At 68.4% G+C, this 56,097-nt stretch carries 51 protein-coding genes (1 of these 51 only partly in view); 16 read left to right on the top strand and 35 right to left on the bottom strand.

Going from position 1 to position 56,097, the window contains the following annotated elements:
* Window positions 1–269: 269 nt before the first annotated feature.
* Entirely contained in the window at window positions 270–1,868 is a 1,599-nt protein-coding gene (locus tag ACS5NL_RS09380) for a hypothetical protein (protein WP_439353463.1), read from the top strand.
* Between the two features lie 109 nt (window positions 1,869–1,977).
* On the opposite strand, the gene ACS5NL_RS09375 is transcribed toward ACS5NL_RS09380, so the two are convergent.
* From ACS5NL_RS09375 to ACS5NL_RS09365, 3 genes are read right to left on the bottom strand one after another with little or no spacing between them, the layout of a single operon-like run.
* Window positions 1,978–2,286, bottom strand: a complete 309-nt coding sequence (locus tag ACS5NL_RS09375) for an urease subunit beta (RefSeq protein ID WP_439353462.1) — start codon at window positions 2,284–2,286, stop codon at window positions 1,978–1,980.
* Window positions 2,287–2,297: 11 nt separating this feature from the next.
* On the bottom strand, window positions 2,298–2,885 hold the full coding sequence (locus ACS5NL_RS09370; RefSeq protein WP_439353461.1) for a HupE/UreJ family protein: 588 nt from the start codon (window positions 2,883–2,885) through the stop codon (window positions 2,298–2,300).
* Window positions 2,886–2,900: 15 nt separating this feature from the next.
* Complete coding sequence (locus tag ACS5NL_RS09365; protein ID WP_439353460.1) at window positions 2,901–3,203, bottom strand: urease subunit gamma; 303 nt, start codon at window positions 3,201–3,203, stop codon at window positions 2,901–2,903.
* A gap of 66 nt (window positions 3,204–3,269) precedes the next feature.
* Here ACS5NL_RS09365 and ACS5NL_RS09360 point away from each other — a divergent pair, with 66 nt between their 5' ends.
* Both ACS5NL_RS09360 and ACS5NL_RS09355 read left to right on the top strand, forming a co-directional pair.
* Entirely contained in the window at window positions 3,270–6,842 is a 3,573-nt protein-coding gene (locus ACS5NL_RS09360) for a hybrid sensor histidine kinase/response regulator (protein ID WP_439353459.1), read from the top strand.
* The gene (locus ACS5NL_RS09355; RefSeq protein ID WP_439353458.1) at window positions 6,839–7,888 is read left to right on the top strand and encodes a response regulator; all 1,050 of its coding nucleotides are present in this window, start codon (window positions 6,839–6,841) and stop codon (window positions 7,886–7,888) included. The genes ACS5NL_RS09360 and ACS5NL_RS09355 overlap by 4 nt, the downstream gene beginning before the upstream one ends.
* A 6-nt stretch (window positions 7,889–7,894) precedes the next feature.
* Here the strand turns inward: ACS5NL_RS09355 and ACS5NL_RS09350 are convergent, their stop codons facing one another.
* From ACS5NL_RS09350 to ACS5NL_RS09280, 15 genes are all read right to left on the bottom strand, one after another.
* A complete protein-coding gene (locus ACS5NL_RS09350) occupies window positions 7,895–8,947 on the bottom strand; it encodes an aldose epimerase family protein (protein ID WP_439353457.1) in 1,053 nt (350 codons plus the stop codon).
* Window positions 8,948–8,956: 9 nt separating this feature from the next.
* Window positions 8,957–10,093, bottom strand: coding sequence for an L-talarate/galactarate dehydratase (locus ACS5NL_RS09345; protein WP_439353456.1), 1,137 nt, complete (start codon window positions 10,091–10,093; stop codon window positions 8,957–8,959).
* Window positions 10,094–10,113: 20 nt separating this feature from the next.
* Window positions 10,114–11,097 (bottom strand): Bug family tripartite tricarboxylate transporter substrate binding protein, encoded by a 984-nt coding sequence (locus ACS5NL_RS09340; protein ID WP_439353455.1) that lies wholly within the window; start codon window positions 11,095–11,097, stop codon window positions 10,114–10,116.
* 146 nt (window positions 11,098–11,243) lie between these two features.
* A complete protein-coding gene (gene garD / locus ACS5NL_RS09335; RefSeq protein WP_439353454.1) occupies window positions 11,244–12,791 on the bottom strand; it encodes a galactarate dehydratase in 1,548 nt (515 codons plus the stop codon).
* Window positions 12,792–12,816: 25 nt separating this feature from the next.
* Entirely contained in the window at window positions 12,817–13,761 is a 945-nt protein-coding gene (locus ACS5NL_RS09330) for a 2-hydroxyacid dehydrogenase (protein WP_439353453.1), read from the bottom strand.
* A 4-nt stretch (window positions 13,762–13,765) separates the two neighbouring features.
* The gene (gudD, locus tag ACS5NL_RS09325; protein WP_439353452.1) at window positions 13,766–15,091 is read right to left on the bottom strand and encodes a glucarate dehydratase; all 1,326 of its coding nucleotides are present in this window, start codon (window positions 15,089–15,091) and stop codon (window positions 13,766–13,768) included.
* Between the two features lie 7 nt (window positions 15,092–15,098).
* Complete coding sequence (locus ACS5NL_RS09320) at window positions 15,099–16,055, bottom strand: Bug family tripartite tricarboxylate transporter substrate binding protein (protein WP_439353451.1); 957 nt, start codon at window positions 16,053–16,055, stop codon at window positions 15,099–15,101.
* Window positions 16,056–16,075: 20 nt separating this feature from the next.
* Window positions 16,076–17,050, bottom strand: a complete 975-nt coding sequence (locus ACS5NL_RS09315; protein ID WP_439353450.1) for a Bug family tripartite tricarboxylate transporter substrate binding protein — start codon at window positions 17,048–17,050, stop codon at window positions 16,076–16,078.
* 130 nt (window positions 17,051–17,180) lie between these two features.
* Window positions 17,181–18,098, bottom strand: coding sequence for a 5-dehydro-4-deoxyglucarate dehydratase (gene kdgD / locus ACS5NL_RS09310; RefSeq protein ID WP_439353449.1), 918 nt, complete (start codon window positions 18,096–18,098; stop codon window positions 17,181–17,183).
* Window positions 18,099–18,241: 143 nt separating this feature from the next.
* Window positions 18,242–19,531: a glucarate dehydratase family protein gene (locus ACS5NL_RS09305; protein WP_439353448.1), complete on the bottom strand. Its 1,290-nt coding sequence runs from the start codon at window positions 19,529–19,531 to the stop codon at window positions 18,242–18,244.
* Window positions 19,532–19,544: 13 nt separating this feature from the next.
* Window positions 19,545–20,831: a TRAP transporter large permease gene (locus ACS5NL_RS09300; protein WP_439353447.1), complete on the bottom strand. Its 1,287-nt coding sequence runs from the start codon at window positions 20,829–20,831 to the stop codon at window positions 19,545–19,547.
* Between the two features lie 11 nt (window positions 20,832–20,842).
* On the bottom strand, window positions 20,843–21,277 hold the full coding sequence (locus tag ACS5NL_RS09295) for a TRAP transporter small permease (RefSeq protein ID WP_439353446.1): 435 nt from the start codon (window positions 21,275–21,277) through the stop codon (window positions 20,843–20,845).
* Between the two features lie 216 nt (window positions 21,278–21,493).
* Window positions 21,494–22,468 carry a TRAP transporter substrate-binding protein gene (locus tag ACS5NL_RS09290; protein WP_439353445.1) on the bottom strand — a complete coding sequence of 325 codons (975 nt, stop codon included), beginning with the start codon at window positions 22,466–22,468 and terminating at the stop codon, window positions 21,494–21,496.
* A 47-nt stretch (window positions 22,469–22,515) separates the two neighbouring features.
* The gene (locus ACS5NL_RS09285) at window positions 22,516–23,430 is read right to left on the bottom strand and encodes an SMP-30/gluconolactonase/LRE family protein (protein WP_439353444.1); all 915 of its coding nucleotides are present in this window, start codon (window positions 23,428–23,430) and stop codon (window positions 22,516–22,518) included.
* 9 nt (window positions 23,431–23,439) lie between these two features.
* On the bottom strand, window positions 23,440–24,246 hold the full coding sequence (locus tag ACS5NL_RS09280; protein ID WP_439353443.1) for an NAD-dependent epimerase/dehydratase family protein: 807 nt from the start codon (window positions 24,244–24,246) through the stop codon (window positions 23,440–23,442).
* A gap of 156 nt (window positions 24,247–24,402) precedes the next feature.
* Here ACS5NL_RS09280 and ACS5NL_RS09275 point away from each other — a divergent pair, with 156 nt between their 5' ends.
* The 7 genes from ACS5NL_RS09275 (at window position 24,403) to urtE (ending at window position 32,352) form a co-directional block, all read left to right on the top strand.
* Entirely contained in the window at window positions 24,403–25,161 is a 759-nt protein-coding gene (locus tag ACS5NL_RS09275) for a FadR/GntR family transcriptional regulator (protein ID WP_439353442.1), read from the top strand.
* Between the two features lie 2 nt (window positions 25,162–25,163).
* The gene (locus ACS5NL_RS09270; protein ID WP_439353441.1) at window positions 25,164–26,636 is read left to right on the top strand and encodes an aldehyde dehydrogenase (NADP(+)); all 1,473 of its coding nucleotides are present in this window, start codon (window positions 25,164–25,166) and stop codon (window positions 26,634–26,636) included.
* 167 nt (window positions 26,637–26,803) lie between these two features.
* A complete protein-coding gene (gene urtA, locus ACS5NL_RS09265) occupies window positions 26,804–28,066 on the top strand; it encodes an urea ABC transporter substrate-binding protein (protein ID WP_439353481.1) in 1,263 nt (420 codons plus the stop codon).
* Window positions 28,067–28,078: 12 nt separating this feature from the next.
* Complete coding sequence (gene urtB, locus ACS5NL_RS09260) at window positions 28,079–29,668, top strand: urea ABC transporter permease subunit UrtB (RefSeq protein WP_439353440.1); 1,590 nt, start codon at window positions 28,079–28,081, stop codon at window positions 29,666–29,668.
* A complete protein-coding gene (gene urtC, locus ACS5NL_RS09255; protein WP_439353439.1) occupies window positions 29,665–30,774 on the top strand; it encodes an urea ABC transporter permease subunit UrtC in 1,110 nt (369 codons plus the stop codon). Before urtB ends, urtC begins: the two co-directional genes overlap by 4 nt.
* On the top strand, window positions 30,771–31,643 hold the full coding sequence (gene urtD / locus ACS5NL_RS09250; RefSeq protein WP_439353438.1) for an urea ABC transporter ATP-binding protein UrtD: 873 nt from the start codon (window positions 30,771–30,773) through the stop codon (window positions 31,641–31,643). The genes urtC and urtD overlap by 4 nt, the downstream gene beginning before the upstream one ends.
* Before the next feature lie 10 nt (window positions 31,644–31,653).
* Window positions 31,654–32,352: an urea ABC transporter ATP-binding subunit UrtE gene (gene urtE / locus ACS5NL_RS09245; RefSeq protein WP_439353437.1), complete on the top strand. Its 699-nt coding sequence runs from the start codon at window positions 31,654–31,656 to the stop codon at window positions 32,350–32,352.
* Window positions 32,353–32,392: 40 nt separating this feature from the next.
* Here urtE and ACS5NL_RS09240 read toward each other — a convergent pair whose 3' ends face one another.
* From ACS5NL_RS09240 to ACS5NL_RS09185, 12 genes are all read right to left on the bottom strand, one after another.
* Complete coding sequence (locus tag ACS5NL_RS09240; protein WP_439353436.1) at window positions 32,393–34,075, bottom strand: response regulator; 1,683 nt, start codon at window positions 34,073–34,075, stop codon at window positions 32,393–32,395.
* A 238-nt stretch (window positions 34,076–34,313) separates the two neighbouring features.
* Window positions 34,314–35,144 (bottom strand): urease accessory protein UreD, encoded by an 831-nt coding sequence (locus ACS5NL_RS09235; protein ID WP_439353435.1) that lies wholly within the window; start codon window positions 35,142–35,144, stop codon window positions 34,314–34,316.
* A gap of 117 nt (window positions 35,145–35,261) precedes the next feature.
* Window positions 35,262–35,735, bottom strand: coding sequence for a nucleoside deaminase (locus ACS5NL_RS09230; RefSeq protein ID WP_439353434.1), 474 nt, complete (start codon window positions 35,733–35,735; stop codon window positions 35,262–35,264).
* A gap of 29 nt (window positions 35,736–35,764) precedes the next feature.
* Complete coding sequence (locus tag ACS5NL_RS09225; RefSeq protein ID WP_439353433.1) at window positions 35,765–36,529, bottom strand: ABC transporter permease; 765 nt, start codon at window positions 36,527–36,529, stop codon at window positions 35,765–35,767.
* Between the two features lie 10 nt (window positions 36,530–36,539).
* A complete protein-coding gene (locus ACS5NL_RS09220; protein ID WP_439353432.1) occupies window positions 36,540–37,373 on the bottom strand; it encodes an ABC transporter ATP-binding protein in 834 nt (277 codons plus the stop codon).
* Window positions 37,373–38,404 (bottom strand): ABC transporter substrate-binding protein, encoded by a 1,032-nt coding sequence (locus tag ACS5NL_RS09215; RefSeq protein WP_439353431.1) that lies wholly within the window; start codon window positions 38,402–38,404, stop codon window positions 37,373–37,375. Before ACS5NL_RS09215 ends, ACS5NL_RS09220 begins: the two co-directional genes overlap by 1 nt.
* A gap of 314 nt (window positions 38,405–38,718) precedes the next feature.
* Window positions 38,719–40,206, bottom strand: coding sequence for a nucleobase:cation symporter-2 family protein (locus ACS5NL_RS09210; RefSeq protein WP_439353430.1), 1,488 nt, complete (start codon window positions 40,204–40,206; stop codon window positions 38,719–38,721).
* A 158-nt stretch (window positions 40,207–40,364) separates the two neighbouring features.
* Window positions 40,365–42,665 (bottom strand): NADP-dependent malic enzyme, encoded by a 2,301-nt coding sequence (locus tag ACS5NL_RS09205; RefSeq protein WP_439353429.1) that lies wholly within the window; start codon window positions 42,663–42,665, stop codon window positions 40,365–40,367.
* A 79-nt stretch (window positions 42,666–42,744) separates the two neighbouring features.
* Entirely contained in the window at window positions 42,745–43,998 is a 1,254-nt protein-coding gene (locus tag ACS5NL_RS09200; protein ID WP_439353428.1) for a M20 family metallopeptidase, read from the bottom strand.
* A 7-nt stretch (window positions 43,999–44,005) separates the two neighbouring features.
* Window positions 44,006–45,781: a 2-oxo-4-hydroxy-4-carboxy-5-ureidoimidazoline decarboxylase gene (gene uraD / locus ACS5NL_RS09195; protein ID WP_439353427.1), complete on the bottom strand. Its 1,776-nt coding sequence runs from the start codon at window positions 45,779–45,781 to the stop codon at window positions 44,006–44,008.
* A gap of 10 nt (window positions 45,782–45,791) precedes the next feature.
* Window positions 45,792–46,742, bottom strand: a complete 951-nt coding sequence (gene puuE / locus ACS5NL_RS09190) for an allantoinase PuuE (RefSeq protein WP_439353426.1) — start codon at window positions 46,740–46,742, stop codon at window positions 45,792–45,794.
* Complete coding sequence (locus ACS5NL_RS09185; RefSeq protein WP_439353425.1) at window positions 46,739–47,407, bottom strand: GntR family transcriptional regulator; 669 nt, start codon at window positions 47,405–47,407, stop codon at window positions 46,739–46,741. The genes puuE and ACS5NL_RS09185 overlap by 4 nt, the downstream gene beginning before the upstream one ends.
* A 71-nt stretch (window positions 47,408–47,478) precedes the next feature.
* Here ACS5NL_RS09185 and uraH point away from each other — a divergent pair, with 71 nt between their 5' ends.
* Window positions 47,479–47,832, top strand: coding sequence for a hydroxyisourate hydrolase (uraH, locus tag ACS5NL_RS09180; RefSeq protein ID WP_439353424.1), 354 nt, complete (start codon window positions 47,479–47,481; stop codon window positions 47,830–47,832).
* Between the two features lie 88 nt (window positions 47,833–47,920).
* Here uraH and ACS5NL_RS09175 read toward each other — a convergent pair whose 3' ends face one another.
* Window positions 47,921–48,454 (bottom strand): hypothetical protein, encoded by a 534-nt coding sequence (locus ACS5NL_RS09175; RefSeq protein WP_439353423.1) that lies wholly within the window; start codon window positions 48,452–48,454, stop codon window positions 47,921–47,923.
* A 128-nt stretch (window positions 48,455–48,582) separates the two neighbouring features.
* Between ACS5NL_RS09175 and xdhC the strand changes: the two genes are divergently transcribed.
* From xdhC to fghA, 5 genes are all read left to right on the top strand, one after another.
* Window positions 48,583–49,416, top strand: coding sequence for a xanthine dehydrogenase accessory protein XdhC (xdhC, locus tag ACS5NL_RS09170; RefSeq protein ID WP_439353422.1), 834 nt, complete (start codon window positions 48,583–48,585; stop codon window positions 49,414–49,416).
* 177 nt (window positions 49,417–49,593) lie between these two features.
* Window positions 49,594–50,790 carry a urate hydroxylase PuuD gene (locus tag ACS5NL_RS09165; protein ID WP_439353421.1) on the top strand — a complete coding sequence of 399 codons (1,197 nt, stop codon included), beginning with the start codon at window positions 49,594–49,596 and terminating at the stop codon, window positions 50,788–50,790.
* Window positions 50,791–50,851: 61 nt separating this feature from the next.
* Complete coding sequence (locus tag ACS5NL_RS09160; RefSeq protein ID WP_439353420.1) at window positions 50,852–51,958, top strand: S-(hydroxymethyl)glutathione dehydrogenase/class III alcohol dehydrogenase; 1,107 nt, start codon at window positions 50,852–50,854, stop codon at window positions 51,956–51,958.
* Window positions 51,959–51,965: 7 nt separating this feature from the next.
* Window positions 51,966–52,874: an alpha/beta fold hydrolase gene (locus tag ACS5NL_RS09155; protein ID WP_439353419.1), complete on the top strand. Its 909-nt coding sequence runs from the start codon at window positions 51,966–51,968 to the stop codon at window positions 52,872–52,874.
* 28 nt (window positions 52,875–52,902) lie between these two features.
* A complete protein-coding gene (gene fghA, locus ACS5NL_RS09150; protein ID WP_439353418.1) occupies window positions 52,903–53,766 on the top strand; it encodes an S-formylglutathione hydrolase in 864 nt (287 codons plus the stop codon).
* Window positions 53,767–53,795: 29 nt separating this feature from the next.
* Here the strand turns inward: fghA and ACS5NL_RS09145 are convergent, their stop codons facing one another.
* The 4 genes from ACS5NL_RS09145 to ACS5NL_RS09130 form a co-directional block, all read right to left on the bottom strand.
* Window positions 53,796–54,581: an anti-sigma factor family protein gene (locus tag ACS5NL_RS09145; protein WP_439353417.1), complete on the bottom strand. Its 786-nt coding sequence runs from the start codon at window positions 54,579–54,581 to the stop codon at window positions 53,796–53,798.
* Between the two features lie 11 nt (window positions 54,582–54,592).
* Entirely contained in the window at window positions 54,593–55,093 is a 501-nt protein-coding gene (locus ACS5NL_RS09140; RefSeq protein ID WP_439353416.1) for a sigma-70 family RNA polymerase sigma factor, read from the bottom strand.
* Between the two features lie 28 nt (window positions 55,094–55,121).
* Window positions 55,122–55,514, bottom strand: a complete 393-nt coding sequence (locus ACS5NL_RS09135; protein WP_439353415.1) for a COG4315 family predicted lipoprotein — start codon at window positions 55,512–55,514, stop codon at window positions 55,122–55,124.
* Window positions 55,515–55,605: 91 nt separating this feature from the next.
* Window positions 55,606–56,097: the end of an AMP-binding protein gene (locus ACS5NL_RS09130; protein WP_439353414.1), read on the bottom strand. Its footprint extends 1,200 nt past the window's final position; only the last 492 of its 1,692 coding nucleotides appear in the window; the start codon falls outside the window, past its right edge; its stop codon occupies window positions 55,606–55,608.

The raw sequence follows: 56,097 nt of genomic DNA, 5'->3' as shown, positions 1-56,097 counted from the left end.
GTTCACAACAGTATCTTTTTCGTGCGAGCCGTGCCGCTGGTTGATGTTCAAATGTTCTGGAATATTCCGGGTGTGCTGTCTTGAGCATGAACTGTGCCAGTGCGGCAGGGGCTTGAGGGGCAGGCGGTCGTTGTCGCAGTTGTCAAGGCGGGTTCGAGATGGCGGTTAAAAGCGGTGGGCGGGCGTGCGCCCTGGTGTTGTTCCTCGGTGTGCTGGGCCTGGCTGGTTGCGGGGGCAGCGGCGGCGCCGGGGAGGCGGGAGCCCGATCGGTGGCGGATGAGCAGGGCGCTGTGGTCACCGCCGGCCCGGACCCGTGGCTCAAGGCTGCGGCGTTGAACGCAGCCGAGGTGCAGCAATCCGGCGCGGGCGCCGGGGACCGTGCGACGACCCCGACGAGCGCCGTGGCCAAGGCACTGACGCCGGTGAACGTGTACCGCTTCTTCAACCGCAGCAGTGCCGCCCACTTCTACACCGCCAGCGCCGCCGAGCGCGACCGCGTGATCGCCACCCTGCCGTCCATGGCGTACGAAGGCCTGGCGTTTCAGGCCAGCAGCACCGCGGACAGCGGCCTGAGCCCGGTGTACCGCTTCTTCAACGGCCAGACGGGGGTGCACTTCTACACCATCAGCCAGGCCGAGCGCGACCACATCGTGGCCACCCTGCCGCAGTTCGCCTACGAGGGCGTGGCCTACCACGCCAGCACCGCGGCCGGGACCGGGTTCCGGCCGCTCTACCGGTTCTACGTCGCCAGCCGCGGCTTCCACTTCTTCACGACCAGTTCCGCCGAGGCCGGGCAGGTGATCGCCACCCTGCCGCAGTACCGCTACGAGGGCATCGCCTACTACGTGCTGGGCGACGCCGAGCCGGCGCCCCCGTCGGGGGTCGGCTATTACGGCAGTCCGGTGCCCGTGCCCCAGGATGGCCGGGCGGTGGACACCAGCCAGCCCGACCGCCTGATCGGCACCGGCACGCCGGCGAGCTGCACCGGAGAGGCGGTGGTGCAGGCCGTGGCGCTGGGCGGCAAGATCCGTTTCAGCTGCGGTCCGAACCCGGTGACCATCACCCTGCCGCGCACGGCCAAGGTGTTCAACGACCGGCCCGATGTCACGCTGGACGGCGGTGGTCTGGTGACGCTCAGTGGTGGCGACAGCGTGCGCATCCTCTACCAGAACACCTGCGACCCGGCCCAGGTCTGGACCAGCGCGCAGTGCCAGAACCAGGAGACGCCCCGGCTGACGGTGCAGAACATCGGATTCACCCAGGGCAACTCGACCGGCCAGCTCACCGACGGTGGCGGCGGTGGTGCCATCTTCGTGCGCGGCGGGCAATTCAAGATCGTCAACAGCGTGTTCACCCGCAACCGCTGCGAGACCACCGGCCCCGACATCGGCGGTGGCGCGGTGCGGGTGCTGAGCATCTACCAGGACCGTCCGGTGTACGTGGTGGGCAGCACCTTCGGCGGCGGGCTGGGGCTGGGCAACAGCTGCTCCAACGGCGGTGCGCTCAGCAGCATCGGCGTCTCCTACAGCGTCTACAACAGCCTGATCACCCACAACACGGCGGTGGGCAACGGGGCCAACCCCGCCAGGGCGGGCACGCCCGGTGGCGGCAGCGGCGGGGCGATCTACAACGACGGCAACTTCTTCACCCTGTCGGTCTACGGCAGCATGGTCAGCGACAACGTGGGGATCGAGGGTGGCAGCGCGGTGTTCTACGTCAGCAACGACCTCAGCGGTCTCATGACGCTCAGCGACTCGGTGTTCGTGCGCAACCCGGCCACGCGGTTCGGCACCGCCGGCCTTCCGGGGTTCTTCGTGCTGGCCGCCGCCGGGCAGCCGGTGGTGATCCGCACCAGCCTCTCGAACTGAGCCCCGCGCCGCCTTCGGCGTCACCCTCTGGAAGGGGGCAGCACCAGAGGCCCGGCGAAGCCGGTTCCTCGGTGCTTCTGGAGCGGACGCTCTCTGGTGTGTCCAGCCCTCAGGGCAGTTTCCCCTGGACGAGGCCGCGAAAGCCGTGGACGATGCGGTCGCCCGCGAAGTCCACCAGCTCGACGGTGCGTTGCTGACCCGGCTCGAAGCGCACGGCGGTGCCGCTGGCGATGTTCAGGCGCTTGCCCAGCGCGGCGGTGCGGTCGAACGACAGGGCTGCGTTGGTCTCGGCAAAGTGGTAGTGCGAGCCGACCTGCACCGGGCGGTTGGCGGTGTTCTGCACCACCAGCGTGAGCGTGGCGCGGCCGGGGTTGAGGGCGTGTTCGCCCACGTCGGTGAAGAGTTCGCCGGGAATCATGGTCAATCCCCTCAGCCGGCCAGCAGCGACCAGCCCATGTGCAGCCCCATCAGGGCCACGGCGGCGCCGGCGGCGCGAGGCATCCAGACGCTCAGGCGCCGGAAGCCCAGCCCCAGCGCGATGCCGGTCGCGTGCAGCGCGGCCGTGCCCAGCACCATGCCGACCAGCGCGGCCGAACCGGCCAGTTCCTGTCCGTGCGCCGCGCCGTGGAACAGCGCGAAGGCTCCGACCAGCGCCGCACCGGCTACCTCCGGCAGCCGGACCTGGGCGGCCAGCAGCAGGCCCAGCACCAGCATCGACGCCGCGATCATCGGTTCGGTGGCGGGCAGGGCCAGGCCGGCCTGCGCCAGCACCGCACCCACGAACAGCAGCGCCGCGAAGGCCAGCGGCGCCCGCCACAGCCGGCGTGTGGTCGTGGCGCTCCAGACGCCGACGGCCAGCATGGCGGCCAGGTGATCGAGGCCGGTGAGCGGGTGCAGGAAACCGGTGACGAATCCGTGGTGCGATACGGCGTCGGCGCCCGTGTGAGCGAAGGCGGACGACGCGGCGGCGGCCAGAGTGGCGGCGCCCAGCAATGGAAGGAGCTTGCGGTGTGACATGGGAGTTCTCCGGAATCAGGGGATCGGTTGGTGCACGGTCACCAGCTTGGTGCCGTCGGGGAAGGTGGCTTCGACCTGGATGTCGGGAATCATCTCCGGAACGCCCTCCATCACGTCCTCGCGGGTGAGCACCGTGCGGCCCTCGCTCATGAGCTGGGCCACGGCCTTGCCGTCGCGGGCGCCTTCCATCACGGCGGCGCTGATCAGGGCGACCGCCTCGGGGTAGTTGAGCTTCAGGCCGCGGGCCTTGCGCCGCTCGGCCAGCAGGGCGGCGGTGAAGATCAGCAGCTTGTCTTTTTCACGGGGGGTAAGTTCCATGTCTGCAGCGTCAGCAAAACCCGTGCCCTGGCGTCTCTGTGGCATGAAAGCTGCACAAACCCCCTGGTGAACCCAAGGCCCGATCCAGCTCCACCACAACGCATCATCAAGGTGCGCCGCGACTACAACAGCTGGGTCGGCCGCGAGACCATGGAGGACTACGCGCTGCGCTTCACGCCGCAGCGCTTTCGCCAGTGGAGCGAATGGCGGGTGGCGAACACGGCGTTCGGCGCGGCCTCGTTCCTGATCCTGGAAGCCGTCGGCGCGACGCTGCTGGTGCAGTTCGGCTTCGTCAATGCCTTCTGGGCGATCCTCGCGACCGGCCTGATCATCTTTCTGGCCGGCCTGCCGATCAGCGTCTACGCCGCCCGCTACGGCGTGGACATGGACTTGCTCACGCGCGGCGCGGGTTTCGGCTACATCGGCTCGACCATCACCTCGCTGATCTACGCCTCGTTCACCTTCATCTTCTTCGCGCTGGAGGCGGCGGTGATGGCCTATGCGCTGGAACTGGCGCTGGACATTCCGCCGGCCTGGGGCTACCTGATCTGCGCGCTGGTGGTGATCCCGCTGGTGACCTACGGCGTGTCGCTGATCAGCCGCTTCCAGGTCTGGACCCAGCCGCTGTGGCTGGTGATGATGGTGGTGCCCTTCGTCGCGGTCTGGCGCATGGACCCGGGTGCGTTCTCCCAAGTGGTGCATTACGGGGGCGAAAGTGGTGCGGGTGCCGTCTTCGATTGGCACCTGTTTGGTGCGGCGCTCACCGTGGGCATCGCGCTGATCACACAGATGGGCGAGCAGGCCGACTACCTGCGCTTCATGCCGGCGCCGCGGCCGGGGCAGACCGCGCGCTGGTGGGCGGGTGTGCTGGCCGGTGGGCCGGGCTGGGTGATCCTGGGCGTGCTGAAGATGCTGGGCGGCGCGCTGCTGGCCTACCTGGCGATCAGCCACATGGTGCCGCCCGAGCGCGCGGTCGATCCCAACCAGATGTACCTGGCGGCCTACGAATACGTGTTCCCGCACTACGGCTGGGCGGTGGCGGCGACCGCGCTGTTCGTCGTCGTGTCGCAGCTCAAGATCAACGTCACCAACGCCTACGCCGGCTCGCTGGCCTGGAGCAACTTCTTCTCGCGCCTGACGCACAGCCACCCGGGCCGCGTGGTCTGGGTGGTGTTCAACACGCTGATCGCCTTCATGCTGATGGAGATGAACGTGTTCCGCGCGCTGGGCGAGGTGCTGGGCCTCTACAGCAACATCGCGATCGCCTGGATCATGGCCGTGGTCGCCGACCTGGTGATCAACAAGCCGCTGGGCTGGAGTCCCAAGGGCATCGAGTTCAAGCGGGCGCACCTGTACGACATCAACCCGGTGGGCGTGGGCGCGATGGGGCTGGCGTCGGCGCTGTCGATCGCGGCGCACATGGGGCTGATGGGTGCGGGTGCGCAGGCGTTCTCGGCGGTGATCGCGATGGTGACCGCGCTCATCACCGCGCCGCTGATCGCGTGGGCGACCCGAGGACGCTACTACATCGCCAGAGACGCCGGCCCCCACGCTCCGCCGCTGCGCGGGTCGCTGCCCCCCGAGGGGACTGATTCGCCTTGGGGCGGCCCGGCGGCGAATCGCGCCGAGGCGGGTTGCTACCAGCGCTTGAGCGTTCTGAAATGCGTGATTTGCGAGCGCGAGTATGAGGGTCCCGACATGGCCCACTGCCCGGCCTACCAGGGGCCGATCTGCTCGCTCTGCTGCTCGCTCGATGCCCGCTGCGGCGACCTGTGCAAGCCGCACGGGCGGCTGTCGGTGCAGTGGCAGGCGGCGCTGCGCCAGGTGTTGCCGCAGCGCGTGTGGCCCTACCTCGAAGCCGGTCTGGCGCACTACCTGTTGCTGATGCTGGTGGTGGCGCCGGTGCTCGCAGCGGTGCTGGGGCTGCTGTACCGGCAGCAGGTCGAAGGCCTGGGGCAGGGCGTGGCGGTGGCGGCCGACGCCGGCCTGCTGGACGCGGCGCTGCGCTCGGGCTTCCTGCGGGTCTACGCGGTGCTGCTGCTGATCGGCGCGACCGTGGCGTGGTGGCTGGTGCTGGCGCACAAGAGCCGCGAGGTCGCGCAGGAAGAATCGAACCGCCAGACGCGGCTGCTGATGCAGGAGATCGAGTCGCACCGCCGCACCGACGAACAGCTGCAGCGCGCGCGCGAGGCGGCCGACCACGCCAACCAGGCCAAGAGCCGCTACATCAGCACCATCAGCCACGAGCTGCGCACGCCGCTCAACAGCATCCTGGGCTACGCGCAGCTGCTGCAGGAAGACAGCGAGATGGCGCCGCACCGCGCGCAGGCGATCCGCGTGATCCACCGCGGCGGCGAGCACCTGCTGTCGCTGATCGAAGGCACGCTGGACATCGCGCGCATCGAGTCGGGCCGGCTGCAGCTGGACGTGCGGCCGATGGCGTTCGCCGACACGGTGCGCGAGGTCGCCAGCATGTTCGAGCTGCAGGCGGCGGGCAAGGGTCTGCGCTTCGTGTTCGAGCCCGGCGCGCGGCTGCCCGAGACGGTGCGCGCGGACGAGAAGCGGCTGCGCCAGATCCTGATCAACCTGCTGGGCAACGCGGTGAAGTTCACGCGCGAGGGCGAGGTGCGGCTGCGCGTCTCGCACGCGCGCGAGATGGCGGTGTTCGAGGTCTGCGACACCGGCCCCGGCATGGCGGCGCAGGAGCTGGAGCGGGTGTTCGAACCGTTCGCGCGCGGCCGCCAGTCGGAGTCGCAGGGCGCGCCCGGCACCGGGATTTCGGGCACCGGCCTGGGCCTGACGATCGCCAAGATGCTGACCGACCTGATGGGCGGCGAGATGACGGTGCGCAGCGCGCCGGGACAGGGCACGGTGTTCACCGTGCGCCTGTTCCTGCCGGGGCTGGCGGGCGCGGCGGCGCGGGTGGCGCGCCCATCGCCCGCACTGCTCGGGTACGAAGGGCCACGCCGGCGCGTGCTGGTGGTCGACAACGAAGAGAGCGACCGCGAGCTGATCGCGCGCTGGCTGCAGCCGCTGGGTTTCGAGGTGATGCTGGCGACCAGCGGCCACGACGCGATTGCCTTGCTGGAGGCCGTCGATCCCTCGGGCGAGCGCGCGCCGCATGCCGTCTTCATGGACCTGGCCATGCCCGGCATCGACGGCTGGGAAACGCTGCGGCGCCTGCGCGCGGCGGGCTGGTCGTCGGTGCCGATGGCCATCGTGTCGGCCAATGCCTTCGACAAGGGCCTGCAGTCCGAGTCGCCCGACGGCTCCGGCCGCGAGCAGGCCTTCTTCGTCAAACCGGTGCGCCGCGAAGACCTGACCGACTGGCTCGGCCAGCAGCTGGGCCTGCGCTGGGTGCACGCCAGCGACCCGGCGCCGGCTGCGGTGGCACCACCCGCCGCAACCGCCGCACCGCTGCCGCCGGCCCACGAACTGACACCCTTGCTTGAACTGGTGCGGCTGGGCTACACCAAGGGCATCGTGCGCTGGCTCGACCGCTGGGTCGAAGACCGTCCCGAGCAGGTGGCGCTGGCCGATGCCCTGCGGGCGCTGGCGCGCGAGTTCCGTTTCGAGGCCATCGAACAGCGCCTGCTGCAGGCCGGCGCCCAGGCCTCCCCTTCCACACCCGCCCCATGATCCACGCCCCCGACCGACCTTCCGCCATGGGCCACGACGGCCTGTCCGGCGATCCCGCGTCCATCGTGCTGATCGTCGACGACGTGCCCGACAACGTGGCGCCGCTGCACGACGCGCTCGACGCCGCCGGCTACACCGTGCTGGTCGCGCTCGACGGCGAGGCGGCGATCCGGCGCGCGCAGCAGGCCCTGCCCGACGTGGTGCTGCTGGACGCGGTGATGCCGGGCCTGGACGGCTTCGAGGTCGCGCGCCGGCTCAAGGCCGATCCGGCGACCGCGATGATCCCGATCATCTTCATGACCGGCCTGACCGAGACCGAACACCTGGTCGCGGCGCTGGAGGCCGGCGGCGTCGACTACGTGACCAAGCCGATCAAACCGCGCGAGGTGATGGCGCGCATGGGCGTGCACCTGCGCAACGCGCGCCATGTGCGCCAGGGCGCGGTCGAGCGCAGCCAGGCGCGCAACGCGCTCGATGCCTTCGGCTACGCGACCATCACCGTGCGGGCGCGCGACGGCCGCCTGATGTGGCAGACGCCGCTGGCGCGCGACCTGCTGCTGCGCTACTGCGGCACCGAGGCGCCGGTCACGCCGCAGCCGGTGCTCGACTGGCTCGACCGCCTGCTGCCCACGCTGATGGCGCCTCCCGACGCCGGGCAGCCGCTGCGCGAGCCGCCGCGCCTCACCCTCGACCAGGGGCCGCGCCGCCTGACCTTCCGGCTGCACCAGCGCGTGGGCGACGAAGAAAACGAAGAGCTGCCCGGCGAGCCCGGCGACTGGCTGATCGTGATGCAGGAGACCTCGGACGCCGCCGTGCTCGAATCGCTGGCCCAGGCCTTCGGGCTCACGGCGCGCGAGGCCGAGGTGCTTTACTGGGTCGTCAAGGGCAAGATCAACCGCGACATCGGCGACATCCTCGGATCGAGCCCCGCCACGGTGAAGAAGCACCTGGAGCGCATCCACGCGAAGCTGGGGGTCGAGACGCGCACCGCCGCGGCGGCGATGGCGATCAACCGGGTGCCACTCTTGCAGCCGCGGGGTGGCTGAGCGGATTCAGTCGCTGGCAGAAAAGCGGTATTCCGTGCGCGCCCGGTAGGGCTGACCGAGGCCCACGCGTTTGAGCGGAAACGACGGGCAGTGCATGGCGTTCGGGTACTGCTGCGGTTCCAGGCACAGGCCCGCGCGCGGGCGGTGCACCACACCCTGTTTGCCGATGTCGGGCGTGGCGCCCGTGCCCAGTGCGCCGGCGCTGTAGACCTGCATCACCGGCTCGGTGGTCCAGACCTCCATCGTGCGTCCGCTGGCCTGGCTGCGGGCGAGTGCGACCCGGCGCAGCGACGGACCGTCCGTGGTCGCCACCAGTTCGTAGGCGTGGTCGAGGTCGGGCAGATCGCCCAGCCTGTGCGGCTGGCGCAGGTCGAGCGCGTGGCCGTCCAGGGGGATGCGTTCACCGGTGGCCACGTTGTCCGCGTCGGCGGCCAGCAACCGGTCGGCGAACACCTGCAGTTCGTGCCCGTCGACCAGGGTGTCGCCCGAACCGTCGAGGTTGAAGAAGATGTGCGGCGTGAAGCTGGCGGGCGAGGCCGGGCTGGCGTGGCAGACCGCCACCGCTTCGTGTTCGACCACCAGGGTGTGGCCTTCGGTGAGCCGGTAGGTCAGGGTCAGGTCCAGGATGCCGGGGTGGCCGTCGGTGGATGGCTCGAAGCGCAGGCGCAGCGTGAGTTCGTCGGGCGCGTCCTGGTGGGCCGAGAACACGCGGTGGCGCGACCCGTTCGGGCCGCCGTGGATGGCGTGCGGGCCGGCGTTGGCGTCCAGCGGGTAGGTGGTGCCGTCGAGCGTGTAGCGCGCCTGCGCGATGCGGCCGGCGTAGCGGCCGATGAAGGCGCCCATCGATGGCGCTCCGGCCTGCAGAGAGGCCAGGCTGTCGTAACCCAGCGTCACATCGCCCAGCACGCCGTCGCGGTCGGGCACCCCAATCTGCAGCACCTTGGCGCCGAGGTTGCACACGGCGACCTCCATGCCGTTCGCATGGTGCAGGCGGAACAGCGCAACCGGCTCGCCGCCAACCTCGCCGAAAAAGCGTGCGGGGTCCAGGCGCTGAAACATCACGGTCCCTCAGACCCTCGAGCCTACTTCGGCCTTCTCGCGCGTCCAGCCGCGCGCCTGCTCGCTCAGCGACAGGCCCAGGCCCGGTCGCGTGGGCACCTGCATGCGGCCGTTGGCGATCTCGATGCGCTCGTTGAACAGCGGCTCCAGCCACTCGAAGTGCTCGACCCAGGGCTCGGTCGGGTAGGCCGCGGCCAGGTGCACGTGCAGCTCCATCGCGAAGTGCGGCGCCAGCATCAGGCCGGCGTGGTGCGCCAGCCCGGCCACCTTCAGGAAGGGCGTGATGCCGCCGACGCGCGGGCCGTCGGGCATCAGGTAGTCGGCCGCGCGGTGGCGGATCAGGTCCCAGTGTTCGCCGGCGCTGGTCAGCATCTCGCCGGTCGCAATCGGCGTGTCGAACTGCAAGGCCAGCGCGGCGTGGCCTTCGTGGTCGTAGGCATCCAGCGGCTCCTCGATCCACACCAGGTTGAAACCTTCGAGCGCGCGGCACATGCGCTGCGCGGTGGGCCGGTCCCACTGCTGGTTGGCGTCCACCATCAGCGGCACGCCGTCGCCCAGGTGTTCGCGCACCGCCTGCACGCGCTGCATGTCGATGCGGCCGTCGGGCTGGCCGACCTTGAGCTTGATGCCGCCGATGCCGCGCGCTACCGAAGCCGCCGCGTTGACCTTGAGCTGGTCGATGGGTGTGTGCAGGAAGCCGCCCGAGGTGTTGTAGCAGCGCACCGACTCGCGGTGCGCGCCCAGCAGCTTGGCCAGCGAGAGGTTGGCGCGGCGCGCCTTCAGATCCCACAGCGCGACGTCGAACGCGCCGATGGCCTGGGTGGACAGGCCGCTGCGCCCGGCCGAGGCGCCGGCCCAGCACAGCTTGTCCCACAGCCGCGCGATGTCGTTCGGGTCTTCGCCGATCAGGTTGGGCGCGATCTCCTGCGCGTGCGCGAACTGGCCCGGACCGCCGGCCCGCTTGGAATAGCTCAGGCCCAGGCCTTCATGGCCCTGTTCGGTCTGCAGTTCGACGAACAGCATCGCGATCTCGGTCATGGGCTTCTGGCGCCCGGTCAGCACCTTGGCGTCGCTGATCGGGTTGGCCAGGGGCAGGTAGCAGGAGGAGAGGCGCATCCAGGCGATGCGGTCGGCGGTGGTGCTCATGCGGTGTGCGTGCCCTTCGCTCACTGAGGTTTGATGCCGGCGGTGTGGATCACCTTGACCCAGCGCTGCAGTTCGCTGGCAACGAAATCCGAATAGACCTTGGAGCCCTGCGGGGGCACCACGAAGCCGTTGCTCTCCAGTTTCTGCTTGATCGCCGGGGAAGACATGACTTCCTTGAACGCCGCTTCGAGCCTGGCCACGATGGGCGCGGGCGTGCCCCTGGCCACCGACATGCCCGACCAGCTCAGCGCCTCGAAGCCGGGATAGCCGGACTCGGCCACGGTGGGCACGTCGGGGTAGAGGCTGTTGCGCTGCAGGCTGCTGACCGCGAGCGCGCGCAGCTTGCCGGCCTTGATGTGAGGCAGGGCCACGTCCTGGTTGATGAACATCATCGGGATCTCGTTGCCCAGCAGCGCGGTCATCATCGGGCCGCCGCCGCGGTAGGGAATGCCGGTCATGAAGATGCCCGCCGTCTGCTTGAACAGCTCCATCGCCATGTGGCCCGAGGCCGCGTGGGTGTAGCCGTAGTCGATCTTGCCGGGGTTGGCCTTGGCGGCCTTCACCAGGTCGGCCAGGGTCTTGTAGGGCTGGCTGGCGTTGACCACCAGCACGTTGGGGCCGTTGTGCACGTGGCTGATGTGGATGAAGTCCTTGACCGAGTCGTACTTGAGGTTGGGGTCCAGGCCGTGCGCCACGGCGTTCTGGCCCACGCCGGTCTGGATGATGGTGTAGCCGTCGGCGGGCGCCTTGGCGCCGCGTTCGGTGCCGATCACGCCACCGGCACCGCCCACGTTCTCGATCACCACCGGCTGGCCCAGCACCTTGGCCAGCGGATCGGCCACGAGGCGGCCCATCACGTCGGACGTGCCGCCGGGCGGGAAGGCCACGATGATCTTGATCGGCTTGTTCGGGTAGTCGCTCTGGGCGAAGGCGCCCAGGGGCAGGCTGCCGCCCAGGGCCGCGCCAGCGGAAGCGGCGATCAGTTGTCGGCGGGTCAGGTTCATGGTTTGTCTCCGGGGTGGGTCGAAAAGGACGGGTCGATGCCCGCTATGAGGGGGAGCGGTCCAGGGCACCGCCGGGCCGGCTTTGCCGGACGGCCAGTGCCGCCCCCTTGAGGGGGTCGCGCGAAGCGCGGCAGGGGTGTGTCATGTCACGTGATCGGTGCCGGGTTGAACAGCACCAGGTCGTTGTGCAAGCCCCACTTTTCGGCCCAGGTCTTCTCGCCACTGGCCACGGCCAGCATGCGGTGGAACAGTTCCCAGCCGAGTTCGTCGATGCTCGCCTCGCCGCTGGCGATGCGGCCCGCGTTGACGTCCATCAGGTCGTGCCAGCGGCGCGCCAGGTCGTTGCGTGTGGCCACTTTGATGACCGGGCACTCGGCCAGGCCGTAGGGCGTGCCGCGGCCGGTGGTGAAGACGTGCAGGTTCATGCCCGCGGCCAGTTGCAGCGTGCCGCAGATGAAGTCGCTGGCGGGCGTGGCGGCGAAGATCAGGCCCTTGCGGTTCACCTTCTCGCCGGGGCCGATGACACCGTGGATCGGGCCGTTGCCGCTCTTGACGATCGAGCCCATGGCCTTCTCGACGATGTTGGACAGGCCGCCCTTCTTGTTGCCGGGCGTGGTGTTGGCGCTGCGGTCGGCCTGGCCGCGCGCGAGGTAGGCGTCGTACCAGCCGAGTTCGCGCACGATCGCATCGGCCACCTCGGGGGTCGCCGCGCGGCGCGTGAGCTGGTCCACCGCGTCGCGCACCTCGGTGTTCTCGCTGAACATCACGGTGGCGCCGGCGCGCACCAGCAGGTCGGTCGCAAAGCCCACGGCCGGGTTGGCGGTGACGCCGGAGAAGGCATCGCTGCCGCCGCATTGCACACCCACCACGAGTTCGCTGACCGGGCAGGTTTCGCGCTGGCGACGGTTGAGTCGCTCCAGATGGGCCTTCGCCTGCGTGAGGATCGAGTCGATCATGGACATGAAGCCCACGTGTTTTTCGTCCTGGAGCACGACCACGTCCGGCGCCTGGCGCTCGTCCGAAATCGGGATCGATCCTGGCGGCAGCAGCCGCTCGGGCTGCAGCTTCTCGCAACCCAGGCTGAGCACCATCACCTCGCCGCCGAAGTTGGGGTTGCTCGCCAGGTTGCGCACGGTGCGGATCGGGATGATGGCGTCGGGCGCGTCGATGGCGACACCGCAGCCGTAGCTGTGGGACAGGCCCACCACGCCGTCCACGTTGGGGTACTTCGGCAGCAGGTCCTTTTGGATGCGCTCGACCGCGAACTCGAGCACGCCGGACACACACTGCACGGTGGTGGTGATGGCCAGCAGGTTGCGCGTGCCCACGCTGCCGTCGGCGTTGCGGTAGCCCTGGAAGGTGTGGCCTTCGAGCGGCGGCAGTTCGGCGGGGGGCTGCGAGGCTGGCAGACCTTGCAGCGAGCGGGCCTCGGGCATCACCAGTCGCTGCTCGGTGACCCAGCCGCCCGCGGGAATGTCCACCGCGGTGTGGCCGATCACCACGTTGTAGCGTCGCACGGCGGTGCCGGCGGGCAGGTCGTTCAGCGCGACCTTGTGGCCCTGCGGCACGGCCTGCACGAGCGTGGGGCCGCCGGGCAGGGCGGTGCCGGCGGGCAGGCCGCCGTCGTTGACCACGACCGCGACGTTGTCGCTGGGGTGGATGCGGATGGTGCGGGGGATCACGGGGGCGTTCATGGGCAAAGGGTTCTCGGCGACAGGTTCAGGCTGCGCGGGCGGGCAGGGGTTCGCCGGACAGGCCGGCACTCAGGTTGGCCAGCACCAGATCGGCCATGGCCTGGCGCGTGTCGCGGGTGCCGCTGGCCATGTGCGGGGCCAGCACCACCTGTTCCATCGCCAGCAGGGCCTCGGGCACGCGGGGTTCGTCGTCGAACACGTCCAGCGCCGCGCCACCCAGTTCGCCGCTGTGCAGGCAGGCGATCAATGCTGCTTCATCGACCACGCTGCCGCGCGCCACGTTGACCAGCAGACCCTGGGGGCCGAGCGCGCGCAGCACCCTGGCGTTGACCAGGTGGCGCGTGCTCTCGCCGCCGGCCACCGTGAGCACCAGGAAGTCGGCCCATTCGGCCAGTGCCAGCAGCGACGGTTCGTGGCGCCACGCCACGCCCTCGGCCGGCTGGCGGTTGTTGTACGCGATGTCCATGTCGAAGCCGGCCGCGCGGCGTGCCACGGCCTGGCCGATGCGGCCCAGGCCCACGATGCCCAGCCGCTTGCCGCTCACGCGCGTGGTCAGCGGGTAGCGGCCATTGAGCCAGTCGCCGCGCCGCACGAAGCGGTCGGCCGCGGCGATGCGGCGCGCGCCGTCGATCAGCAGGCCCATGGCCAGGTCGGCCACGCAGTCGTTCAACACGTCGGGCGTGTAGCCCACCGGCAGGCCCATTGCGCGGGCGGCGTCCAGCGGCAGCTGGTCCAGTCCCACGCCGAAAGACGACACCACCTTCAGTGCGGGCAGCTGCGGCAGCCAGGCCGCCGGCACGCCGACCGGCGCCGAGGTGACCACCGCCGTGACGCGCACCGCGTCGGTCATGTCGGCCAGCGGCGTGGCAGCGCTCGGCGACTGCGCGCTCAGCACCTCGTGCTGTTCGCGCAGGCTGGCTTCCAGCGCTGGCATCAGCGGGCCGATCTGCAACAGCGTGGTTCGGCTCATGGGTTCACCTGACCAGACAAGGGCGCTTGTGGTCGAACGTCCAGCCCGGGATCAGGTACTGCATCGCGATCGCGTCGTCGCGCGCGCCCAGGCCGTGCTGCTGGTACAGGCGGTTCGCCTTGTCCACCTCGGCCATGTCGATCTCGATCCCGAGGCCGGGCTTCTTCGGTACCTGCACATAGCCGCCCTCGATCTTCATCGGCTCCTTGGTCAGGCGCTGGCCGTCCTGCCAGATCCAGTGCGTGTCGATGGCCGTCACCTTGCCCGGTGCGGCCGCGCCCACGTGGGTGAACATGGCGAGCGAGATGTCGAAGTGGTTGTTGGAATGCGAGCCCCAGGTCAGGCCCCAGTCGCGGCAGGTCTGCGCCACGCGGACCGAACCGGCCATGGTCCAGAAGTGCGGGTCGGCCAGCGGAATGTCCACGCTCTGCAGCGCCAGCGAATGCGCCATCTGCCGCCAGTCGGTGGCGACCATGTTGGTTGCGGTGGGCAGGCCCGTGGCGCGCCGGAACTCGGCCATCACCTCGCGGCCGCTGAAGCCTTCTTCCGCGCCGCACGGGTCTTCGGCATAGGCCACCACGCCGCGCATCTTCTCGCCCAAGCGGATCGCGTCCTTCAGCAGCCAGCCGCCGTTGGGGTCCAGCGTCACGCGCGCCTCGGGGAAGCGCTGGTGCAGCGCGGTCACGGCCTCGACTTCTTCATCACCTGAGAGAACCCCGCCCTTGAGCTTGAAGTCCTGGAAGCCGTAGCGCGCCTGCGCCGCTTCGGCCAGTCGCACCACGGCCTCGGGCGTCATCGCCTTCTCGTGGCGCAGGCGGCACCAGTCGTCGGCGTTGTCGGGTTCACTCGCGTAGGGCAGGTCGGTCTTGGTGCGGTCACCGACGAAGAACAGGTAACCCAGCATCTGCACCGCGTCGCGCTGCTGGCCTTCGCCCAGCAGGGCCGCCACCGGCACGCCCAGGTGCTGGCCCATCAGGTCCAGCAGGGCCGACTCCACGGCCGTGACGGCGTGGATGGTGGTACGCAGGTCGAAGGTCTGCAGGCCGCGCCCGCCGCTGTCGCGGTCGGCGAACTTGGTGCGCATGGTGTTCAGGATCGCCTGCAGGTTGCCGACGGTCTGGCCCTCGACCAGCGGCCGTGCGTCCTCCAGCGTCTGGCGGATCTTCTCGCCGCCCGGCACCTCGCCCAGGCCGGTGTGGCCCGCGTTGTCGGTGACGATGACGATGTTGCGCGTGAAGAAGGGCGCGTGTGCGCCCGAGAGGTTGAGCAGCATGCCGTCCCGGCCGGCGACCGGGATGACACGCATCGACTGGACGATCGGTGCGGTCATGGCGCGCTCAATCCGCCTTGATGTTTCTGGAGGTGATGAGCTTTTGCCAGCGCGCAAATTCAGACGCCTGGAAGGCGGCGAACTGCTCGGGCGTGTTCAGCACGATCTCGAAGCCCAGCTCGGTCAGCTTGGGGGTGACCGCCGGGTCTTTGATGATCGACACGATTGCTTCGTGCACCCGCTTCTTGATGTCGGCCGGCAGCCCCTTGGGCGCAGCCACCGCCTGCCAGGACTGCACGTTGGCGTCCTTGACGCCGCCTTCTTCCAGCGTGGGCACCTCGGGCAGCAGCGGCGAGCGTTTGGCGCTGGTGATCGACAGAGCGCGCAGCTTGCCGGCCTTGAGCTGCGGCATGGCGGTGTTGATGTTCATGAACGAGGCCTCGACCTGGTTGCCCAGCAGGTCGCTCATCACCGGACCGCCGCCCTTGTAGGGGATGTGCACGCCCGAGGTGTTGGTCTGTTGCCAGAACAGTTCGGCCGTGAGGTGGTCCGACGAACCGTTGCCCGACGAGGCGAAGGTCATCTTGCCGGGGTTGGCCTTCTGGTACGCGATCACGTCGGCCAGCGACTTGTGGGCCGAGGCCGCGGGCACGACCAGCACGTTGGGCGCCTGCACGACGACCGTGATCGGGTCGAGGTCCTTGAGTGCGTCGTAGCTCACCTTGATCAGGTGCGGCGCGATCACGAACGGACCGAGCGAGGACACGAACAGGGTGTGGCCGTCGGCCGGCGCACGGGCCACCGAGGTCGCGCCGATGGTGCCGGTGGCGCCGGCCTTGTTCTCGACCACGACGGTGGCGCCGCCGAGCTTCTCGCCCAGCTTGGCTGAAATCGTGCGGGCGATCAGGTCGGTGGACCCGCCGGGCGGGAAGGGCACGACCAGGGTGATGGGCTTGTCGGGCCAGGCGAAAGCGGGCAGGCTGGTGGCCGCGGCGACCAGCAGGGTGACGAGGGATTTCTTCATGGTGTCAGAGGTTCTGCGGTTCACTGTTCGAGGGTGATCTTTTCTTCGCGCACGACCTGCGCCATCTCGGGCAGCTCGGCCTTGATCCAGGCGGCGAATTCGGTGCTGCTCAGCTTTGAGGGCTCCAGGCCCAGGGTCTCCAGCTTTTCCTTCACGTCGGGCAGGGCGGTGATGCGCTGCACCTCGGCGTGGATCAGGTCGATCACGGCCTTGGGCGTGCCGGCCGGGGCCAGCAGGCCCTGCCAGCTGCCGGTCAGGAAGTTGGGCGTGGTCTCGGCCACGGCGGGCGTGTCGGGCAGTTCGGACCAGCGCTTGGCCGACGACACCGCCAGCAGCTTGAGCTTGCCGGCCTTGACGTGCGGGTAGGTCGCGACCATGCCGTTGAAGGTCACGTCCATGTGGCCACCGACCAGGTCGGTCATGGCCTGGGCGCCGCCCTTGTAGGGCACGTAGTTCCACTGGATGCCGTTGCGGCGTGCGAACTGCACGCCGGCGATGTGGGTCGCGCTGCCGATGCCGGCGGCCGCGGCGAAGTTCAGCTTGCCGGGGTTGGCCTTGGCGTACTTCACCAGCTCACCGATGGTGTTGGCCGGCACCTTGGTGCTGACCACCAGCAGGTGCGGCGAGTAGCCGACCATGGCCACCGGCACGAAGTCCTTCTGCACGTCGAACGGCAGCTTGTACAGCGCCGGGCTGATGGTGAGGTTGCCCACGTCCATCAGCACGAAGGTGTAGCCGTCCGGTGCCGACTTGGCCACCGCGTCGGCGCCGATGTTGCCGGCGTTGCCGGCCTTGTTCTCGACCACCACCGGCTGGCCCAGCTTCTCGCTCATCTTCTGGCCGATCAGGCGGGCCAGCACGTCGGACGTGCCGCTGGCCGGGAAGGGCACAACGATGCGGATGGGCTTGCTCGGGTAGGCCTGGGCCAGGGCGGCGGAGCTGCCCAGGGATACGGTGGCGGCCACAGCGGCCAGCAGGAAGTTGCGCTTGTTCATGTTTGTCTCTCTACGTCACGGTGGGTATGGGGGTGAGGGGGAGCCGAGTCCAGGGCGCCGCGGAACCGGCTCTGCCGGGCCGCCAGCGCCGCCCCCTGGGGGGTGACGCCGCAGGCGGCGCGGGGGGTTCTTATTGCGGCCCCAGGCCGTCGATCAGCGCCTTGAGTTCGTCCATCTCGCCGGGCTTGAGGTCCGACAGCGGGGCGCGCACCGGGCCGGCGCCGTGTCCGACCAGCGTGGCTCCCGCCTTGATGATGCTCACGCCATAGCCTTCGACGCGGTTGCGGATCTTCAGGTAGGGCATGAAGAACTGCTTGAGCAGCTTGTGCTGCGTGGCCATGTCGTCGGTGCGCACGGCTTCGTAGAACTGCATCGCGGTCTTCGGGATGAAGTTGAAGACGGCGGACGAATACACCGGCGTGCCCAGCGCCTTGTAGGCGGCGGCGTAGACCTCGGCCGTGGGCAGGCCGCCCAGGTAGGCGAAGCGCTCACCCATCTTCATGTAGATGGAGGACATCAGCTCGATGTTCCCCATGCCGTCCTTGAAGCCGATCAGGTTGGGGCAGCGATCGGCCAGGATGGCCAGCGACTCGGGCGTGAACTTGGTGCGGTCGCGGTTGTAGACGATGACGCCGAACTGCACGCTGTTGCAGATCTGCTCCACGTGCGCGATCAGGCCTTCCTGGCCGGCTTCGGTCAGGTAGTGCGGCAGCAGCAGGATGCCGTGGGCGCCCAGGCGCTCGGCCTCCTGTGCGTGGGCGATGGCGGTGCGGGTGGGGCCGCCGGCGCCGGCAATGATCGGCACCTTGCCGCGGCAGGTGTCGACGGCGGTCTTGATGATCTGGCCGTATTCGTCGCCGGACAGCGAGAAGTACTCGCCCGTGCCGCCGGCGGCGAACAGGGCGGTCGCGCCGGAGGGCGCGAGCCACTCCAGGCGGGCGGCGTACGAGGGCGCGTTGAAGTTGCCCTGGGCATCGAAGTCCGTCACGGGGAAGGACAGCAGGCCAGAGGACATGACTTGCTTGAGGTCTTGCGGGGTGTATTGCATGTGGGTTCAGCCTGGGTGGGTGGAGAAGTGGAGGTGTCGGCGTCTTGGTTGTAGGATGTCAGACAACTGAAGAGATTGTGCGGACCGGAGGAAAGGGGTGTCAAGGGTTTCCATGCACGTATGTGGAAACCCCTTATCCCTCGTCAGAACCGCGGCTGGCGCCCGGTGAACGTCGGGTCGTACTTGCGCATCTGCGCCAGGTCGTCGCGGTTGCGGATCGTGGTGTTCAGGTAGTTGTGATGCAGGCGGGCCAGGGCCTCGGGGTCGATCTGCACGCCCAGGCCAGGCGCCGTGGGCACGCGCAGGCTGCCTTCCTCAAACTTCAGCCGACCGCCCTGCACCACCTCGTCGTCCTGCCAGGGGTAGTGGGTGTCGCAGGCGTAGGACAGCTGCGGCACCGAGGCCGCCAGGTGCGTCATCGCGGTGAGGCTGATGCCCAGGTGTGAATTCGAGTGCATTGACAGGCCCAGGCCGAAGGTCTCGCACATCAGCGCCAGGCGCTGCGTGGCCCGCAGGCCGCCCCAGTAGTGGTGGTCGCTCAGCACGATCTTCACCGGGCAGCCCATCTCGGCGTTGCGGCGGAATTCCTTCAGGTCGGTCACCACCATGTTGGTCGCCAGCGGCACCTCGCACGCAGCGGCCACGGCGGCCATGCCGTCCAGCCCCGGGGCCGGGTCTTCGTAGTACTCGAGCACGCCGCGCAATTGCTCCACCACCTTCAGGCTGGTGGCCACGGTCCAGTTCGCGTTCGGATCGATGCGCAGCGGCGCGCCGGGGAAGGCTTTGGCCAGCGCCAGCAGGGCGGCCACTTCCTGTTCGGGCGGCAGCGCGCCGGCCTTGAGCTTGATGCTCTTGAAGCCGTACTGGTCGATCATGCGGCGCGCCTGCGCCACCAGCTGTTCGGGCGCGATGCCTTCACCAAACGGATCGGGTGCGTAGGGCTTGTCGATGTGTTCGGCGTACTTGAAGAACAGGTAGGCGGAAAACGGCACGGCCGGGCGCGCCGCGCCACCCAGCAGGTCCACCACCGGCGCGTTCGCCAGCTGGCCCTGCAGGTCCATCATCGCCACCTCGAACGCGCTGATCACCTTGGCGACGGTCTTCGACACGTGCGTGCCCGGTGCCAGCGAGACCTGCTGCCCCAGGAACTCCGAGGCGGTCTGCTTCGGCGTCACCAGCGCGGCGACGCGGATCTCCATGTCGTTGAGCGCCCAGGGCGAGAGGCCGGTGAGCGCGGGCGCGGCCTTGGCCAGCGCGTCGAGCATGGGCAGGTCGCCGTAGCTCTCGTTGATGCCGACCAGCCCGGAGTCGGTCTCGATCTCGATGATCGAGCGCAGGGCCCAGGGCTCGTGGATGCCGGCGGCGTTGAGCAGCGGCGGGTCGCGGAACGCGATCGGCGTCACGCGCACATGGCGGATGGCGTGGGAGGTCATGGTGCGGTTCGCGTCATTTCGCCAGCAGCAGGCCCGGCAGCCAGAGCGACAGCGCGGGGATGTAGGTCACGGCCACCAGCACCAGCAGCAGGGCGCCGAAGAAAGGCATGAGCGCCTTCACCACCTGCTCCATCGGCAGCTTGGCCACGGCCGCGCCGACGAACAGCACGCCCCCCACCGGCGGGGTCAGCAGGCCGATGCCCAGGTTCACCATCATGATCATCCCGAAGTGCACCGGGTCCACGCCGATGGTCTTGATCACCGGCAGCAGGATGGGCGTGAGGATCAGGATCAGCGGGGCCATGTCCATCAGCGTGCCCAGCACCAGCAGCAGGCCGTTGATCAGCGCCAGGATCACGTAGCGGTTGTCCGAGAGGGACGTCAGCGCTGCCGTGATCTTCATCGGGATCTGCATCAGGGTCATGATGTAGCCGAAGCTCGCGGCAAACGCGATCAGGATCATGACGATCGACAGCGTCTTGACCGTGCGGTGGACGAGCTTGGGCAGCTCTCCCCACTTGTAGTCGCGGTAGATGAACATGGTCACGAAGAAGGCCCAGATCACCGCGATGGAGGCCGACTCGGTGGCTGTGAACACGCCGGAGAGGATTCCGCCCAGGATGATCACCATGGTCATCAGGCCCCACAGCGCATCGGCGCAGGTTTTCAGCGCCTGCTTCAGCGGGATCACGTCGCCCTTGGGGTAGTTGCGCTTGCGGGCCATGTAGAGGCACATGATCGACAAGGTCAGACCCAGCAGCAGGCCCGGCAGCACACCGGCGATGAACAGCGCCGCAATCGACACCGTGCCGCCCGCAGCCAGCGAGTAGATGACCGCGTTGTGGCTGGGCGGGATCAGGATCGCCTGCACCGAGCCGCTGACGGTGACGGCGGTGGCGAAGTCGCGCGGGTAACCCTTCTTCTCCATCTCGGGGATCAGCACCGTGCCGACCGAGGCGGTGTCGGCCATGGACGACCCGGAGATGGCGCCGAAGAAGGTGGAGGCCAGGATGTTCACCAGCGACAGGCCGCCGCGGATGAAGCCGACCAGCACGTTGGCGAACGCCACCAGGCGCCGCGCCATGCCGCCCTCGGCCATGATGGCGCCGGCCAGCACGAAGAAGGGAATCGCGAGCAGCGAGAACTTGTTGACGCCGTTGGCGATGGCGATCATCACCGCGTCCAGCGGGATGTCGATGTACCAGGCCCCGACCAGCGCGGCCATGCCCATGGCGTAGGCCACGGGGGTGCCGATCAGGATGAGCACGAAGAAGCTGCCAAGCAGGATGTATGCGTCCATGGTGGCTCTCCTCAGGCGGCTTCGTGGTCAAAGGTGACGACGGCGCGGTGGCGCTGGTCACCCAGGAACATGTGTTCGAGCACGAACAGCGCGGTCACCGCGCCACCGACGGGCACGGGCAGGTAGGTGAAGCCCACTGGCATCCAGGGCAGCTCGGGGATCGACTGGCCCCAGGTGCCGATGCACAGCTGGATGCCGTACCAGAACATGAACAGGCTGACCAGCAGCATCAGCACATGCACCACGGCGCGCAGCGGACGCTGCACCGACGAAGGCAGGCGCTGCGTGATCATCTCGACGGCGATGTGGCCACCGGCGCGGTAGCTCACCGCCGCGCCCAGGAAGGTGAACACCACCATCAGCAGGATGGAAATCGGCTCCGGCCACTGCGAACCCGTGCCCATCACGTAGCGCGAAAAAATGCCCCAGGGAATGAAGAGCGACATCGCAAAGATGCACGCCCCGGCGACCCAGATGCAGGCCAGGTAGACCGAATCAAGAAAGCGTGAGACAGGATGTCCGGCAGCGGTGTGGTGAGCCATAAATGCGTCAATCAAGGAAGTGACAGAGCGAGCGCCTCCAGCACACACCGCGGAACCGGCTTGGCCGGGCCGCAGGTGTGGTCCCCCTGGGGGGAAGGCGCGAAGCGGCGCAGGGGGGATTTATTTCACCGCCGCGATGCGCTGCATCAGGTCGTGGAACTTGGCGCCGTACTTCTGGCGCACGGGTTCGGTGGCGTCGTAGAAGGGCTTGTTGTCGACGTTGATGAACTCGACGCCGGCGGCCTTGAGCTTGGCGGTGTATTCCTCCACGCTCTTGTCCCACAGGGACCGCTGTTCCATCTGTGCTTCGCGGGCCAGCTTCTTCACCAGCGCCTGGTCTTCCTTGGACAGCTTGTCCCAGGTGACCTTGGACATCACCAGGATCTCCGGGATGATCAGGTGGTTGGTCTGGGTGTAGTACTTGGCCGGCGTGTTGTAGTGGTTGGCGGTGAAGTAGCTCGGCGGGTTGTTTTCGGCGCCGTCGATCACCCCGGTCTGCAGCGAGGTGAAGACCTCGCCATAGGCCATGCTGATGCCGTTGCCGCCCATGGCATTCATGGTGTCGACGAACAGCGGGTTGCCCATCATGCGGACCTTCTGGCCCTTGAGGTCGGCGGGCGTTCGCACCGGCTTCTTGGTGTAGAGGCTGCGGGCGCCGCCGTCCATCCAGCCCAGGGCGACCAGGCGTGCCGGGCTGGCCGTGACCTTGGCCAGCAGATCGTCACCGACCGGGCCGTCGATCACGGCGCGCATGTGCTTGATGTCGCGGAACACGAAGGGCATGTTGAACACGTCCACCTCGGGCACCACCGGGCCGATCACGCCCAGCGAGATGCGGGCCATCTGGATGGCGCCCAGCTGCACCTGCTCCACGGCCTCTTTTTCCTGGCCGAGCACGGCGCCAGGGAACATCTGCACCTTGATGCGGCCTTGCGTAGCGGCTTCCAGCTTCTTGCCGAAGTTCTCCACCGCCACGACGGTCGGATAGCCGGCGGGGTGGGTGTCGTGCGACTTGAGGACCATTTGCGCGTAGGCGCTCAGGGGCAGCATGGCGGCCAGGGCGAGGCTGGCGATCAGTCGGCGTTGCAGTTTCATGTTGTCTCCGTTGGGGTTGGGTGGGTGAGGGGAAAAACGGGTGTTGGTCACGCAGTGCAGCGCGGTTCGGGCAGGCCCTGCACGCCCGGGCGCAGTGCAAACACGCCGCCGGCCAGCGGCTGGTCGGCGAGATCACCACCAGGCCGGATGGAGGTGACGAACAGGGTGTCGAGACTGGCGCCGCCGAAGGCGCACATGGCCGGCTTCTTCACCGGCACGGCCAGTGAGCGGTCCAGCCGCCCGGCGGGCGTGAAGCGGTGCACCAGGCCGGCGTCGTTGCCACAGATCCAGTAGCAGCCATCGATGTCGACGGCGGCGCCGTCGGGGCGGCCGGGCAGGGGCTTGAAGTCGATGAAGACGCGGCGGTTGTGCGGCGTGCCGGTGTCGGTGTCGTAGTCGAAGGCCCAGACGGTCTGGCGGTTCGGGTGCGAGTCCGAGAGGTACATGGTCCGGCCGTCGGGGCTGAAGGCCATGCCGTTGGGCGTGATGTAGCCGGCGTCCAGGCCACGCAGCGTGGGCACGCCGTGGTCCAGGTCCAGCGCGTAGAGACTGCCCGAGGTCGCGGCCAGCGACATGTCGGCCACCATGGTGCCGGCGCGCAGGCGGCCCTGGCGGTCGCAACGGCCGTCGTTGAAGCGCATGCCGGTCTGCGGGTGCGTCACGCGGGCGATCCATTCGCTGGTCACGCTGCCGTCGGCCTGCGGCGTCAGGCGCGCCACGCCGGTTTCCATGGCCGCGATCCACTGGCCGTGCGGCAGGGCGTCGCTGCCGGCGGCCAGCGCGATGCAGCCGGTCTGTTCGGGCGTGGGCCAGTGCCGCGCCTGGCCGCTGGCGCTGTGCCAGCACCACAGCGCCAGTCCCGGAATGTCGACCCACCACAGGCACTGGCGCGCGCTGTCCCAGACGGGGCTCTCGCCCACGCCGTTGCGCACGTCCAGCACCAGTTCGGCTTGTTCGCTCATGGTGCGCACTCAGCCCTTCTTGTTCGGGTCAGCGACCACGAAGCCGCCACCTTGGTAGACCGCGACCGGGTCGTTGAGGTCGGGCGTGGGCGTGCGCGCGAACACCGCGTCGCGGAACACGTCCGAGCTGTCCTGCGGCACATAGCCGATGTGGCGCGCGCGGCTGTTGTCCCACCAGGTGACCGCGTTGTCCGACATGCCGAACACGATGCTGTGGCCCAGCACCGGGGTCGAGAGGCAGGCACCGATCAGGCGGTGCAGGTCGTCGAAGCTCAGCCAGGTGGCCAGCATGCGGCGGTCGCGCGGCTCGGGGAACGAGGAGCCGATGCGCACGCAGGCGGTCTCGATGCCGTGGCGGTCGAAATAGAAGCGCGAGAAGTCTTCGCCGAAGGCCTTGCTGACGCCGTAGAAGCTGTCGGGGCGCGGCGGGTGGTCGGCGGTGATGGTCTCGCCCTGCTTGTAAAAGCCCACCACGTGGTTGGAGCTGGCGAACACCACGCGCTTGACGCCGTGCTTCCGGGCCGCTTCGTACAGGTGGTAGACGCCCAGGATGTTGGCCTGCAGGATGGCCTCGAACGGCGCCTCGACCGAGATGCCGCCCAGGTGCACGATGGCGTCGCAGCCGGCCACGGCCGCATCCACCGCCGCGGCGTCGGCCAGGTCGGCCAGCACCATCTCTTCGCCAGGGCCAACGTCGCCACAGCCCGACTTGTCAGACAACCTCAGCACGTCGCAGTTGGCGACGAGCCGCGAACGCAGGGCCGACCCCAGTCCGCCGGCGGCGCCGGTCAGCAGGATCCGGTGGTGGGTTTTCATAGGGTTTACCATGGTGTACAAAGCTTGTCGCATTCCGGTTGCACAGGGGCGTGGGCCTTTGGTACAGTGCTTGTCAGCCCGGGATGTCTGTCGTATGTTGTCAGACAACTGGCCGCAATTGTGAAAATCACGGCGCAGGCTGTCAAGGAAAAACCCATGAACCCCGTGAATACCCTAGGTGAGGAGGCCGCCGCAGAGCCGCCGCGCACCCGCCGCCCGCGTGGCCTGGTGCCCGAAATCGTGGCCTCGCTGGAGGCCGACATCCGCGAGGGCCGGTTGGTCCCTGGCCAGAAGCTGCCGACCGAGTCGGAGCTGGTCGGGCGCTTCGACGTCAGCCGCACCGTGGTGCGCGAAGCGATCTCGCGCCTGCAGGCCTCGGGCCTGGTCGAGACCCGCCACGGCATCGGCACCTTCGTGATGGCGCCGCGCGCGGTCGAGCCGATCTTCCGCATCGCACCCGAAGACTTCGCGACCGCCTCCGACGTGATCGAATTGCTGGAGTTGCGGATCAGCCTGGAGAGCGAGGCGGCCGCGCTGGCGGCGCAGCGGCGCAGCGCCGAGAGTCTGTCGGCGATGGCGGCGGCGCTGGCCGCGTTCAATGTCGCGATCCACGCCGACTCCGACGCCGTGCCCTCCGACTTCCTGTTCCACATGGAGGTGGCCCGCGCGACCGGCAACCGCCACTTCGCCGAGCTGATGACCTACCTGGGCACCATGATCATTCCGCGCACGCGGCTCAAGACCGCGGCCAGCGCCCCCGAAGGGCGCCTGCCGTACCTGGAGCGCGTGCACCACGAACACGAAAACATCCTCGACGCCATCCGGCGCCAGGAACCCGAAGCCGCGCGCGCCGCGATGCGCACGCACCTGTCCAACAGCCGCGAGCGCCTGCGCCGCGCACAGCCCGAAGCCTGACCATGAGCACCCTGCAATCCATCAACGCCCGCACCGGCGAACCCCACGGCAAAACACTGAACGCCTCCACCGAACAGGACATCGACAGCGCGGTGAACGCGGCGCACGCTGCTTTCGCCACCTGGCGCAGCAGCACCGGTGCGCAGCGCGCCGAACTGCTGGAGGCGCTGGCCAGGGGCCTCGAAGGCGAGCGCGAGAAGCTGGTCGCCTGGGCCGATCTGGAAACCGCGCTCGGCCCGGTGCGCCTCAACGGCGAACTCGACCGCACCACCTTCCAGCTGCGCCGCTTCGCCGACCTCGCGCAACGCGGCGAACCCTTCACCGTGCTGGACGACCCGGCGGTCGCCGGCGGCCCGCCCGCCGGGCACCCGGCCATGGTGCGCCAGCGCGTGCCGCTGGGTCCGGTGGCGATGTTCGCGGCCAGCAACTTCCCGTTCGCCTTCTCGGTGCTGGGCGGCGACACCGCATCGGCGCTCGCGGCCGGCTGCAGCGTGGTGGTCAAGGCGCACCCCGGCCACCCCAACCTGTCGCAGCAGGTTTTCGCCATCATCCAGCGCGCGCTCAAGGCGCTGGACCTGCCCGCCGGCCTGATCGGTCTGGTGCAGGGCGCCGAGGTCGAGACCGGCGTCGACCTGGTGCGTCACCCGCTGATCGCGGCCGGCGCCTTCACCGGCTCGACCCGCGGCGGCGCCGCGCTGCAGGCCGAGGCCAATGCGCGCCCGCGCCCGATCCCGTTCTACGGCGAACTCGGTTCGATCAATCCGCTGATCGCGCTGCCCGCCGCGCTCGCGGCCAAGGGCGGCGAACTGGCCACCACGCTGGCCGGCTCCATCACGCTGGGTTGCGGCCAGTTCTGCACCAACCCCGGCCTGCTGGTGCTGATCGACGGCCCCGAGACCGATGCGTTCATCGAACAGCTCACGCTGGCGCTTTCCAAGCAGCAGCCGCACCCGATGCTGACCCCCGGCATGCGCAAGGCCTTCGACGCCGGCGTCAAGCGCTTCATGGACGCCGGTGCCCGTTCGCTGCTGCAGGGCCAGGGCACGCCGCCCGCGCCCGGACCGCAGCTGCTGCAGGTCAGCGCGCAGCGCTTCATCGAGCGTGCCGAACTGCGCGACGAGGTGTTCGGCCCGAGCAGCCTGATCGTGCGCTGCGCCAGCGTGGACGAGGTGCAGCAGGTGCTGGAAGCGGTGGGCGGCAGCCTCACCGTGACCCTCTGGGGCGCCGACGAAGACTCGGCCGACAACCGCGCCCTGGTGCGCAGCGCCACGCAGATCGCCGGCCGTGTGCTGTTCGCCGGTGTGCCCACCGGCGTCGCCGTCACGGCCGCGCAGCAGCACGGCGGTCCCTGGCCGTCGAGCACCGCGCCCATGACCACCTCGGTCGGCGACGCGGCGCTGGAGCGCTTCCTGCGCCCGGTCTGCCTGCAGGACGCGCCGGCCTGGCTGCTGGCGCGCGGCGGCGTGCCCTGCTGACCCCCGGGGCGGGGCTGGCCCCCGCATACGCCACCCGGCGTACAGACGCTTTTCAGGGTTCTCCCTAGCATCCGTTCCGTCACCACCACAAGGCTCCTTCAGCAGTGCCTTGTGGTGGCAGATGTCAGACCCCAACGGATGTTTTTGAACCCTGGAGAAGCGCCATGATGCAACGTCGATTCACCCTGAAAGCCCTGACGGTCGCGACCGCCCTGGGCGCCTTCGGCCTCACCGCCCACGCCGCCGACACGATCAAGGTCGGCATCCTGCACTCGCTGTCGGGCACGATGGCGATTTCCGAAACCGTCCTGAAGGACGTGGCCCTGATGACGATCGACGAGATCAACGCCAAGGGCGGCGTGCTGGGCAAGAAGCTCGAACCCGTGGTGGTCGACCCGGCCTCCAACTGGCCGCTGTTCGCCGAGAAGGCCAAGCAGCTGATCGACCAGGACAAGGTCGCCGTGACCTTCGGCTGCTGGACTTCGGTCTCGCGCAAGTCGGTGCTGCCGGTGTTCGAAGAAAAGAACAGCCTGCTGTTCTACCCGGTGCAGTACGAAGGCGAAGAGCTGTCCAAGAACGTGTTCTACACCGGCGCCGCGCCCAACCAGCAGGCCATCCCTGCGGTCGAGTACCTGATGAGCAAGGACGGCGGCTCGGCCAAGCGCTTCGTGCTGCTGGGCACCGACTACGTCTACCCCCGCACTACCAACAAGATCCTGCGCGCCTTCCTGAAGGCCAAGGGCATCCCCGAGTCGGACATCATGGAGGAGTACACCCCCTTCGGTCACTCCGACTACCAGACCATCATCGCCAAGATCAAGAAGTTCGCGGCCGAAGGCAAGAAGACGGCCGTGATCTCCACCATCAACGGCGATTCGAATGTGCCGTTCTACAAGGAACTGGGCAACGCCGGCCTGTCGGCCAAGGACGTGCCGGTGGTGGCGTTCTCGGTGGGTGAAGAAGAGCTGCGCGGCGTCGACGCCAAGCCCCTGGTCGGTCACCTGGCCGCCTGGAACTACTTCATGAGCGTGAAGAACCCGACCAACACGGCGTTCATCAAGCAGTGGAGCGACTACGCCAAGGCCAAGGGCATCGCCGGCCACAAGGACAAGCCGCTGACCAACGACCCGATGGAAGCCACCTACATCGGCATCCACATGTGGGCCCAGGCCGTCGAGAAGGCCAAGTCCACCGACACCGACAAGGTCATCGCCGCCATGGCCGGCCAGACCTTCAAGGCTCCGGGCGGCTTCACCTCCACCATGGACAAGGAAAACCACCACCTGCACAAGCCGGTGTTCATCGGCGAAGTGAAGGCCGACGGCCAGTTCAACGTGGTGTGGAAGACCCCGGGTCCGGTCGTGGCCGATCCGTGGAGCGACTACATCGTCGAGAACAAGGGCAAGAAGAACCTTCCCGAGAAGAAGTAAGCGGGGTCCCTGATGCGCTGGCTGCGATTCTTTCCTGTGCTGTTGTGCCTGATCGGCGCAGCCACCGCGCATGCCCTCACCCCGGCCGACGCCCTGGCGTTGGCCACGGGTGAGGGGGATGCCCGCATCGCCGCCGTCAACCGGCTGGCGGCCGAACCCGACGAACGCACCCTCGCCCTGATGCAGGCCCTGTCGGCGGGTGCCGTCAAGGTCCAGGGCGAGCAGGTGCTCCTGATTGCAGACGATGGCAGTGGCAAGGATGCGGTGACCGGCGCGGCCGTGACCGTGGCCGAGACGGCCGAAGATGCCATCGTCAACAACCGTCTGCGTGGCGCGCTCGACGCCGCGCTGTCCGTGCGCGACCTGTTTGGCACCGACACCAAGGCACAGCAGGCCGCCGCGGCCATGCTGCAGAAGGCGGCCTTCGACGAGCCCGACGCGGCGCAGTTGCCGCTGGTCGAGAAGGCGTTCGCCAACCAGAACCTCGATCCCAAGGCGCGCAAGAGCCTGGAGCTCGCGCGCGCCGCCATGCAGCTGGCCAGCGACGACGAGGCACAGCGCCTGTCTGCCGCGCAGGCCCTGGGCAGCATGGGCGATCCGGCGCTCAAGCCGCTGCTGGCGGCCCGCCAGACGGCCGAGAGCAGCGCCAACGTCAAGGCCGCGCTCGGCGCCGCCATCGCCTCGCTCGACCGCTCGCTGGCCGTGACCAGCGCGCTGTCGCAGGCCTTCACCGGCATCAGCCTGGGCTCCATCCTGCTGCTGGCCGCGCTCGGCCTGGCGATCACCTACGGCCTGATGGGCGTGATCAACATGGCGCACGGCGAGCTGATCATGATCGGTGCCTACGCCACCTGGCTGGTGCAGGCCTTCTTCAGGAAGTCGCTGCCCGGCCTGTTCGACTGGTATTTGCTGGCGGCCCTGCCGGTGGCCTTCATCGCCTCGGCCCTGGTGGGCGCGGCGATGGAGCGCACGGTGATCCGCTTTCTCTACGGCCGTCCGCTGGAGACGCTGCTGGCGACCTGGGGCATCTCGCTGGTGCTGATGCAGAGCGTGCGCAGCCTGTTCGGCGCGCAGAACGTCGGCGTGGAAAACCCGAGCTGGATGAGCGGCAGCGTGACCCTGATGGGCAACCTCACGCTGCCCTGGAACCGCATCATCATCGTGGCCTTTGCCGGTGCGGTGCTGCTGGGCGTGACGCTGCTGATCACGCGCACCCGCCTCGGCCTGTTCGTGCGCGGCGTGACGCAGAACCGGCCGATCGCCAGCTGCATGGGCGTGAACACCGCGCGCATCGACACCTACGCCTTCGCGCTGGGCTCGGGCATCGCGGGCCTGGCCGGTTGCGCGCTGAGCCAGATCGGCAACGTCGGCCCCGACCTGGGCCAGAGCTACATCGTCGACTCCTTCATGGTGGTGGTGCTCGGCGGCGTCGGCCAGCTCGCCGGCACGGTCTACGCCGCACTCGGCCTGGGCCTGCTGAACAAGGTGCTCGAAGGCTGGGCCGGCGCGGTGCTGGCCAAAATCGCCGTGCTGGTCTTCATCATCGTCTTCATCCAGAAACGTCCGCAGGGCATCTTCGCCTTCAAAGGCAGGGAAGCATGAGCACCGCTTCGATTTCTCTCCCCACCCCCGGTCCGCTGCTCACGCGCGGTGCCTTCAGCGGTGTGCTGGTCGCGCTGCTGGTGGTCTGCGCCGTGGCGCCGGCGCTGAACCTGCTGGTGCCCGCGGGCAGCGTGTTCCACCTCTCGGACTACATGGTCGGCCTGCTGGGCAAGATCATGTGCTACGCGATCTGCGCGCTGGCGATGGACCTGATCTGGGGCTACACCGGCATCCTGTCGCTGGGCCACGGCCTGTTCTTCGCGCTCGGCGGCTACGCGATGGGCATGTACCTGATGCGCCAGATCGGCCGCGACGGCAACTACCAGAGCGAGCTGCCGGACTTCATGGTGTTCCTGGACTGGAAGGAACTGCCCTGGCACTGGGCCCTGTCCGACAGCTTCGTGGCGACGCTGCTGCTGATCGTGCTGGTGCCGGCCGTGGTGGCCTTCGTGTTCGGCTTCTTCGCCTTCCGCTCGCGCATCAAGGGCGTGTATTTCTCGATCATCACGCAGGCCCTGACCTTCGCCGCGCTGCTGCTGTTCTTCCGCAACGAGACCGGCATGGGCGGCAACAACGGCTTCACCGATTTCAAGCGCATCCTGGGCATGCCGCTGGCCACCCACGGCATGCGCATGACGCTGTTCGTGATCACCGGGCTGACGCTGCTGGGCTTCTACGTGTTTGCGCGCTGGCTGGTCAACAGCAAGTACGGCCGCGTGCTGCAGGCGGTGCGCGACGCGGAGAGCCGGGTCATGTTCTGCGGCTACAACCCGCTGCCCTACAAGCTCTCGATCTGGACCATCTCGGCCGTGATGTGCGGCATCGCCGGTGCGTTGTACGTGCCGCAGGTCGGCATCATCAATCCCGGCGAGATGAGCACCGCGGCCAGCATCGAGATCGCGGTCTGGACGGCGGTCGGCGGCCGCGCGACCCTGATCGGGCCGATCATCGGCGCGTTCATCGTCAACGGCGCCAAGAGCTGGCTGACCGTGGCCTTCCCCGAGTTCTGGCTCTACTTCCTGGGCGCGCTGTTCATCGCCGTGACACTGTGGATGCCACAGGGCGTGGTGGGGCTGGTGAAGAAGTTCAAAGGAGCCGGGAAATGACCCCCGACCTGATGGAAGCGGGCGCGCAGCGCTACGAAAAAGCCCACACGGCCCCGGAGCTGGGAAAGACGGAGTCGGGTGGCCGCGCCGCCGGCTACGGCCGCATCGCCACCGGCGAGGTCGACACCACCCACGGCCGCATCCTCTACCTCGAAGACGTGCACGTGAGCTTCGACGGCTTCAAGGCCATCAACGGCCTGAACCTGGACATCGCGCCGGGCGAGCTGCGCTGCATCATCGGCCCCAACGGCGCCGGCAAGACCACGATGATGGACATCATCACCGGCAAGACCCGACCCGACCAGGGCACGGTCTACTTCGGCAGCACCATCGACCTGCTGCGCTACCGCGAGCCCGAGATCGCGGCGCTGGGCATCGGCCGCAAGTTCCAGAAGCCCACGGTGTTCGAGCAACTCTCGGTGTTTGAAAACCTGGAGCTGGCGCTGGCCACCGACAAGCGGGTGCGCCGCTCGATGACTTTTGCGCTCGACAGCGAACAGAAGGACCGGCTGGCCGAGGTGCTGACCACGATCCACCTGGCCGACAGCGCCAGCCGACCCGCCGGGTTGCTGAGCCACGGCCAGAAGCAGTGGCTGGAGATCGGCATGCTGCTGATGCAGGACCCGAAACTGCTGCTACTGGACGAACCGGTGGCGGGCATGACCGACGAAGAGACCGCGCGCACGGCCGAGCTGTTTCTCAGCCTCAAGGGCAAGCACTCGCTGATGGTGGTGGAGCACGACATGAGCTTCATCCGCGCGATCAGCGAGAAGGTCACGGTGCTGTGCGACGGTTCGGTGCTGGCCGAGGGCACGCTCGACGAGGTGCAGGCCGACGAACGCGTGATCGAAGTCTATTTGGGCCGCTGAGGAACGCGACATGAGTCTCCTGGAAGTCAAGGACGTCAACCAGTACTACGGCGGCAGCCACATCCTGCGCAACGTCAGCCTCACGGCCGAGCTGGGCAAGGTCACGGTGGTGCTGGGCCGCAACGGTGTCGGCAAGACCACGCTGCTGAAATCGCTGATGGGCCTGGTGCCGATCAAGAGTGGCAGCATCACGCTCGATGGCCAGGCGATTGACAAGGCCACGCCCTACGAGCGCGCCCGCCAGGGCGTGGGATTCGTGCCTCAGGGCCGCGAGATCTTCGCCCGCCTGACGGTGCAGGAAAACCTGCTGATGGGGCTGGCCTACAAGAGCGGCGGCACGCCGATTCCGGCCGAGCTGTTCGAGCTGTTTCCGGTGCTCCAGCAGATGCTGGGGCGCCGCGGCGGCGATCTCTCGGGCGGCCAGCAGCAGCAGCTGGCGATCGCGCGCGCGCTGGCGGCCGGGCCCAAGCTGCTGATCCTGGACGAGCCGACCGAAGGCATCCAGCCCAACATCATCAAGGACATCGGCAAGGTGATCCGCATGCTGGCCGACCGCGGCAACATGGCGATCGTGCTGGTCGAGCAGTACTACGACTTCGCCGAAGAACTGGCCGACCAGTATGTGGTGATGGAGCGCGGCGAGGTGATCGCCAGCGGGCCGGGCAGCGAGATGCAGGCCAAGGGCATCCGTCAGCTGGTGGCGATCTGACCAAGGCGTTGCCGGCGTGCGTGCGCCGGCGCGGGGGGCGCTAGCCGACGGCGTTCACGCTGGCCAGCAGACCTTCGATCTTGGGCGGGGGCTTGTAGCCCGAGGGCAATGACATGCCGCCGGCGGCACGCCCGGTGTGGGCCTGTTCGCCCAGGCCGGCGTGGATGTCGGTGGTGCGGTAGCGGTCGCGCAGGATCTGCGCTTTCTTGAGCAGTGCCTTGTGGTCCGGAATGCGGGCCTGGTAGCGCTGCAGCACCAGGTGCGCCGACTCGATGATCTTGGCGTTGAGGGTCTTCTCGCCGTCGTCCAGCAGCTTGATCACCGCCGCCTGCGGATCGCCCTTGAGGCTGAGCGACATCGCCTCTTCGGTCAGTTTGAGGATCTGCGAGTGCGCGTTGCGCACTCGGTTGATGAAGTCCTGCCGGCCGACCGCGGCGCAGGCCAGCAGCTCGGTCAGCGCGCGGCTGGTGCAGAAGCGCTGCGACATGGTGTCGACCGCCGCGTCGACCTCGTAGAGCTGGATCGAACGCATCGCCAGCCGCGTCATCAGCGCCAGCAGGTTGCAGGCCGACTCGAAGTCGAATGTCGGCAGGTGGATGGTCTTGGCCAGGCGCCGGACCTCGTCGAGCGCCTGGGCGGTCTGGTATTCCTGGATCGCGAGCATGGCCTCGATGATTTCCAGCAGGCGCATTGGCCGCGGGTTGTCGGGGTAGCGGTCGCGGATGTGTTCCATCTGCTCGCGGCAGCGCTGCAGCCCCTTGTGTTCGTTGGCGTCCAGCCGCGCGAACGCGATCAGCACCAGCGCCTGGGCATCGAACATCTTGGAGTCCAGCCCGATGCGGGTGGCGCGGTCGAGCAGCTCGATGCCTTCGTCGCGCTCGCCCGCGTACCAGGCCATCATGCCGTGCTTGAGCAGGCGGTTGACCGACGACGGCGTGAGCAGGGTGGAGCGCTTGAAGGTGGCCAGTGCGGCCTGGAAGTTGCCCAGCTCGAACTGGGCCCGTCCCATGATGTCGTAGGCGTCGGTGTAGCCGGGCTCGGTCTCGATCAGGCTCTCCAGCGTGGTCACCGCGCGCTGCGGAAAGCCGCCTTCGATCTGTGCCCGCGCCACGCCGAGCTTGGCCCAGGGCAGCGTCTTGGCTTCGACCACCGCTTCGTAGAGTTTCTCGGCCTCGTGCAGGTGGCCGCCGCGCAGCATCAGCTCGGCGCCGATCCGTGCGGCGTACAGGTAGTAGGGTTTCCGCTTCTCGAAGTGCTCCTTGCACATCTGCGCGGCCTCGTCGAACTGTTCGGCGTCGATGGCGACAAAGATGTGCTTGAGGGCGGCCTTGCGCTCGCGGGCCTGCACGATGCGGGCCACCAGGCCGGCGGCGGTGTGGGGTTTGAGCAAGTAGGCGTCCAGCGCCGACTCGGCCGCCTCGGCCACCTTGCTGTAGGACGACTCGGAGGTCACCATCACGAACACGGTGTAGAAGGGCAGCAGCTGGTTGCGGCGCAGGTCGTCGAGCAGCTCCTGCCCGGTCATGTCCTCGCGCTCGAAATACTGTTCGCTGACCACGACGTCGAAGGTGCCGACCTCCAGCTTGATGCGCGCGTCCGCGACCCGCGGGCACTGCACGATCGTGCCCACGCCGGCGTCGCGCAACTGCCCCACGATGATGGAGCGCGACTGCGGATTGCCGTCGATGACGAGCGCCTTGGCGTCCTGCAGGTTGGTGGGCATGGTCTCGGAGGCGGGGGGAGCCTGATCGTGAAAAGGGATGCTGCCCCAATTCTGCGCAGCCCGGCACACCGTTGATCGCCCGAACAAACCCGCAAAAACGCGGCTTTTTGCACACCATTGGCGGGCAGCGGCGGAGCGTTGGGGGCGAGAGGACCAGCCACCGGGCCGCCCCAAGGCAGGCTCGGCCCCCTCGGGGGGCAGCGACCCGCACAGCGGCGGAGCGTGGGGGCCTCGCTCTTCAGACGCCCCAGATGCGGGGGGCGTCGGCGGGCAGGTTCCAGGCCAGCGGGCGCCAGCGCGCCCAGACCGATTGCAGGCAGGTCATCAGCGGTTCGACCAGCGGTGCCACCGCACGCACCGCCAGCAGGCGGTCGCCGGGCGCTGTGGCCCCGGCCGTGACCTCGGCGGGGGCCTGGCCCAGGGCCTCGCGCGCGGCGTCGAGCAGGGCTTCACGCCGTTCTCGGGAAACGGGGCTGCCGGTCGCGAACACCAGGGTGCCCATGCAGCGGCGGCCGCCCAGGCCCAGTGGCGAATCGAGCAGGCGCCGGTCGCGGGCGTCCATGCGGGCCTGTTCCAGCCACGAGCCCGGGATCTCCAGCCGCTGGCGGAACTCGCCGGCGTCAAATGGCTGCCCGGCACCGGGCAAGCCCAGCGCGGTCACGTCCCAGGCCATCAGCTCGGCTCCTTCCGCCAGGGTCGCGCTCCAGTGGTTCTCGGCGCGGCAGCCAGGGTAGGCGATGGTCTCCAGCGGCAGCCACTCCAGCCGCGCACCGGCGGCCAGATTCAGCTGGACGCGCTGCGACGCGAAGGCCTCGTCGGCCGCGTAGAAGCGGGTCGCGCCGGGGGTGCTCAGCAGCCCATGGGCGCCGGCGGCCACCCGCACGTCGATGCTCAACTGGTCGCCGCCGACCAGTCCTCCCGGCGGATGCACGATCACGTTGTGGCAGACCGCGTCGCCTTCGGGATAGAGGCTCTTGAAGATGCGCAGCGGGCCGTCGTGCGCGTGGTGCAGGACGGAGCGGTCGCCGTGTCGCTGGTAGTCGAGGGAGAGTCGGGCGTGCCAGGGCATAAAGTCAGGATAACCCCCCCGCGCCGCTTTGCGTCACCCCCCAGTGGGCCACGCCTGTGGCCCGGCGGAGCCGGTTCCACGGTGTGCTGGAACGGATCACGTCGCGCCGGAGTGGCTCTATTTTTTCCAGAATGAATGGTGCGGCGCCAGCATCTCGGCCGCCAGCGCCGGGACGGGGCCGATGACTTCGATGGACTTCTGCCCGCGCGCGATCAGTTCGCGGCAGGGCAGGGACAGCGTGGGATTTTCCGCGTGGTTGCCGGTGAGGGCGAGCAGGGCTTCCTCGCTGGCGCCGTAGACGATGCGTCCGATGTTGGCCCAGTAGATGGTGCCGGCACACATGGCGCAGGGCTCGAAGGTGGTCACCAGGGTGCAGCCCCAGAGGTAGCCGGCCGGGTAGTTCAGCGAGGCGGTGCGCGCCAGCGTGGCCTCGGCGTGGTGCACGGTGTCGATGTTGCCCTGCTCGGCCAGCACCGTCTCGCCGTCCGGCGCGACCAGCAGCGCACCAAACGGGTGGCGTCCCATGTCCATCGCGCGCAGGGCGACGTCGTTGGCGCGGCGCAGGTGGCGGGCGATCTGGTCAGGATTCATATGAGGAGCGCCGTGAGGCGCGCAGGGGGTTAGCCCTGGCTCCCGCGGTGGGCCCAGCCGGTGGTGTGTTTCTCGACGAAGCTGAACAGTTCGTACATGATCATCGCCATCGCGCCCACCACCAGCAGGCCGCTGAAGGCCAGCCCCATCTGCATCGAGCTGCCGGCCGAGATCAGCAGGTAGCCGATGCCTTCGTTGGCGGCGGTCATCTCCGACACCGTGGTGCCGACGAAGGCCAGCGTGATCGCGACCTTGAGCGAGCCGTAGAAATAGGGCAGCGAACGCGGCAGGCCGACCTTCATCAGCACGTCCCAGCGCTTGGCGCCCAGCACGCGCAGCACGTCTTCCAGCTCGGGCTCCAGCGTGGCCAGACCGGTCGCGATGTTGACCATGATGGGAAAGAAGCTGATCAGGAAGGCCGTCAGGATCGCCGGGCCCGCGCCGATGCCGAACCACACCACCAGGATCGGGACAAAGGCCGCCTTGGGCAGGGCGTTGAAAGCCGTCATCAGCGGATAGACCGCGGCGTAGGCCAGGCGCGAGCTGCCGATCAGGAAGCCCAGCAGCACGCCGACCACGATGGCGATGCCGAAGCCCGCCATCGTCACCCAGAAGGTGCGCCAGGCGTGGCCCAGGATCACCGCCTTGTGTTCCATGGTCTGCGACCAGATGCGCGACGGGCTGGGGAAGATGAACTCCGAGACGCCGAAGCCGCTGCAGATCACCTCCCAGACGATGACGATGGCGATCAGCAGCAGGAACGGGGACCAGCGCTCGACCTGTTTCTTGTTCATGCGATGGCTTTCACTGGTTGATGGTGGCGCCGGCCTTGCGCATCGCACCGATGTGGCCCCTGAGTTCATGGACGATGTCGGTGAACTGCGGCGTGTAGGTCACTTCCAGGTCGCGGGTGCGCGGAATGTCGATCTCGCGCTGGACGACAAAACGGCCCGGGCTCTTGCTCATGCAGTACACCGTGTCGGCCAGGAAGACGCTCTCGCGCAGGTCGTGCGTCACCAGGATCACGTTGAAGCGCTGCGCTTCCCACAGGTCGCGCAGCGTGCACCAGAGTTCCTCGCGCGTGAAGGCGTCGAGCGCGCCGAAGGGCTCGTCCAGCAGCAGCATCTTGGGTTCGTGGATCAGCGCGCGGCAGATGCTGGCGCGCTGCTGCATGCCGCCCGAGAGTTCCCAGGGGTACTTCTTCTCCATGCCGCCCAGGCCCACGCTGGCCAGCAGCTTCTTCGCCCGCTCCTCGAATTCCTTGCGGCGGTCCTTGAACTGGCTGCGGAAGGGCTCGACAATTTCCAGCGGCAGCAGCACGTTGTCCAGCGTGGTCCGCCAGGGCAGCAGGCTCGGCGCCTGGAACGCCATGCCCGAGATCTTCAGCGGGCCGGTGACCGGCTGGCCATCGATGGTGATCTTGCCCATGCTGGGCATCTTCAGCCCGGTGGTGAGCTTCATGAAGGTCGACTTGCCGCAACCCGAGGGGCCGACGATGGCGATGAACTCGCCCTTCTTCACCTTCAGGTTGATGTCCTCGACCGCGAAGACGTTCTTGGCCAGCAGCTCGTCGTTGTAGGCGAGCCAGACCTGGTCGAAGTCGACGAAGGCCTTCTCGGCGGGGGCGGCGTCGGCCATCACTTCTTCGCTGCGGGCAGGATGTTCAGCTCGGCGGCGGGCGGCAGCATGGAACCGTTCCACACGGCGGCCGGGTCGACGCGGGTCTTGGTGCCGTAGGCGTCGGACACCTGCGAGGCCATCAGCGCCATGCGGCCGGGCACGATCTGGCCGAAGCCTTCCTTGCGCGCGTCGGGGCTGGCGACCACCGAGTCCACCGCCAGTTGCAGGCGGCGCGTCTCCAGCGCCACGTTGATGATGCCGTCGCGGGCCTTCACGGTCTCGATGCCGGCGGCCGGGTTGGCCATGACTTCCTTGGCACCTTTGACGAAGGCCGAGAGGAAGGCCTTCACGGCGGCCGGGTTCTCCTTGATGAGCTTGGGGCTGGCGATCACCACGTTGCCGTACAGCTTCACGCCGAAGTCGGCATAGGGCAGGATCACCACGTCTTCGGCCTTGACGCCGCGCGCTTCGAGGTTGAGCAGCGAGGTGAACGAGAAGCCGGTGATGGCGTCGATGTCGCCGCGCACCAGCATGGTCTCGCGCAGCGGCGGGTCCATCGAGGTCCAGGCCACGTTGCCGATGCCGTTGGCCTTCTGGAACACCGGGAAGCCGCGGCGGCCGGCGTCGAACACCGGGGCGCCGAGCTTCTTGCCGTTCAGGTCGGCCGGTTTGGCGATGCCGCTCTTCTTGAGCGCCAGCACGGCGGCGGGCGTGTTGTTGTAGACCATCATCACGGCGACCGGCTTGTTCGGCGCGTCCGGGTTGTTGGCGTGGAACTCCATCAGCGCCGCCATGTCGGCAAAACCCATGTCGTAGGTGCCCGAGGCGACGCGGGTGACGGTGCCGCCCGAGCCGTTGCCGGCGTCGACCGTCACGTCCAGGCCGGCGGCCTTGTAGTAGCCCTTGGCGGCCGACTGCAGGAACAGGGCGGCCGGGCCCTCGAAGCGCCAGTCGAGCTGGAACTTGATCGGCGTCTCGGCGTGGGCGATGCCGAAGGTGGCGGCGGCGGCCAGCGCGGCCGTGAGCTTGAGGACTTGGCGCTTGTGCATGGGGAGACTCCGTCGGGGCGTTGGGGGGTGGATGCCATAGGTCAGCAATTTCAATGCCAGGCGTCGGGCGTGCCGGCGCATTGAACACAGAATGTGTATACAGATTCTTGGGGCAAGACCTGCCCGGCGTCATCGTGGCTAACCCTGAATTGGTGCGTTCACCAGCACCCGCGCACAAAAAAGGGGCCCGAAGGCCCCTGTGGTGGGTTGGCGTCGCGCGGGGGGCGCAGACGGGCCGGCCGCCGGGCCGCCCCAAGGCAGGCCCAGCCCCCTCGGGGGGCAGCGACCCGCGCAGCGGCGGAGCGTGGGGGCTATCAATGCGCGTCGGCCAGCTTGGCGGCTTCGACCGCTGCGCTGCTGTCACCCTCGCTGCCGTTGAAGTACAGGTTCAGCGCCACGGCCGCGATCGAGGCCAGCAGGATGCCCGACTCGATCAGCGGATGGATGCCGTGCGGCATCCACTGCTTGAAGTTGGGGGCGATCAGCGGAATCATGCCCACGCCGATGGTGATGGCCACGATCATGGCGTTGAAGCGGTTGGTCTTGAAGTCCACTGCCGCCAGGATGCGGATGCCGGTGGCCGCGACCATGCCGAACATCACCAGCCCCGCGCCGCCCAGCACCACGGTCGGCAGCGACTCGACCAGCGCCGCCATCTTGGGCAGCAGGCCCAGCACGATCAGGATCGCCCCGCCGGCCACGCAGACGAAGCGGCTCTTGACGCCGGTGACGGCGACCAGGCCCACGTTCTGCGAGAAGCTGGTGTAGGGGAAGGTGTTGAAGATGCCGCCAATCAGGGTGCCCAGGCCGTCGGTGCGCAGGCCGGCGGTCAGCGCCTTGCGGTCCACGGGCCGGTCGGTCATCTCGCCCAGCGCGAGGAACATGCCGGTCGACTCGATCATCACCACGACCATCACCAGGGTCATGGTCAGGATCAGCACCGGGTTGAACACGGGCGCCGCGATCTCGAACGGCAGCACGATGTCCACCCACTTCGCGCTGGCCACCTTGTCGAAGTTCATCAGGCCCATGGCGGCGGCCGCGCCGCCGCCGATGACGATGCCCAGCAGCACCGAGATGTTGGCGACGAATCCCCGGGCGTACTTGGCGATCAGCATGATCGAGACCAGCACCAGGGCCGCGATGCCCACGCCGGTGAGGTCGGCGTACTTGGGGTTGGGCAGCTTGGGGACCAGGGCCAGGTCCTTGGGGATGGCGGGCAGCAGCGAGCCCGGCGCGCCGGCCGCGGCGGTGGCGTCGGCCAGCCACTTGGCGTGTTCGGGGTTGACGATGGTGGGCGCGGTCGGGCCGACCGGGTTGCCGAAGATCCAGTTGATGCCCACGCGCATCAGGCTGATGCCGATCACCAGGATGATCGAGCCGGTCACGACGGGCGGGAAGAAACGCAGCAGGCGGCTGACCACCGGCGCGATCAGGATCGAGACCACGCCCGCGCCGATGATGGCGCCGAAGATCAGGCCGGCGCCTTCGGCTCCCGGGTTGCTGTTGGCCATGGCCACCATCGGCGCGACGGACGCGAAGGTCACACCCATCATCACCGGCAGCTTGATGCCGAACCACTGGGTCGCGCCCAGCGACTGGATCAGCGTCACCAGGCCGCAGCAGAACAGGTCGGCCGAGATCAGCATCGCCACCTGCTCGGGGCTGAGCTTGAGCGCGCGGCCGACGATCAGCGGCACCGCCACCGCGCCGGCGTACATCACCAGCACATGCTGCAGTCCCAGGGCGGCCAGTTTGCCGGCGGGCAGGTGTTCGTCGACCGGATGGACCGTTGTCGTCATGGTGTCTCCTCAATGTTGCATGCAAAACTGTATACAAATTATGTGTACGAAGTTATGGCGTGCGGATGGGGGAAACCCTTGGTGGGCAGACGCGGCAGGGTGGCGCGGCCCAAGAAAAAGGGACGCCGAAGCGTCCCTTGAAACGGAGGTCTCGCCGGTCAGCCGCGCACGCCGGTCGCGGCCGCGAGGGCCGTCATGTTGAGCACGCGCCGCACGGTCGCCGCCGGGGTCAGGATGTAGGCCGTCTTGTTCACGCCCATCAGCACCGGGCCCACCGTCACGCCGCCGCTGGCCGTGGTCTTGAGCACGTTGTAGAGGATGTTGGCCGCGTCCACGTTCGGGCACACCAGCAGGTTGGCCGAGCCGCTCAGCGTCGAGTCGGCGAGGTAGGCGCTGCGGATCTCGGGCTGCAGCGCGGCGTCGCCGTGCAGTTCGCCGTCGCACTCGATGTCCGGGTGCTGGGCCACGAACAGGTCGCGCGCGGCGCGCATCTTCTTGGCCGAGGCGCGCTTGCTGGAGCCGAAGCTCGAGTGCGAGAGGAAGGCGACCTTGGGCGGCAGGCCGAAGCGCTGCACCTGCTGCGCCGCCATCCAGGCGATCTCGGCCAGCTGTTCGGCCGTGGGGTCTTCGTTCACATAGGTGTCGGTGATGAACAGCGGGCCGTTGGCGGTCATCAGCGCATTGACGGCGGCGAAGTTGTTCACGCCCGGCGCCTTGCCCAGGATGGCGTCGATGCGTTCGAGGTGGGTCGCGTAGGTGCCGACCAGGCCGCAGATCAGCGCGTCGGCGTCGCCCAGCGAGACCATCAGCGAGCCGATGATGGTGTTGGAGCGGCGCACGGCGGCCTTGGCCACCTCGGGCGTGGCGCCATTGCGCGCCATCAGACGGTGGTAGTGCTCCCAGTACTGGCGGAAGCGCGGGTCGCCTTCGGGGTTGACGTTCTCGACGTCGACGCCCAGGCGGATGCGCAGGCCGGCCTTGAGGATGCGGGCCTCGATGACGGCCGGACGGCCGATCAGGATCGGCGTCGCCAGGTTGTCGTCGATCGCCATCTGGGCGGCGCGCAGCGCGCGCTCATCTTCACCGTCGGCGAAGGCGACGCGCTTGCGGCTGGCGGGCAGCGACTTGGCGGCGTAGAAGATGGGCCGCATCAGGATGCCGGTCTGCGTCACGAAGCGCGAGAGCGACTCCTTGTAGGCGACCATGTCGGTGATGGGGCGCGTGGCGACACCGGAGTCGGCGGCGGCCTGGGCCACGGCCGGCGCGATCTTGAGGATCAGGCGGGTGTCGAAGGCCTTGGGGATGAGGTAGTCGGGGCCGAACACCAGCTCCTGCCCGGCGTAGGCGGCGGCCACTTCGTCGCTGGTCTCGGCCTTGGTCAGGTCGGCGATCTGGTGCACGCAGGCCATCTTCATTTCTTCCGTGATCTTGGTGGCGCCGCAGTCGAGCGCGCCCCGGAAGATGTACGGGAAGCAGAGCACGTTGTTGACCTGGTTCGGGTAGTCCGAGCGGCCGGTGGCGATGATGCAGTCCGGGCGCGCGGCCTTGGCGATCTCGGGCCGGATCTCCGGCTCGGGGTTGGCCAGCGCCAGGATGATGGGCTGGCGGCCCATGCTTTTCACCATGTCGGCGTCGACCACGCCGGCGGCCGAGCAGCCCAGGAACACGTCGGCGCCGTTCATGGCATCGGCCAGGGTGCGGGCGGCCGAGGTGCGGCAGTAGCGCTGCTTGGACTCGTCGAGCTTGCCGGCCTTCGCGTCCTCGCGCTCGGTCTGGATCACACCCTTGGAATCACACACCAGGATGTTCTCGATGTTCACGCCGAGGTTGACCATCAGGTCCAGGCAGGCAATGGCCGCCGCGCCCGCGCCGCTGACCGCGACCTTGACCGTGCCGATGTCCTTCTTGACCAGCTCCAGACCGTTGATCAGGGCTGCGCTGGAGATGATGGCGGTGCCGTGCTGGTCGTCGTGGAAGACCGGGATCTTCATGCGGTCGCGCAGCTTGCGCTCGATGTAGAAGCACTCGGGCGCCTTGATGTCTTCCAGGTTCACGCCGCCCAGCGTGGGTTCGAGCGCCGCGATGATGTCGACCAGCTTGTCGGGGTCGCGTTCGGCCAGTTCGATGTCGAACACGTCGATGCCGGCGAACTTCTTGAACAGGCAGCCCTTGCCCTCCATCACCGGCTTGGACGCCAGCGGGCCGATGTCGCCCAGGCCCAGCACGGCGGTGCCGTTGGTGATCACCCCGACCAGGTTGCCGCGCGAGGTGTATTCCGAGGCCAGGGCCGGATCGGCTTCGATCGCGAGGCAGGGAAAGGCCACGCCCGGCGAGTAGGCCAGCGACAGGTCGCGCTGGTTGGACAGCGGCTTGGTCGGGACGACTGCGATCTTGCCCTTGTTGGGCGAGCGGTGGTATTCGAGCGCGGCGTCGCGCAGGGCTTGTTCGGCGGGGGTCATGGGGTCTCCAAAGTGCGAACCGCCCGGCAGGGCGGGCGGTCATTGTGTCACGTCGAAAGGGCGGGATTCGGTGCCGGGCTTATGCGGTCTTCAACAGGTCGAGCAGGGTGCGGGCGATCACCTTGGTCGCCTTGCGCAGGTCGTCCAGCAGCAGGTTTTCGTCGGCGCGCTTGGCGTTCGACTCGCGCACCGTGCGCGGGCCGGCGCCGTAGATCACACCCGGAATGCCGTGCTCGCCATAGATGCGCACGTCGGTGTACAGCGGTGTGCCCACCGCGGGAATGGGTTCGCCGAACAACTCGCTGCCGTGTTTCTGGATGGCGTCGACCAGGGGCTGGTTGCCCGGCAGCGGCTGGAGCGCGCGGGCCAGCAGGATGCGCTTGACATCGACGCTGATGGCTCGACCGCCGCGCGGCGGCTGAAAGCTGGCGGCGGCGTCGACGATGGTCTTGCGCAAGGCCGCTTCCACCTCGGTCGGGTTTTCCTCGGGGATCATGCGGCGGTCCAGCTTGAGCACCACCTTGCCGGGGATCACGTTGGTGTTGGTGCCGCCCTGGATCAGGCCCACGTTCAGGTACGGGTGGGTGATGCCTTCGACCGCCGACGTGACCTTCAGGTAGTCGGCATTGAGCTTGTAGAGCGCGTTGAGGATGTGCACCGCGCCCTGCAGCGCGTCGGTGCCGCTGTCGGGGATGGCGGCATGCGCCATGTCGCCGTGCACGGTGACTTCCATCTGCAGGCAGCCGTTGTGTGCGATGACGACCTGGTAGCTGAAGCCGGCCGCGATCATCAGGTCGGGCTTGGTCAGGCCTTTCTTGAGCAGCCAGTCGGGGCCGACCTCGCCGCCGAACTCCTCGTCGTAGGTCACGTGCAGTTCCACGCCGCCCTTCAGCGGTGCGCCGAGCGACTCCAGTGCGCGGATGGCAAAGGTGAAGCTGGCGATGTCGCACTTGCTCACCGCGGCCGCGCGGCCGTAGATCCTGCCGTTTTCGATCTCGCCGCCATACGGGTCGTGCGTCCAGCCCTCGCCGGGCGGCACCACGTCGCCGTGGGCGTTGAGCGCGATGGTCTGGCCGCCGTCGCTGTAGCGGCGGCGCACGATCAGGTTGGTGATGGTTTCCAGCCCGACAGCCTGGACCTCGGCCTCGGGCACGGCGTGTTGTTCGGCCGTCAGACCCATGGCGGCCAGCAGCTCGGCGGTGCGCTCGGCGTGCGGTGCGTTGTTGCCCGGCGGCGTGTCGGTGGGCACGCGGATGAGTTCCTGCAGGAACTTCACCTCTTCGTCGAAGTGGGCGTCGATCCAGGCGTCGAGTTGCTGTTGGGGTGTGGTCATGGTGGGCTCAGGGGTGTTCGGTGGTCAGTTGTTGCAGCACATGGTCGAAGGCCTTCACGGCCAGGTCCATGTCGTCGGCGGTGCTGGATTCGAGCGGGTTGTGGCTGATGCCGCTGTTCTCGCCGCGCACGAACAGCATGGCCTGCGGCATGACTTCGTGCAGCTTCATGGCATCGTGGCCGGCGCCGCTGGGCATGCGGTGCAGCGGCACGCCCAGGGCGGTGACGGCGGCTTCCCAGCGCGCCTGCCAGGCGGGCGCACTGGGCGCAGCGGCAGCGCGCATGGTTTCCTCCAGCGAGTGGCGCATGCCTCGGCGATCGCAGATCTCCTGGAGTTTCGCCAGCACGTCTTGCGCCAGCGCGTCGCGCTGCGCGTTGGTGGGCGCGCGCATGTCCAGGCTGAACTTGCAGGCACCGGGCACGACGTTGATGGAGCCGTTGGGCACCTGCAGCATGCCCACGGTGGCGACCGAGTCGCCGTCCTGTGCGGCGCGCTGCTCGGCGTACAGGATCAGCTCGGCCACGGCGGCGGCGGCGTCGCGGCGCCGGTCCATGGGCGTGGTCCCGGCGTGGCTGGCCATGCCGATGACCTCGCCGAGATACCGCACGCTGCCGTTGATGCTGGTGACGATGCCCAGAGGCAGGTTCAGTTCGTTGAGCACCGGGCCTTGCTCGATGTGCACCTCGATGAAGCCCAGGTACCGCGCCGGGTCGCGCTGCAGCTTCGGGATGTCGGCGATGCACAGGCCGGCGTGCTGCATGGCCGCGCGCATGGTGATGCCGTCGGCGTCCTGCTGGTCCAGCCAGGCCGGGTCGAAGTGGCCGGTGAGCGCGCCCGAACCGAGAAAGGTGGCCTTGTAGCGCTGACCTTCTTCTTCCGCGAAGCCCACGACCTCGATGCCAAACGGCAGGCGCTGGCCGGCCGTGTGCAGCTTCTGCACGCAGGCCATGGGCACGAAGATCCCCAGTCGCCCGTCGTACTTGCCGCCGTTGCGCACGGTGTCGTAGTGGCTGCCGGTGATCAGGTACTTGGCATCCGGTGTGGCAGCGTGGTACCGCCCCACCACATTGCCCACGGCGTCGATCTCGATTTCATCGAAGCCGCAGTCCTTCATCCAGTGGCTGATGCGCTGGGCGCAGGCTCGGTGCGCGTCGGTGAGATACGTGACGGTGAGCTGGCCCTTCTCGGCGTAGCCCGGGTCGCTGTGCTGGGCCAGCTTCTCCTGCCAGTCCCACACCCGCTGGCCGTCCACCGGCTCGAAACCGAACTTGTCGTTCAGGCGGATCTCGGCGATGCGGTGGATGTTGCGCAGGCACTCCTGGCGCTCGAAGTCCGGGTGCCCGTGCACGCGGCGCTCGAAGGCTTCGATGATCTGCGCCTTGGAGAGGCCCGTGCCGCGCGGTCCGCGCACCGCCAGGATGAAGGGGAAGCTGAAGCGCGCGTTGTAGGCGGCGTTGAGCTGCTGGATGTGCGCGAACTCGTCGGGCGTGCAGTTGGTCAGGCCAGCCTTGGTCTGCTCGTTGGTCGACTCGGCGGTGAGCGTCTTGCTCACCATGGCTTTGCCCGCCAGCTCCGGGTGGGCGCGGATCAGCGCCAGCTGCGGCTCGACACCAGCTTCATCCAGCACGCGCGTCATCGCGTGCTTGAGTTGCGCCAGCGACGCGAACGGCCGCTGCGCCAGGGCACGCTCGGCGATCCAGGGTGAGTGCTCGTACAGACCGTCGAGCATCTGCAGCGCCTCGGGCAGGGGCGCGGCGTTGAGTTGGTCCAGGGTCAGGGGCATGGTGTGTTCCTCAGACCGTGGGCAGCGGGTGCGTGGCCTTCCAGTGCCGCGCGATGTCCAGCCGGCGCGCGACCCAGACCTGGTCGTGCGACTGGATGTGGTCCAGGAAGCGCTGCAGCGCGGTGATGCGGCCCGGGCGGCCGAGCAGGCGGCAGTGCATGCCGATGCTCATCATCTTGGGCCGGTCCAGGCCGGCCGGGTCGCCTTCGGCGTAGAGCGCGTCGAAGGTGTCCTTCATGTACTGGAAGAACGGGTCGGCGTGCGAATAGCCCTGGGGCAGGGCAAAGCGCATGTCGTTGCAGTCCAGCGTGTAGGGCACGATGAGCTGGTGCGCGTCGCTGCCGTCGCTCTTGCGCACCTTCATCCAGAACGGCAGGTCTTCGCCGTAGTAGTCGCTGTCGTATTCGAAGCCGCCGAAGTCGGCCACCAGGCGGCGCGTGTTGGGGCTGTCGCGCCCGGTGTACCAACCCAGCGGCCGTTCGCCAGTCAGGCCCTGGATGATCTGCATGGCCTCGGCCATGTGGGCGCGCTCGGTGGCTTCGTCGATGTTCTGGTAGTGGATCCACTTCAGGCCATGGCAGGCGATGTCGTACCCCAGCTCCTTGAAGGCCGCGGTCAGCTCGGGGTGTCTCTGCAGCGCGGTGGCGACGCCGAACACGGTCAGCGGCAGGCCCCGACGTTCGAACTCCCGCAGGATGCGCCAGACGCCGGCGCGCGAGCCGTATTCGTAGATGCCTTCCATGCTGATGTGCCGGTCCGGGAAGGCGGCCGGGTTGAACATCTCGGAAAGGAACTGTTCGGAGCCGGCATCGCCGTGCAGCACGCTGTTCTCGCCACCTTCCTCGTAGTTGAGGACGAACTGCACGGCCACACGGGCGCCGCCCGGCCAGCGGGCGTGCGGCACATCGCGGCCATAGCCGATCAGGTCGCGCGGGTAGGGAGCGGTGGAGTCGTAGATCATGAGGACAGCGCGAGGGACAGGTCGTTGGTGGGCAACTTGCGGTCGAAGGTCAGGCCCTCTTCGACGTGCAGCAGGTGTTCGTTCATCAGGCGCACGGCCAGTGCCTCGTCCTTGGCGGCCAGGGCCTTGACGATGTCGGCGTGCTCCTCGTTGGAGTGCTCGGCGGCGTTGGTGCTCTGGTACATGAGGGTGATGAGGGCGCAGCGCGAGAGCAGCTCACGCAGGAGTTCGGCCAGCACGTGGTTGCCCATCAGCTCGGCCATGCGCACGTGGAAGTCGGCCAGCAGCTCGGTGCGGCCGGTCACGTCCTGGTTGGCCACGGCCTGTTTCTCCTGGGCGACGTGCTCGCGCAAGGCCTTGATCTTGCTAGGGGTGACCTGGCGCACGAAGGCGCGGGTCATTTCGGCCTCGAGCATGCGGCGCACGGCAAACACCTGCCGGGCTTCCTCCACCGACGGAGCGGCGACAAAGGCGCCGCGCGCGGGTTCGAGGCGGATCAGGCGGTTCTGCGAGAGCTGGAACAGGGCCTGCCTCACCAGGGTGCGCGAGACGCCGAAATGGTCGGCCAGTTTCTGTTCGGCCAGCTTGGTGCCCGGGTGCAGTCGGTGCTCGACGATGGCACGGGTCAGCGATTCGACGATCTGGCGGGTGCTGGAGGTTTCCATGAAACCATCATATCCAGAAAAACAAAAAGTGTATACACTTTCGGTAGACCAAACACGATGAGGACACCACCATGGGCCTGAGCACCCACGTACTGGACACGATGCATGGCTGCCCCGCCGCTGGCATGGGCGTCGAGCTCTACACCACCGAGGGCGAGGTGGCGACCCTGGTCAAGCGCTTCACGCTGAACCACGATGGCCGCAACCCGGACGGGCCGCTGTACGACAACGCCAGCCTGAAGGCCGGTACCTACCGGCTGGTGTTCGACGTGAAGGGGTATTTCGCGGCCCGGGGCGTGGCGTTGCCCGAGCCGAACTTCCTGAACCGTGTCGCGCTGGACTTCGGCGTCGCCCACACCGACCAGCACTACCATGTGCCGCTGCTGGTCAGCCCGTGGAGCTATTCCACCTACCGCGGCAGCTGATTCAGAGGCACCGCGGAACCGGCTCCGCCGGGCCGCCAGTGCCGCCCTCTTGAGGGGGTGACGCCGCAGGCGGCGCGGGGGGATTCTTCTATCTGTCCCGCTGCCCTTCGGTCAGCGTGTCGAGCTGGAAGTTGCCGCTCTTGTCCCACAGCCAGGTGTCGGTGTAGACCACGCGGCCCATGCGCACCGGGGCCGGGTAGGGCGCGGCGTCGCGCACGGCACGCTCGATCTCGGCCTTGGCGCCCGGGTGGCTGGGCGGACGCATCCAGTTCATGGCGACGATGTCACCGCGGTGGTCCAGCTCCAGCTGCATCGTGCCCACGCCCTGCAGCAGCGGCGGCATCTTGCCCTTGAAGATGCGGTGCGCGTACTTCTCGTAGATGTGCCGGGCACCGTCCTGGCGGTACTCGCGCGGGGTGTTGGCCTGCGACACCAGCGACGGCGGCGTGACGGTCGTGGCGGCGGCCGGCGCTGGCACGGGGGTCGGGGCCTGGCTCATGGTGGGCGTCGAAGAGGGCGGTGGCGTGGCCACCGGGGCGGCACAGGCGGCGAGCAGGGTCACCAGACCGAGGCCGGCCAGGCGGGGCGATTCGATGAGGCGGGAAGAAGACGGGGTAGACATGCTTGTCCTTCGGTCTCATGTGGTGCGAGCAATAAAGTGTATGGGGCTTTGGCGGGATGCCCAAGCCGCAGCCCCGGCGATACTGCCGGACGGCCGCCGTTCTGACGCTTTATTACGCTTTCTTTGGCATGCAAGCCACACCCGACCCCGACCTGGAAATCTTCCTGCGCCGCCTGCAGCGTGAGCCCGCGGTGCTGGTGTCGGTGCGCCGCACCCGCGGCTCGGTGCCGCGCGAGACGGGTACCTGGATGGCGGTCTGGGCCGAAGGGCAGGTCGGCACCATCGGTGGTGGCCACCTGGAATGGGACGCCGTGCGGCGCGCGCGGGAGGCGCTGGCGCAGGGCGCCGGTGCCGCGCAGGAATACCGCGTGGCGCTCGGGCCCAGCCTCGGGCAGTGCTGCGGCGGGGAGGTGGTGCTGGGGCTGGAGCCGGTGGGAGCGGCGCTGGCCGGCGAGCTGCGCGCGCGACTGGCCCGGCCGCTGACCCCCGTGGCGCTGTTCGGCGGTGGTCATGTCGGGCAGGCCATCGTGCGGGCGCTGGACCCGCTCCCGTTTTCGGTGCACTGGATCGACAGCCGCGACGGCGTGTTCCCCGACGGGTTGCCGGAGCGCGTGCGGGCTGAGCACTCGGACCCGGTGCAGGACGCGGTGCGCGATCTGCCCGCCGGTTCGCTGGTACTGGTCATGAGCTTTTCGCACGCGGAGGATCTGGACGTGGTGGCCGCCTGCCTGCAGCGGCAACGCCTGACCGCCGATCTGCCTTTCGTGGGGCTGATCGGCAGCCAGACCAAATGGGCGACCTTCCGCCGGCGGCTGGCCGGGCGCGGTTTCCACGCCGATGAGCTGGCCCGCATCACCTGTCCCATTGGTCTGCCGGGCATCACCGGCAAGGAGCCGGCCGTGATCGCCGCCTCGGTCGTGGCGCAGTTGTTGCTTGTGGTGCAGGGCGGCACTGCGGGTTAGCCCTGCCCGGTCTGTCGGCAAAAACTGTATACACTTTGCCGGTCCGGTCGCAGCGGAGCGGGTGGCGAAACCTCGGTTTCTGCCGCTCATTTACGCGGCCCTCAGTCGGCTCAGAGCGCCCGCGGTGGTGAGTCGAAAATCCTGAAGACGGAATGTCCGTCCACGTGTTGAGGTGCCATGGAAACCTACCTGCTCGACTGGGCCAATCTGTTGCTGCGCTGGCTGCACGTGATCGTGGGCATCGCCTGGATCGGCTCTTCCTTCTACTTCGTCTTTCTCGACAGCAGCCTCACGCCGCCCGAAGACGAGCAACTGAAGAAGGACGGCGTCAGCGGCGAGCTCTGGGCGCTGCACGGCGGCGGCTTCTATCACCCGGTCAAGTTTGCGGGGGCGCCGCCGAAGCTGCCCGAGCACCTGCACTGGTTCTACTGGGAAAGCTACTCGACCTGGCTGTCGGGCTTTGCGCTGTTCCTGGTGTCCTACCTCTGGAGCCCCAGCGTCTATCTGATCGATCCGCGCGTGATGCCGTGGTCGCCGGCCGGCGCGATCGCCGCCGCGCTGGCGTTCCTGGTGGTGTTCTGGCTGCTGTACGACGCGATCTGCCGCACGCTGGGCCAAAGCAGGAACGGCGACGCCAAGGTGGGCGCGCTGGTGCTGGTGCTGGTCTGCGTCGCGGCCTATGCGGCCACGCACATGTTCGCCGGCCGCGCGGCCTTTCTGCTGATGGGGGCGATGCTTGCAACGTCCATGAGCGCCAACGTGTTCTTCTGGATCATTCCCGGCCAGCGCACCATGGTGGCCGACATGCAGGCGGGCCGTCCGGTCGACCCGATCCACGGCAAGCGCGGCAAGCAGCGCAGCGTGCACAACACCTACTTCACGCTGCCGGTGCTGTTCGCGATGCTGAGCAACCACTACAGCTTCACCTTTGCCCACCCGCAGAACTGGCTGGTGCTGATCGGCATGATGTTCGCCGGCGCCGCGATCCGGCAGTTCTTCGTCATGCGCCACGGCCACAAGCTGGGCCGCAATCCGCACCCCTGGAAGTACGCCGTCGTCGGTGTGGCCGTGCTGCTGGCACTGATCGTCTGGCTCAAGCCGGCCAACCTGGCGACATCGGCCGCACCCCGGGATGTCGGCTTCGCGCAGGTGCAACCGGTGTTCGCGCAGCGCTGCGTGATGTGCCACGGCGAGGGCCTGCAGTCCAAGGGCGTGCGGCTGGACTCGGCCGCCGAGGTTCGCAAGAACGCGCAGATGGTCTACCAGCAGGCGGTGGTGCAGAAGACCATGCCGATGAACAACGCCACCGGCATCACCGACGAGGAGCGGGCGCTGATCGCGCAATGGTTCAACGCCGGGGCCAAAACCGACTGAACCAGCATCTGTCACCACGCTGCGCTACGCTCGGGGTTTTCCAACGCTCGGGAGACCCTGAATGAAAACGCGCGCCGCCGTGGCCTGGAAGGCCGGCGAACCCCTGACCATCGAAACCGTGGACCTGCAGGGTCCGAAATTCGGCGAGGTGCTGGTCGAGATCAAGGCCACCGGCATCTGCCACACCGACTACTACACGCTCTCGGGCGCCGACCCCGAAGGCCTGTTCCCCGCCATCCTGGGCCACGAGGGCGCGGGCATCGTGGTGGACGTCGGCCCCGGCGTGACCACGCTCAAGAAGGGTGACCACGTCATCCCGCTCTACACGCCCGAATGCCGCCAGTGCAAGTTCTGCCTGAGCCGCAAGACCAACCTCTGCCAGCTGATCCGCGGCACGCAGGGCAAGGGCCTGATGCCCGACGCCACCAGCCGCTTCTCGATCGACGGCCAGCCCATCCTGCATTACATGGGCACGTCCACCTTCGCCAACCACACCGTGGTGCCCGAGATCGCGCTGGCCAAGATCCGCGAAGACGCGCCGTTCGACAAGGTCTGCTACATCGGTTGCGGCGTCACCACCGGCATCGGCGCCGTTCTGTTCACCGCCAAGGTGGAAGCGGGCGCCAACGTGGTGGTGTTCGGCCTGGGCGGCATCGGCCTGAACGTGATCCAGGGCGCGAAGATGGTGGGTGCCGACAAGATCATCGGCGTCGACCTCAACCCCGAGCGCGAGGCCATGGCCCGGAAGTTCGGCATGACGCACTTCATCAACCCCAAGGACCACGAGAACGTGGTCGACGCCATCGTGCAGTTGACCGACGGCGGCGCCGACTACAGCTTCGAGTGCATCGGCAACACCAAGGTGATGCGCCAGGCGCTGGAGTGCACGCACAAGGGCTGGGGCCGCAGCATCATCATCGGCGTGGCCGAAGCCGGTGCCGAGATCTCGACCCGTCCGTTCCAGTTGGTCACCGGCCGCAAGTGGGAAGGCTCGGCCTTCGGCGGCGCGCGCGGCCGCACCGACGTGCCCAAGATCGTCGACTGGTACATGGAGGGCAAGATCGACATCGACAGCCTGATCACCCACAAACTCAAGCTCGAAGACATCAACGAAGGCTTCGCGCTGATGAAGCGCGGCGAGTCGATCCGGTCGGTGGTCGAGTTCTGACGCTGCCATGGGGCTGCCGCTGCTGACCGCCGACACCCGCGTGCGCGCTGGCGTGCTGGACGTGGCCTGCCACATGGCCGGTCCGGTCGACGGCCCTCCGGTGCTGCTGATGCACGGCTTCCCCTACGACATCCATTCGTATGTCGATGTGGCGCCGATGCTGGCCGCCGCAGGTTGCCGCGTGGTTGTGCCCTACCTGCGCGGCTATGGCGGCACGCGCTTCCTCGATGCGGCGACGCCGCGCTCGGGCGAGCAGGCGGTGTTGGGCGACGACCTGCGGGCGCTGCTCGATGCGCTGTCCATCGGGCGCGCCGTGCTCGCCGGCTACGACTGGGGCGGCCGCGCCGCCTGCGTGGTGGCGGCGCTGTGGCCCGAGCGCTGTGCCGGCCTGGTCTCGGTCAACAGCTACAACCTGCAGAACATCGCGCGCGCCATGGCGCCGGACACGCCCGTGAACGAACAGCGGCTCTGGTACCAGTACCTGTTCCACAGCGAGCGTGGCCGCGCCGCCCTGACGCAGGACCGGCGCGCGCTGTGCCGGCGGCTGTGGGAGCGCTGGTCGCCGACCTGGGCCTTCGACGACGCCTGCTTCGAGCGCAGCGCCGCCGCCTTCGACCACCCCGACTTCGTGGACGTGGTGATCCATTCCTACCGCCACCGCTTCGGCCTCGTGCCGGGCGATCCGGCGGTGGCCGAGGTCGAGCGGCGCATTGCCGCGCAACCGGTGATCACCGTGCCGACCATCACCTTCGACGGCCTGACCGACGGCGTGCGCCCCTGGGAGCACGCCGAGGCCCAGGCCCACCGTTTCAGCGGACCGCGCGCGCACCGGCTGGTGCCGGGCGTGGGCCACAACCTGCCACAGGAGGCGCCCCGGCTGTTTGCCGACGCGATCCTGGAACTGGTCCGCCGCTGACCCGCTTTGATCCTTCCCACCAGAGACCATGGCCCTCGAACGACTTGAACTCCTGAGCGAACACGGCAGCTTCGGCGGCGTGCAGCGCTTCTACAAACACTTCTCGGTCAACGAGATCGGCCTGCCGATGCGCTTTGCGCTGTTCCTGCCGCCGCAGGCGCTGGCGGGACAGAAGGTGCCGCTGCTGACCTTTCTGGCGGGGCTGACCTGCACCGAAGAGACCGCGACCATGAAGGCCGGTGCGCAGCGCCTGGCCGCGCAGCTGGGCCTGGCCCTGCTGATGCCCGACACCAGCCCGCGCAACACCGGCATCGACAGCGAAGACCACCACTGGGACTTCGGCGTCGGCGCCGGCTTCTACCTCGACGCGACCGAACACCCCTGGGCCGGTCACTGGCAGATGGAGAGCTACCTGCTCAAGGACCTGATTCCCGGTGTCGTCGCTGAGTTCAAGCTCGACGGCGAGCGGCTGGGCATCACTGGCCACTCCATGGGCGGCCACGGTGCGCTCACGCTCGCGCTGCGCCACCCCGGCGTGTTCCGCAGCGTCTCGGCCTTTGCGCCGATCTGCGCGCCGACGAAGTGCCCCTGGGGCCACAAGGCCTTCATGGGCTACCTCGGGCAGGACGAAGCGACCTGGGCCGCGCACGACGCCAGCCTGCTGATGGCGGCGCAGAACAGTGCCCCATACCCCGGCGGCATCCTGATCGACCAGGGCCTGGCCGACAAATTCCTGGCCGAGCAACTGCATCCCGAAGCGTTTGAAGAGGCCTGCGCAAAAGCTGGTCAGCCACTCACGCTGCGCCGCCACGCGGGCTACGACCACGGTTATTACTTCATCGCCAGCGTGATCGACGACCACCTGCGCCACCACGCACAGGCGCTGGCCTGAGTCACGGCTGACCGATCAGGGGCGGCCGGTCAGGGCCGCAACTGCCGGTAGGCCACGTCGGCCAGCGCGGCCAGCGTGTCGCGCGGCAGGTTGCCGCTGAGCGCGTAGCCCATGCGGTCTTCGACCCAGTAGAAGGTGTCGGTCTCGCCGGTGCGCGTGAAGCGGAACGCAGCCGGGTCGCGCCCGGCGGCCTCGGCCAGCGTCGAGATGTGCAGGGTCACGCGCTCGCCGGTCGCGCTCTCGTACATGAACATGGCGCGGGCTTCGCCCTGCTGGCCCGGCAGCAGGCGGCCACCGATGAGCGAAAAACCCTTGTCCTGCAACTGGGGCGCCTGCAGCGGCACGCCCAGCCGGCGCGAGAGCCATTGCACCAGGTGCGCCTGTTCGGCCACGCCGACCTCGACCGGGTGGCGCTTCTCGGGCAGGTAGACCACGTGTGCGGTGCGCGCTTCCTGCACGAAGCCGGGCACCGCCTGCGCCACGGGCCCGCTGTTCGTCTGCGCCGGGTGCCACCACCAGCCGCCGGCAAAACCCAGCGCCAGCAGCACGCTGGCGGCGAGCGCCTGCGGCAGGACGCTGCGGCGGGGCGGCCGGGTGGCGCGCGCCAGCGCGATCGGCACCGGTTCGTCGAGCACGCTGCGCTGCAGCGCCTGCAGCCCCAGCCGCTGCGACTGCCAGTCCTGCACGCGCCGGGCGTCGTCCGGATGCAGCAGCAGCCACGCGGCCACGGCCTCGGCGCGTCCGGGCGGCAGCTGGCCGTCGACCCAGGCGTGCAGCTCGGCGTCGTTCACGGGGGCTTGGGAAACGGTCTTCATGGCGCAGGGGTTCAGGAAACGGCTTTCAGGTGCGGGGCCGGCACCGGTGCGGTCTCGCCGCTGGTGAACCGGCGCAGCTGTTCGCGGCCACGCGACAGCCGCGACATCACGGTGCCCACCGGCACGCCCATGACCTGCGCGGTCTCGGCGTAGGACATCTCTTCGACGCAGACCAGCAGCACGGTTTCGCGCAGCACCGGATGGAGCAGCGACAGCGCCTGCTCCAGGTCCAGGCGCTCGGGCGTGTGCCGGAACGGGTCGTGGCTGGGCTCATGGTGCTCTTCGAGCTCGACCGCCGAGCGTTCATGCACCTGGTCGCGCACCTGGTTGAGGTGCAGGTTGTGCATCATCGACAGCAGCCAGGCGCGCAGCCCGGTGCCGTCGGCGCGCGGTTTCCACAGCGCCCACTTGTGGCAGGCCCGCTCCAGCGTGTCCTGCACCAGATCGTCGGCGCGCGTCGAATCCCCCGTCAGCAGGCGCGCGTAGCGCCGCAGACGGGGAATGTGGGGCAAGGTGTCTTCCGGTCCCAAGGCCGGTGCGTCAGGGGGTGGCGATGTGCCACACGCCGTTGAAGCCGTCGCCGGTCTTGTCGCCCGGCTTGCTGTCCTTGACCCAGTAGTACAGCGGCTTGCCTTTGTAGGCCACCTGCTTGCCGCCGTCGTCGCGCGTCACCACGCTGTAGTCGCCGGAGGCGTCTGCGCCGGTGGCCATCAGCGGCGGCCAGTTGGTGGCGCAGGGGCCGTTGCAGACGCTCTTGCCGCTGCCGGCGGCGTCCTTGTCGAAGGTGTAGAGCGTCATGCCGTTGGGGCCGGTCAGCATGCCGTTGCTGGCCATCACGCCGGACGGGGCGTCCGCGGCGTGGGCCATGCCTCCGATGAGGGCGGCGCTGAGTGCGAGCAGGGCGGTGGTGCGCCGGAAGGTGGTGCGTGTCATGGGGGCTCCTGGAAAAGGTGTCGAAAATCGGGACTGACCCACGGTAAACACGCCATCGTCCTGTTTTATTCCCTCCTCCGGCAGAAATATTTCAGCCGCGCTCCCAGATCACCGGCTTGCCGGACGCCTCCCAGAGTTCGTAGTGCCGGGCGTAGAGCTCCTCGATGCGGTTGCGCTTGACCTTGAAGGTGGGCGTGATCACGTCGTTGTCCACCGTCCAGGCGGTGGTGGTCAGCACCAGGCACTGCAGCCGCTCGTGCGGGTCCAGCGTGGCGTTGATCGCCTTGAGGTGGGCGGCCAGCGAGGCTTCCAGGGCGGTGCGGCCCTCGCTGCCAGCGGCCTGCGCCACCGCGTCGGCGTTCAGCATGGCGATGCCCAGCGGCTGGCCGAGGTTGGCGCCAGTGACCACGCAGGCCTCGATCGCCGGGTGCATGACCAGCTTGTCCTCGATCGGTGCCGGCGCCACGTACTTGCCCTTGCCGGTCTTGAACAGGTCCTTGACCCGGCCGGTGATGCGCAGCAGGCCCTTGGCGTCGATGCTGCCCTTGTCGCCGGTCCTGAGCCAGCCGTCGGCGGTGAACAC

The sequence above is a fragment of the Hydrogenophaga sedimenti genome (genome assembly GCF_051857515.1).
Classification (GTDB): domain Bacteria; phylum Pseudomonadota; class Gammaproteobacteria; order Burkholderiales; family Burkholderiaceae_C; genus Hydrogenophaga.
This window is presented reverse-complemented; position numbering and strand designations above follow the sequence as displayed.

Excerpts from the sequence above, each read along its gene's own strand:
- urtC (WP_439353439.1), top strand. The coding sequence starts at position 29,665 with ATGAGCACCGCTTCGATTTCTCTCCCCACCCCCGGTCCGCTGCTCACG.
- puuE (WP_439353426.1), bottom strand. The coding sequence starts at position 46,742 with ATGATCTACGACTCCACCGCTCCCTACCCGCGCGACCTGATCGGCTAT.
- urtB (WP_439353440.1), top strand. The coding sequence starts at position 28,079 with ATGCGCTGGCTGCGATTCTTTCCTGTGCTGTTGTGCCTGATCGGCGCA.
- ACS5NL_RS09300 (WP_439353447.1), bottom strand. The coding sequence starts at position 20,831 with ATGGACGCATACATCCTGCTTGGCAGCTTCTTCGTGCTCATCCTGATC.
- xdhC (WP_439353422.1), top strand. The coding sequence starts at position 48,583 with ATGCAAGCCACACCCGACCCCGACCTGGAAATCTTCCTGCGCCGCCTG.
- urtD (WP_439353438.1), top strand. The coding sequence starts at position 30,771 with ATGACCCCCGACCTGATGGAAGCGGGCGCGCAGCGCTACGAAAAAGCC.
- ACS5NL_RS09340 (WP_439353455.1), bottom strand. The coding sequence starts at position 11,097 with ATGAACCTGACCCGCCGACAACTGATCGCCGCTTCCGCTGGCGCGGCC.
- ACS5NL_RS09155 (WP_439353419.1), top strand. The coding sequence starts at position 51,966 with ATGGGGCTGCCGCTGCTGACCGCCGACACCCGCGTGCGCGCTGGCGTG.
- ACS5NL_RS09370 (WP_439353461.1), bottom strand. The coding sequence starts at position 2,885 with ATGTCACACCGCAAGCTCCTTCCATTGCTGGGCGCCGCCACTCTGGCC.
- ACS5NL_RS09235 (WP_439353435.1), bottom strand. The coding sequence starts at position 35,144 with ATGCCCTGGCACGCCCGACTCTCCCTCGACTACCAGCGACACGGCGAC.
- ACS5NL_RS09315 (WP_439353450.1), bottom strand. The coding sequence starts at position 17,050 with ATGAACAAGCGCAACTTCCTGCTGGCCGCTGTGGCCGCCACCGTATCC.
- ACS5NL_RS09285 (WP_439353444.1), bottom strand. The coding sequence starts at position 23,430 with ATGAGCGAACAAGCCGAACTGGTGCTGGACGTGCGCAACGGCGTGGGC.
- ACS5NL_RS09280 (WP_439353443.1), bottom strand. The coding sequence starts at position 24,246 with ATGAAAACCCACCACCGGATCCTGCTGACCGGCGCCGCCGGCGGACTG.
- ACS5NL_RS09275 (WP_439353442.1), top strand. The coding sequence starts at position 24,403 with ATGAACCCCGTGAATACCCTAGGTGAGGAGGCCGCCGCAGAGCCGCCG.
- ACS5NL_RS09175 (WP_439353423.1), bottom strand. The coding sequence starts at position 48,454 with ATGTCTACCCCGTCTTCTTCCCGCCTCATCGAATCGCCCCGCCTGGCC.
- uraD (WP_439353427.1), bottom strand. The coding sequence starts at position 45,781 with ATGCCCCTGACCCTGGACCAACTCAACGCCGCGCCCCTGCCCGAGGCG.
- ACS5NL_RS09365 (WP_439353460.1), bottom strand. The coding sequence starts at position 3,203 with ATGGAACTTACCCCCCGTGAAAAAGACAAGCTGCTGATCTTCACCGCC.
- ACS5NL_RS09350 (WP_439353457.1), bottom strand. The coding sequence starts at position 8,947 with ATGTTTCAGCGCCTGGACCCCGCACGCTTTTTCGGCGAGGTTGGCGGC.
- ACS5NL_RS09220 (WP_439353432.1), bottom strand. The coding sequence starts at position 37,373 with ATGGCCGACGCCGCCCCCGCCGAGAAGGCCTTCGTCGACTTCGACCAG.
- ACS5NL_RS09240 (WP_439353436.1), bottom strand. The coding sequence starts at position 34,075 with ATGCCCACCAACCTGCAGGACGCCAAGGCGCTCGTCATCGACGGCAAT.
- ACS5NL_RS09375 (WP_439353462.1), bottom strand. The coding sequence starts at position 2,286 with ATGATTCCCGGCGAACTCTTCACCGACGTGGGCGAACACGCCCTCAAC.
- ACS5NL_RS09295 (WP_439353446.1), bottom strand. The coding sequence starts at position 21,277 with ATGTCGCTCTTCATTCCCTGGGGCATTTTTTCGCGCTACGTGATGGGC.
- ACS5NL_RS09230 (WP_439353434.1), bottom strand. The coding sequence starts at position 35,735 with ATGAATCCTGACCAGATCGCCCGCCACCTGCGCCGCGCCAACGACGTC.
- fghA (WP_439353418.1), top strand. The coding sequence starts at position 52,903 with ATGGCCCTCGAACGACTTGAACTCCTGAGCGAACACGGCAGCTTCGGC.
- ACS5NL_RS09330 (WP_439353453.1), bottom strand. The coding sequence starts at position 13,761 with ATGAGCCGAACCACGCTGTTGCAGATCGGCCCGCTGATGCCAGCGCTG.
- ACS5NL_RS09290 (WP_439353445.1), bottom strand. The coding sequence starts at position 22,468 with ATGAAACTGCAACGCCGACTGATCGCCAGCCTCGCCCTGGCCGCCATG.
- kdgD (WP_439353449.1), bottom strand. The coding sequence starts at position 18,098 with ATGCAATACACCCCGCAAGACCTCAAGCAAGTCATGTCCTCTGGCCTG.
- ACS5NL_RS09160 (WP_439353420.1), top strand. The coding sequence starts at position 50,852 with ATGAAAACGCGCGCCGCCGTGGCCTGGAAGGCCGGCGAACCCCTGACC.
- ACS5NL_RS09200 (WP_439353428.1), bottom strand. The coding sequence starts at position 43,998 with ATGACCACACCCCAACAGCAACTCGACGCCTGGATCGACGCCCACTTC.
- ACS5NL_RS09345 (WP_439353456.1), bottom strand. The coding sequence starts at position 10,093 with ATGAGCACCACCGCCGACCGCATCGCCTGGATGCGCCTCTCCTCCTGC.
- ACS5NL_RS09165 (WP_439353421.1), top strand. The coding sequence starts at position 49,594 with ATGGAAACCTACCTGCTCGACTGGGCCAATCTGTTGCTGCGCTGGCTG.
- ACS5NL_RS09320 (WP_439353451.1), bottom strand. The coding sequence starts at position 16,055 with ATGAAGAAATCCCTCGTCACCCTGCTGGTCGCCGCGGCCACCAGCCTG.
- ACS5NL_RS09145 (WP_439353417.1), bottom strand. The coding sequence starts at position 54,581 with ATGAAGACCGTTTCCCAAGCCCCCGTGAACGACGCCGAGCTGCACGCC.
- ACS5NL_RS09135 (WP_439353415.1), bottom strand. The coding sequence starts at position 55,514 with ATGACACGCACCACCTTCCGGCGCACCACCGCCCTGCTCGCACTCAGC.
- uraH (WP_439353424.1), top strand. The coding sequence starts at position 47,479 with ATGGGCCTGAGCACCCACGTACTGGACACGATGCATGGCTGCCCCGCC.
- ACS5NL_RS09185 (WP_439353425.1), bottom strand. The coding sequence starts at position 47,407 with ATGGAAACCTCCAGCACCCGCCAGATCGTCGAATCGCTGACCCGTGCC.
- gudD (WP_439353452.1), bottom strand. The coding sequence starts at position 15,091 with ATGACCGCACCGATCGTCCAGTCGATGCGTGTCATCCCGGTCGCCGGC.
- ACS5NL_RS09210 (WP_439353430.1), bottom strand. The coding sequence starts at position 40,206 with ATGACGACAACGGTCCATCCGGTCGACGAACACCTGCCCGCCGGCAAA.
- ACS5NL_RS09205 (WP_439353429.1), bottom strand. The coding sequence starts at position 42,665 with ATGACCCCCGCCGAACAAGCCCTGCGCGACGCCGCGCTCGAATACCAC.
- urtE (WP_439353437.1), top strand. The coding sequence starts at position 31,654 with ATGAGTCTCCTGGAAGTCAAGGACGTCAACCAGTACTACGGCGGCAGC.
- ACS5NL_RS09305 (WP_439353448.1), bottom strand. The coding sequence starts at position 19,531 with ATGACCTCCCACGCCATCCGCCATGTGCGCGTGACGCCGATCGCGTTC.
- ACS5NL_RS09355 (WP_439353458.1), top strand. The coding sequence starts at position 6,839 with ATGATCCACGCCCCCGACCGACCTTCCGCCATGGGCCACGACGGCCTG.
- ACS5NL_RS09215 (WP_439353431.1), bottom strand. The coding sequence starts at position 38,404 with ATGCACAAGCGCCAAGTCCTCAAGCTCACGGCCGCGCTGGCCGCCGCC.
- garD (WP_439353454.1), bottom strand. The coding sequence starts at position 12,791 with ATGAACGCCCCCGTGATCCCCCGCACCATCCGCATCCACCCCAGCGAC.
- ACS5NL_RS09270 (WP_439353441.1), top strand. The coding sequence starts at position 25,164 with ATGAGCACCCTGCAATCCATCAACGCCCGCACCGGCGAACCCCACGGC.
- urtA (WP_439353481.1), top strand. The coding sequence starts at position 26,804 with ATGCAACGTCGATTCACCCTGAAAGCCCTGACGGTCGCGACCGCCCTG.
- ACS5NL_RS09225 (WP_439353433.1), bottom strand. The coding sequence starts at position 36,529 with ATGAACAAGAAACAGGTCGAGCGCTGGTCCCCGTTCCTGCTGCTGATC.